49 protein-coding genes and 1 pseudogene (2 of these 50 cut by a window edge) are annotated in these 57671 nt (G+C 70.7%); 30 read left to right on the top strand and 20 right to left on the bottom strand.

Annotated elements, in window-relative coordinates:
- Nucleotides 1–229, bottom strand: the 5' end (the start) of a protein-coding gene (locus AB0J90_RS05925) for a hypothetical protein (RefSeq protein ID WP_363592617.1). 875 nt of this gene lie to the left of the window's left edge; 229 of the gene's 1104 nt are visible here — the first part of the coding sequence; it begins with the start codon at nucleotides 227–229; its stop codon lies beyond the left edge, outside the window.
- Between the two features lie 205 nt (nucleotides 230–434).
- Between AB0J90_RS05925 and AB0J90_RS05930 the strand changes: the two genes are divergently transcribed.
- Entirely contained in the window at nucleotides 435–1763 is a 1329-nt protein-coding gene (locus AB0J90_RS05930) for an AAA family ATPase (RefSeq protein WP_363592619.1), read from the top strand.
- Nucleotides 1764–1891: 128 nt separating this feature from the next.
- Nucleotides 1892–3328: an alpha/beta hydrolase-fold protein gene (locus AB0J90_RS05935; RefSeq protein WP_363592621.1), complete on the top strand. Its 1437-nt coding sequence runs from the start codon at nucleotides 1892–1894 to the stop codon at nucleotides 3326–3328.
- Between the two features lie 84 nt (nucleotides 3329–3412).
- Here AB0J90_RS05935 and AB0J90_RS05940 read toward each other — a convergent pair whose 3' ends face one another.
- The gene (locus AB0J90_RS05940; RefSeq protein ID WP_363592623.1) at nucleotides 3413–4339 is read right to left on the bottom strand and encodes a 2-hydroxyacid dehydrogenase; all 927 of its coding nucleotides are present in this window, start codon (nucleotides 4337–4339) and stop codon (nucleotides 3413–3415) included.
- A 154-nt stretch (nucleotides 4340–4493) separates the two neighbouring features.
- Here AB0J90_RS05940 and AB0J90_RS05945 point away from each other — a divergent pair, with 154 nt between their 5' ends.
- The 5 genes from AB0J90_RS05945 (at nucleotide 4494) to AB0J90_RS05965 (ending at nucleotide 9257) form a co-directional block, all read left to right on the top strand.
- A complete protein-coding gene (locus tag AB0J90_RS05945; protein ID WP_363592625.1) occupies nucleotides 4494–4961 on the top strand; it encodes a MarR family transcriptional regulator in 468 nt (155 codons plus the stop codon).
- Nucleotides 4958–6802, top strand: a complete 1845-nt coding sequence (locus AB0J90_RS05950; RefSeq protein ID WP_363592627.1) for an MFS transporter — start codon at nucleotides 4958–4960, stop codon at nucleotides 6800–6802. Before AB0J90_RS05945 ends, AB0J90_RS05950 begins: the two co-directional genes overlap by 4 nt.
- Before the next feature lie 175 nt (nucleotides 6803–6977).
- Entirely contained in the window at nucleotides 6978–7781 is an 804-nt protein-coding gene (locus AB0J90_RS05955) for a hypothetical protein (RefSeq protein WP_363592629.1), read from the top strand.
- A 51-nt stretch (nucleotides 7782–7832) separates the two neighbouring features.
- Nucleotides 7833–8282 (top strand): hypothetical protein, encoded by a 450-nt coding sequence (locus tag AB0J90_RS05960; RefSeq protein WP_363592631.1) that lies wholly within the window; start codon nucleotides 7833–7835, stop codon nucleotides 8280–8282.
- A 156-nt stretch (nucleotides 8283–8438) separates the two neighbouring features.
- Nucleotides 8439–9257 (top strand): hypothetical protein, encoded by an 819-nt coding sequence (locus AB0J90_RS05965; RefSeq protein ID WP_363592633.1) that lies wholly within the window; start codon nucleotides 8439–8441, stop codon nucleotides 9255–9257.
- Between the two features lie 62 nt (nucleotides 9258–9319).
- Here the strand turns inward: AB0J90_RS05965 and AB0J90_RS05970 are convergent, their stop codons facing one another.
- Nucleotides 9320–9532 (bottom strand): hypothetical protein, encoded by a 213-nt coding sequence (locus AB0J90_RS05970; protein WP_363592635.1) that lies wholly within the window; start codon nucleotides 9530–9532, stop codon nucleotides 9320–9322.
- Nucleotides 9529–10590, bottom strand: a complete 1062-nt coding sequence (locus AB0J90_RS05975; protein WP_363592637.1) for a LuxR C-terminal-related transcriptional regulator — start codon at nucleotides 10588–10590, stop codon at nucleotides 9529–9531. The genes AB0J90_RS05970 and AB0J90_RS05975 overlap by 4 nt, the downstream gene beginning before the upstream one ends.
- 406 nt (nucleotides 10591–10996) lie before the next feature.
- Between AB0J90_RS05975 and AB0J90_RS05980 the strand changes: the two genes are divergently transcribed.
- Both AB0J90_RS05980 and AB0J90_RS05985 read left to right on the top strand, forming a co-directional pair.
- Nucleotides 10997–11464 (top strand): PPOX class F420-dependent oxidoreductase, encoded by a 468-nt coding sequence (locus tag AB0J90_RS05980; RefSeq protein ID WP_363592639.1) that lies wholly within the window; start codon nucleotides 10997–10999, stop codon nucleotides 11462–11464.
- A gap of 103 nt (nucleotides 11465–11567) precedes the next feature.
- On the top strand, nucleotides 11568–12482 hold the full coding sequence (locus tag AB0J90_RS05985; RefSeq protein ID WP_363592641.1) for an SDR family NAD(P)-dependent oxidoreductase: 915 nt from the start codon (nucleotides 11568–11570) through the stop codon (nucleotides 12480–12482).
- Nucleotides 12483–12494: 12 nt separating this feature from the next.
- Here the strand turns inward: AB0J90_RS05985 and AB0J90_RS05990 are convergent, their stop codons facing one another.
- Nucleotides 12495–12911 carry a hypothetical protein gene (locus tag AB0J90_RS05990; RefSeq protein ID WP_363592643.1) on the bottom strand — a complete coding sequence of 139 codons (417 nt, stop codon included), beginning with the start codon at nucleotides 12909–12911 and terminating at the stop codon, nucleotides 12495–12497.
- Nucleotides 12912–13279: 368 nt separating this feature from the next.
- Between AB0J90_RS05990 and AB0J90_RS05995 the strand changes: the two genes are divergently transcribed.
- The 5 genes from AB0J90_RS05995 (at nucleotide 13280) to yicI (ending at nucleotide 19960) form a co-directional block, all read left to right on the top strand.
- Nucleotides 13280–14323 carry a LacI family DNA-binding transcriptional regulator gene (locus tag AB0J90_RS05995; RefSeq protein WP_363592645.1) on the top strand — a complete coding sequence of 348 codons (1044 nt, stop codon included), beginning with the start codon at nucleotides 13280–13282 and terminating at the stop codon, nucleotides 14321–14323.
- Nucleotides 14324–14439: 116 nt separating this feature from the next.
- Nucleotides 14440–15762: an extracellular solute-binding protein gene (locus AB0J90_RS06000; protein WP_363592647.1), complete on the top strand. Its 1323-nt coding sequence runs from the start codon at nucleotides 14440–14442 to the stop codon at nucleotides 15760–15762.
- A 65-nt stretch (nucleotides 15763–15827) separates the two neighbouring features.
- Nucleotides 15828–16796, top strand: a complete 969-nt coding sequence (locus tag AB0J90_RS06005; RefSeq protein ID WP_363592649.1) for a sugar ABC transporter permease — start codon at nucleotides 15828–15830, stop codon at nucleotides 16794–16796.
- A 2-nt stretch (nucleotides 16797–16798) separates the two neighbouring features.
- Entirely contained in the window at nucleotides 16799–17650 is an 852-nt protein-coding gene (locus AB0J90_RS06010; protein ID WP_363592651.1) for a carbohydrate ABC transporter permease, read from the top strand.
- Between the two features lie 24 nt (nucleotides 17651–17674).
- Nucleotides 17675–19960 carry an alpha-xylosidase gene (gene yicI / locus AB0J90_RS06015; protein ID WP_363592653.1) on the top strand — a complete coding sequence of 762 codons (2286 nt, stop codon included), beginning with the start codon at nucleotides 17675–17677 and terminating at the stop codon, nucleotides 19958–19960.
- A 104-nt stretch (nucleotides 19961–20064) separates the two neighbouring features.
- Here yicI and AB0J90_RS06020 read toward each other — a convergent pair whose 3' ends face one another.
- The 3 genes and pseudogenes from AB0J90_RS06020 to AB0J90_RS06030 form a co-directional block, all read right to left on the bottom strand.
- Nucleotides 20065–20799 carry a hypothetical protein gene (locus AB0J90_RS06020; protein WP_363592655.1) on the bottom strand — a complete coding sequence of 245 codons (735 nt, stop codon included), beginning with the start codon at nucleotides 20797–20799 and terminating at the stop codon, nucleotides 20065–20067.
- Entirely contained in the window at nucleotides 20800–21597 is a 798-nt protein-coding gene (locus AB0J90_RS06025) for an ABC transporter permease (RefSeq protein ID WP_363592657.1), read from the bottom strand.
- Nucleotides 21594–22492: pseudogene (locus tag AB0J90_RS06030) on the bottom strand (ATP-binding cassette domain-containing protein). Before AB0J90_RS06030 ends, AB0J90_RS06025 begins: the two are co-directional and overlap by 4 nt.
- 129 nt (nucleotides 22493–22621) lie before the next feature.
- Between AB0J90_RS06030 and AB0J90_RS06035 the strand changes: the two are divergent.
- Together AB0J90_RS06035 and AB0J90_RS06040 are read left to right on the top strand one after the other, a co-directional pair.
- The gene (locus AB0J90_RS06035; RefSeq protein WP_363592659.1) at nucleotides 22622–23872 is read left to right on the top strand and encodes a histidine kinase; all 1251 of its coding nucleotides are present in this window, start codon (nucleotides 22622–22624) and stop codon (nucleotides 23870–23872) included.
- Entirely contained in the window at nucleotides 23851–24675 is an 825-nt protein-coding gene (locus tag AB0J90_RS06040) for a response regulator transcription factor (protein ID WP_363592953.1), read from the top strand. The genes AB0J90_RS06035 and AB0J90_RS06040 overlap by 22 nt, the downstream gene beginning before the upstream one ends.
- Here AB0J90_RS06040 and AB0J90_RS06045 read toward each other — a convergent pair.
- The gene (locus AB0J90_RS06045; RefSeq protein WP_363592661.1) at nucleotides 24623–27091 is read right to left on the bottom strand and encodes a hypothetical protein; all 2469 of its coding nucleotides are present in this window, start codon (nucleotides 27089–27091) and stop codon (nucleotides 24623–24625) included. The two genes, AB0J90_RS06040 and AB0J90_RS06045, sit on opposite strands and share 53 nt — an antisense overlap.
- 243 nt (nucleotides 27092–27334) lie before the next feature.
- On the opposite strand from AB0J90_RS06045, the gene AB0J90_RS06050 reads away from it, so the two are divergent.
- Both AB0J90_RS06050 and AB0J90_RS06055 read left to right on the top strand, forming a co-directional pair.
- Entirely contained in the window at nucleotides 27335–28069 is a 735-nt protein-coding gene (locus AB0J90_RS06050) for a hypothetical protein (protein WP_363592663.1), read from the top strand.
- Between the two features lie 124 nt (nucleotides 28070–28193).
- On the top strand, nucleotides 28194–28673 hold the full coding sequence (locus tag AB0J90_RS06055; protein ID WP_363592665.1) for an SRPBCC family protein: 480 nt from the start codon (nucleotides 28194–28196) through the stop codon (nucleotides 28671–28673).
- Nucleotides 28674–28694: 21 nt separating this feature from the next.
- Here AB0J90_RS06055 and aceB read toward each other — a convergent pair whose 3' ends face one another.
- The 3 genes from aceB to AB0J90_RS06070 form a co-directional block, all read right to left on the bottom strand.
- On the bottom strand, nucleotides 28695–30299 hold the full coding sequence (gene aceB / locus AB0J90_RS06060) for a malate synthase A (protein WP_363592667.1): 1605 nt from the start codon (nucleotides 30297–30299) through the stop codon (nucleotides 28695–28697).
- Between the two features lie 179 nt (nucleotides 30300–30478).
- The gene (locus AB0J90_RS06065) at nucleotides 30479–30919 is read right to left on the bottom strand and encodes a hypothetical protein (RefSeq protein WP_363592669.1); all 441 of its coding nucleotides are present in this window, start codon (nucleotides 30917–30919) and stop codon (nucleotides 30479–30481) included.
- Between the two features lie 206 nt (nucleotides 30920–31125).
- On the bottom strand, nucleotides 31126–31881 hold the full coding sequence (locus AB0J90_RS06070; RefSeq protein ID WP_363592671.1) for an aquaporin: 756 nt from the start codon (nucleotides 31879–31881) through the stop codon (nucleotides 31126–31128).
- 148 nt (nucleotides 31882–32029) lie between these two features.
- Here AB0J90_RS06070 and AB0J90_RS06075 point away from each other — a divergent pair, with 148 nt between their 5' ends.
- The 4 genes from AB0J90_RS06075 (at nucleotide 32030) to AB0J90_RS06090 (ending at nucleotide 36420) form a co-directional block, all read left to right on the top strand.
- Nucleotides 32030–33118, top strand: coding sequence for an NAD(P)-binding domain-containing protein (locus tag AB0J90_RS06075; protein WP_363592673.1), 1089 nt, complete (start codon nucleotides 32030–32032; stop codon nucleotides 33116–33118).
- A gap of 295 nt (nucleotides 33119–33413) precedes the next feature.
- Nucleotides 33414–33836 (top strand): hypothetical protein, encoded by a 423-nt coding sequence (locus tag AB0J90_RS06080; RefSeq protein ID WP_363592675.1) that lies wholly within the window; start codon nucleotides 33414–33416, stop codon nucleotides 33834–33836.
- Nucleotides 33837–34158: 322 nt separating this feature from the next.
- Nucleotides 34159–34551: a cupin domain-containing protein gene (locus AB0J90_RS06085; protein WP_363592677.1), complete on the top strand. Its 393-nt coding sequence runs from the start codon at nucleotides 34159–34161 to the stop codon at nucleotides 34549–34551.
- Nucleotides 34552–34602: 51 nt separating this feature from the next.
- The gene (locus AB0J90_RS06090; RefSeq protein WP_363592679.1) at nucleotides 34603–36420 is read left to right on the top strand and encodes a glycoside hydrolase family 15 protein; all 1818 of its coding nucleotides are present in this window, start codon (nucleotides 34603–34605) and stop codon (nucleotides 36418–36420) included.
- Between the two features lie 89 nt (nucleotides 36421–36509).
- Here the strand turns inward: AB0J90_RS06090 and AB0J90_RS06095 are convergent, their stop codons facing one another.
- Together AB0J90_RS06095 and AB0J90_RS06100 are read right to left on the bottom strand one after the other, a co-directional pair.
- The gene (locus AB0J90_RS06095) at nucleotides 36510–38624 is read right to left on the bottom strand and encodes a catalase (protein ID WP_363592681.1); all 2115 of its coding nucleotides are present in this window, start codon (nucleotides 38622–38624) and stop codon (nucleotides 36510–36512) included.
- A 112-nt stretch (nucleotides 38625–38736) separates the two neighbouring features.
- A complete protein-coding gene (locus AB0J90_RS06100; protein ID WP_363592683.1) occupies nucleotides 38737–39945 on the bottom strand; it encodes a threonine synthase in 1209 nt (402 codons plus the stop codon).
- A 206-nt stretch (nucleotides 39946–40151) separates the two neighbouring features.
- Between AB0J90_RS06100 and AB0J90_RS06105 the strand changes: the two genes are divergently transcribed.
- The 4 genes from AB0J90_RS06105 to AB0J90_RS06120 all read left to right on the top strand — a co-directional run bounded on the left by AB0J90_RS06105 (nucleotide 40152) and on the right by AB0J90_RS06120 (nucleotide 45033).
- On the top strand, nucleotides 40152–40937 hold the full coding sequence (locus AB0J90_RS06105) for an aldo/keto reductase (protein WP_363592684.1): 786 nt from the start codon (nucleotides 40152–40154) through the stop codon (nucleotides 40935–40937).
- Between the two features lie 213 nt (nucleotides 40938–41150).
- On the top strand, nucleotides 41151–42986 hold the full coding sequence (locus AB0J90_RS06110; RefSeq protein WP_363592686.1) for an IPT/TIG domain-containing protein: 1836 nt from the start codon (nucleotides 41151–41153) through the stop codon (nucleotides 42984–42986).
- A gap of 107 nt (nucleotides 42987–43093) precedes the next feature.
- Nucleotides 43094–43483: a TOBE domain-containing protein gene (locus AB0J90_RS06115; RefSeq protein WP_363592688.1), complete on the top strand. Its 390-nt coding sequence runs from the start codon at nucleotides 43094–43096 to the stop codon at nucleotides 43481–43483.
- Between the two features lie 494 nt (nucleotides 43484–43977).
- Nucleotides 43978–45033: a hypothetical protein gene (locus tag AB0J90_RS06120; RefSeq protein WP_363592690.1), complete on the top strand. Its 1056-nt coding sequence runs from the start codon at nucleotides 43978–43980 to the stop codon at nucleotides 45031–45033.
- Nucleotides 45034–45109: 76 nt separating this feature from the next.
- On the opposite strand, the gene AB0J90_RS06125 is transcribed toward AB0J90_RS06120, so the two are convergent.
- The gene (locus AB0J90_RS06125) at nucleotides 45110–46270 is read right to left on the bottom strand and encodes a cellulose binding domain-containing protein (protein ID WP_363592692.1); all 1161 of its coding nucleotides are present in this window, start codon (nucleotides 46268–46270) and stop codon (nucleotides 45110–45112) included.
- A 250-nt stretch (nucleotides 46271–46520) separates the two neighbouring features.
- Entirely contained in the window at nucleotides 46521–47315 is a 795-nt protein-coding gene (locus tag AB0J90_RS06130) for an IclR family transcriptional regulator (protein ID WP_363592694.1), read from the bottom strand.
- Nucleotides 47316–47459: 144 nt separating this feature from the next.
- Between AB0J90_RS06130 and eda the strand changes: the two genes are divergently transcribed.
- The 4 genes from eda (at nucleotide 47460) to ctaD (ending at nucleotide 52369) form a co-directional block, all read left to right on the top strand.
- Nucleotides 47460–48095, top strand: a complete 636-nt coding sequence (gene eda, locus AB0J90_RS06135; RefSeq protein WP_363592696.1) for a bifunctional 4-hydroxy-2-oxoglutarate aldolase/2-dehydro-3-deoxy-phosphogluconate aldolase — start codon at nucleotides 47460–47462, stop codon at nucleotides 48093–48095.
- On the top strand, nucleotides 48092–49195 hold the full coding sequence (locus AB0J90_RS06140) for a sugar kinase (protein WP_363592697.1): 1104 nt from the start codon (nucleotides 48092–48094) through the stop codon (nucleotides 49193–49195). The genes eda and AB0J90_RS06140 overlap by 4 nt, the downstream gene beginning before the upstream one ends.
- Before the next feature lie 117 nt (nucleotides 49196–49312).
- Entirely contained in the window at nucleotides 49313–50419 is a 1107-nt protein-coding gene (locus AB0J90_RS06145) for an FAD-dependent monooxygenase (RefSeq protein ID WP_363592955.1), read from the top strand.
- A gap of 192 nt (nucleotides 50420–50611) precedes the next feature.
- Nucleotides 50612–52369: a cytochrome c oxidase subunit I gene (gene ctaD, locus AB0J90_RS06150; protein ID WP_363592699.1), complete on the top strand. Its 1758-nt coding sequence runs from the start codon at nucleotides 50612–50614 to the stop codon at nucleotides 52367–52369.
- A gap of 78 nt (nucleotides 52370–52447) precedes the next feature.
- Here ctaD and AB0J90_RS06155 read toward each other — a convergent pair whose 3' ends face one another.
- The 4 genes in view from AB0J90_RS06155 to AB0J90_RS06170 are tightly spaced (at most 53 nt apart) and all read right to left on the bottom strand, a layout consistent with a single transcriptional unit that may run on beyond the window.
- Nucleotides 52448–53707, bottom strand: a complete 1260-nt coding sequence (locus tag AB0J90_RS06155; RefSeq protein ID WP_363592957.1) for an MFS transporter — start codon at nucleotides 53705–53707, stop codon at nucleotides 52448–52450.
- A gap of 53 nt (nucleotides 53708–53760) precedes the next feature.
- Nucleotides 53761–54342: an isochorismatase family protein gene (locus AB0J90_RS06160; protein WP_363592701.1), complete on the bottom strand. Its 582-nt coding sequence runs from the start codon at nucleotides 54340–54342 to the stop codon at nucleotides 53761–53763.
- Nucleotides 54343–54373: 31 nt separating this feature from the next.
- Nucleotides 54374–55660 (bottom strand): nicotinate phosphoribosyltransferase, encoded by a 1287-nt coding sequence (locus AB0J90_RS06165; RefSeq protein ID WP_363592703.1) that lies wholly within the window; start codon nucleotides 55658–55660, stop codon nucleotides 54374–54376.
- Nucleotides 55661–55713: 53 nt separating this feature from the next.
- On the bottom strand, nucleotides 55714–57671 hold the 3' portion of the coding sequence (locus tag AB0J90_RS06170; RefSeq protein WP_363592705.1) for a LuxR C-terminal-related transcriptional regulator. The gene runs 736 nt beyond the window's last position; 1958 of the gene's 2694 nt are visible here — the last part of the coding sequence; its start codon lies beyond the right edge, outside the window; it ends in the stop codon at nucleotides 55714–55716.

Consider the following 57671-nt stretch of genomic DNA (forward strand, 5'->3'; position numbering starts at 1 on the left):
ACCGGCCGACCCGGTCACCGGGGAACACACTCGCCGTGCAGCTTCCCCCGGAGGAGCCCAGCGAGATCATGTCGACGTAACCGTCACCGGTGAGGTCACCGTAGAACGGCTGATTCGTCCTGGCCGCCGAGGCGGCGAGCGGGTGGGCGCCGACGACGGCCACCAGACTGGCAACGAGAACACCGCCGGTGACGATCAGGCGCCGGCCACGATTGCGTACGGTCCACATGGGTCCACTCCTCAGATCCGACAAAGCCCATCTGACCTCGGGTTTCTCGGACGGTAGTGGTCCGCCGGCAACGCCACTCACATCTGACGGTGATCTGACAGTCACTCTGTGTGAGATGAGATCGGCTCGGCCTGGCGACTACGGAGGGCTGCGATCGGGCCGATAGGGTGCCGGGAGTCGTCGGCCGGAAGGGGTGCAGCGGCGCATGGTCACGGAATTGGCGCTGCCTCCGGCGGTCGAGGCGGGACGGGTGGTCGACGCGGTCCTGGCCGACCTGCGCGGCGGCGCGCACCGGGGCGTGGTGGTCGACTCGCCCCCCGGTGCCGGCAAGTCGACCCTGGTGGTGCGGGCCGCGGTCGAACTGGCCGCCGCGGGTGAGCCGCTGATCGTGATCGCCCAGACGAACGAGCAGGTGGACGACCTGGTCGACCGGCTGGCGGTGGCCGCGCCCGAACTGCCGATCGGCCGGCTCTCCGCCACCGACTACGTAGCCTCCGACCGGGTCGCCCGGCACGACCTGGTCCGGGTCGCGGCGAAGGTCGCCGACCTCGGTGGTCCGGCCGTCATCATCGGTACGGCAGCCAAGTGGGCCATGATCAGCGAGGGCTCGTGGCCGTGGGCGATCGTGGACGAGGCGTACCAGATGCGCTCCGACGCCCTGCTCCGCGTCGCCGCCCGGTTCGAGCAGGCGCTGTTCGTCGGCGACCCCGGTCAGCTCGACCCGTTCTCCACCGTGGACACCGTCCGCTGGACCGGCCTGACCTGGGACCCGATGCAGAGCGCGGTGGCGGTCCTGCTGCGCCACAACCCGGACCTGCCGGTGCACCGGCTGCCGGTCTCCTGGCGGTTGCCGGCCTCGGCGGCGCCGGTGGTGGCCGCCGCGTTCTACCCGTTCACCGGTTTCCGGGCCGGCACCTCGGCGCGGGACCGCTCGCTGTCGCTGACCCGGCCGGGGCCCGGTGACCGGATGGACGAGGCGGTGGAACTGGCCGCCGCCACCGGCTGGGGGCTCTACCAGCTACCCGCCCGGCACACCCCGCGTACGGACACCGAAGCGGCCGCGGCCTGCGCCGCGCTGGCCCGCCGGGTGCTGGAACGGGGTGCGGTGGCGATCTCCGAGCGGACCGGGTCGGGTGCACCGGTCGACGCCTCCCGGATTGCGATCGGTGCCGCCCACCGCGACCAGGTGGCGGTGATCCGGTCGATGCTCGGCCCGGCCGGCGCGGAGATCACCGTCGACACCGCGAATCGGCTCCAGGGCCGGGAGTACGACCTGACCGTGGTGCTGCACCCGCTCTCCGGCCGCCGTGACGCGACCGCGTTCCACCTGGAGTCCGGGCGGCTCTGCGTGCTCACCTCCCGGCACCGGCACGCCTGTGTGGTGGTGGCCCGCGCCGGCATCGCCGACCTGCTCGACGCGCACCCGTCCACCGAACCGGTGCACCTCAACGTCCCGGTGAAGTTCCCGGACGGCTGGGAGGCCAACCAGTCGATGATGTCCGTACTGGAGGGCTCCCGCGTACTCGCCGGTTAGCCGGCCGTTCGCTCCACTGTGCTGCCGTACCCCCTTCGGCATTGACATGTGACCTTCTGGTCACCTAACTTGGAGTGAGCATCGGGACCGTACGCGGCATCGACCGCCGACACAGGGGGAGTACGACGATGAGATCGTTCTGGCGCCGAGGGCTGCTCCACACAGCCCTGCTCACACTGCTCACCGGAACCCTGGTGGCCACACCGGCCACCGCCGCCGAACCCGCCGCTTCGGACGCCGGGCGATGGAACGGCACCGGCACCGAGCGGCGCAGTTACACCGGGACCATCGACGGCGCCGGCTACCGGGTCGAGGTGCCACAGGGCTGGAACGGCACGCTGGTCCTGTTCAGCCACGGCTACTACCCGCCGGGCTGGCAGCCGGAGCGGATCGAGCTGGCGAACCGACCGGAAACCGAGCAGTGGCTGCTCGACCACGGTTACGCCCTCGCCGCGTCCAGCTTCACCGGCACTGTCGGTTACGCCGTCGAACCGGCCCTGCACGACCAGATCGCGCTGCTGGACTGGTTCGACGCCCACGTCGGACGGCCCCGGCAGACCGTCTCCACCGGACAGTCGCTCGGCGCGGCGGTCGCCGTGCTGCTGGCCGAGCGGCACCCGCGCCGGTTCGCCGGGGTGAGCACCATGTGCGGCGAGTACGACCCGCTCGGCACCTGGAACATGGCACTCGACCTCACGTTCGCGATCAGGACGCTGCTCGCCCCCGGCGAGGACATCGACCTGGTACGCGCCGACGACCCGACCGCCAGCGCGGCCGCGCTCCAACAGGCGGTGCAACGGGCCGTCGGCACCCCGCAGGGACAGGCGCGGATCGCGCTCGCCGCCTCGTTCGGCAACGTACCCGGCTGGTACTCCGCGCACCTGCCCGAGCCGACCGACCCGACCGAACGGATCCTGGCCCAGGCATCCTGGCTGGAGTGGGCGTACTCGCTCGGCATGGGGCCGACCGGGCGGGCGGACCTGGAGGCGCGGGCCGGCGGCAACCCGTCCTGGAACGTCGGCGTCGACTACACCCGGCAACTGGCCCGCTCGGCCCAGCACGACCAGGTGCGCGCCGCGTACCGGGCGGCCGGGCTCGACCTGCGCGCCGACCTGGACCGGCTTGCCACGGCACCCCGGATCGCCGCCGACCCGGCCGCGGTCGGCTACCTCTACCGCTACGGCGTTCCGGTCGGGCGTACGCCGGTGCCGGTGCTGAGCCTGCACAACATCCGCGACGGCGGCGCCGTCACCGACCAGGAGCGCTGGTACGCCGACCAGGTACGCCGCAACGGTGACCCGGGCCGACTACGCCAGCTCTACGTCAACCGGGGCGGGCATTGCGCGTTCAGCGCGGCAGAGGAGATCGTGTCACTGCGGTCGCTGCTGCACCGGGTCGACACCGGACGGTGGGCCGATCTCGACCCGCACCGGCTGAACCGCACCGCTGGCGGGTACGCCGAGCCGTACCAGTTCGTCCTGGACCTGGCGACCTTCGCGGACCGGCCGATGCCCCCCGCCTTCGTCCGCCACACCCCGCCGGAGTTCCTGCGCCCCTCGCGCTGACCCGGTACGGATCGGCGGCCGTCCCATGATCGGGCGGCCGCCGCTCCGTGTCTTCCACCGTCACCGTTCCCGCGGTACGGGTGGTCAGTAGCCGTTCACGACCTCGTTGACCAGTGGCTCTCCGGCCACGTACCGGCGTAGCTGAGCGCCGGCAAGGCGGTAGGTGCGGGTCATCAGGCCGTGCACCATCGCGCCGACGTGCGGTGTGATCAGTACGTTCGGCAGTTGCCAGAGCGGGTCGTCCGATGGCAGCGGCTCCGGTTCGGTGACGTCCAGTGCCGCCCCGATCCGGCCGGTGGAGAGTTCGGCGTACAGGGCCACCGGGTCGGCGACCTGGCCACGGGAGGCGTTGACCAGCAGGGCTCCGTCGGGCATGGCGGCCAGGAAACGCGCGTCGATCAGTCCCCGGGTCTGTTCGGTCAGCGGCACCAGCAGGACCACCACGTCGGCCGAGGGCAGCAGTTCCGGCAGGTCGGCGACGCCGTACACGCCCTCGTCCGGGCGGGCGGTGCGGGCGGCCAGGGTCAGGGTCACGCCGAACGGCGCGAGCCGGGCCGCGACCGCCGTGCCGATCGAGCCGGCGCCGATGATCAGTACGCGTTTGCCGTACAGCTCGTCGGTGGGGGTGACCTGCTCGTGCGCCCAGTGGTGGCGTTCCTGGGCCCGGACGAACTCGGGGAACCGGCGCAACTGGGCCAGGATCGCGCCGACCACCCACTCGGCGGTCGAGGAGTCGTGCACGCTGCGCGCGTCGCAGAGCGTGACCCTCGGCGGAAGGGCTCTGATCCAGGCGTCCGCGCCCGCGCTGGGAAGCTGCACCACCCGCAGGTCGGGCAGGTCCGGGGCGAGTCGCACCATGGGCGGCTGACCGATGAACGTCGGCATCCAGAACTCGACGCCGGTCGGCTCCGAGGGCAGCCGGAACGGGTCGTCCGCCACCTCGACGGTGACGCCGGACGGCAGCTCACCCAGCAGGGATATGCCGGACTTATGAGGAATCCACGCCTTCACGTATTAATACGATAGCTTCTCATGATTCTTCGATGTCCGGCGTATCCGAAATCCGCAGGTCAGAGCATCCGCGTCGATCGCCCGGCCGGTACGGCAAAGCCCTGTGGGTTGAATCATAAGTAGCTTTTATAAGCACATGATATATAACTGAGCCGTGGTGAACGGATCCTCCGACGGCGAAGCCGACCTGCTCCGTACGGTGAACAGCTTCGACCGGGTGATCCGGCTGCTCCGGCGGCTCACCACACCCGACGGGCTCAGCCTGACCGCGGCCTCCACGCTCTACCGGCTGGACGAGTTCGGCGCGCACCGCCTCTCCGATCTGGCCGTCGCCGAGGGGGTCACCCAGCCCGGCATGACCCAACTCGTCTCCCGGCTGCAACGCGACGGGCTGGCCGAACGCGGCAGCGACCCGGCCGACCGCCGGGTGGTGGTCGTCGACATCACCGAGGCCGGGCGGGACCTGGTACGGCATCGCCGGGCAATCCGCGCGGAGAAGCTCGCCCAACTCCTCGCCGACCTCGGCCCCGAAGAACGGGCGGCGGTGGTCACCTCGCTACAGGTACTCGACCGGCTCGCCGCCCGTGCGGAACCCACTCCGAACGAGGAACAACTGACGTGACGGATTCGAACGGGCAAGCCGGCACCGCCGGCACGGGTACCGGCGGACGCGGCCTGACCGGCGGCGGCGCCGACAACCCGCGCTACAAGTGGGTCGCCCTGTCCAACACCACCCTGGGCATGCTGCTCGCCACGATCAACTCCTCGATCGTGCTGATCTCGCTGCCGGCGATCTTCAACGGGGTCCACCTCAACCCGCTGGAGCCGGGCAACGTCAGTTACCTGCTCTGGATGCTGATGGGTTACATGCTGGTCACCGCGGTCCTGGTGGTGACCCTCGGCCGCCTCGGCGACATGTACGGCCGGGTCCGCATCTACAACGCCGGCTTCGCCATCTTCACCGTCACCTCGATCGTCCTGTCTCTGGACCCGTTCGACGGTGGCGGCGGCGCACTCTGGCTGATCGGCTGGCGGGTGCTCCAGGCCGTCGGCGGCTCGATGCTGATGGCAAATGCGGCGGCGATCGTCACCGACGTGTTCCCGGCCCGGCAACGCGGCACCGCGCTGGGCATCAACATCGTCGCGGGCATCGCCGGCTCGTTCATCGGACTCGTCCTCGGCGGCCTACTGGCTGAGTGGAACTGGCGGTCGGTGTTCTGGGTCAACGTGCCGATCGGCCTGCTCGGCACGATCTGGGCCTACCGCTCCCTGCACGACACCGGCGTACGGGTCAAGGCGCGGCTCGACTGGTGGGGCAACCTGACCTTCGCCGTCGGGCTGACCGCGCTGCTCGCCGGCATCACGTACGGCATCCAGCCCTACGGCGGGCACACCATGGGCTGGACCAACCCGTGGGTGTTGGCGGGGCTGATCGGCGGGGTCGCCGTACTCGCGCTGTTCTGCGTGATCGAGTCCCGGGTGGCCGAGCCGATGTTCCCGCTCGGACTGTTCCGGATCGCCGCCTTCGCCAGCGGCAACGCCGCCAGCCTGCTCGGCTCGATCGCCCGCGGCGGACTCCAGTTCATGCTCATCATCTGGTTGCAGGGCATCTGGCTGCCGCTGCACGGTTACAACTACGAGCAGACCCCGCTCTGGGCCGGCATCTACCTGCTCCCGCTCACCATCGGCTTCCTCGCCGCCGGTCCGCTCGCCGGAGCGCTCTCCGACCGGTACGGCGCCCGACTCTTCGCCGCCGGTGGACTGGTGGTGATGGCCGTGTCCTTCGGCGGTCTGCTGCTCATCCCGAGCGACTTCGACTACTGGGTGTTCGCGCTGCTGGTCTTCCTCAACGGGCTCGGCGGTGGCCTGTTCGCCGCCCCGAACACCGCCCTGGTCATGTCGAGCGTGCCGGCCCGGCTGCGCGGCGCCGCCTCCGGTATGCGGGCGACCTTCCAGAACTCCGGCATGGTGCTCTCCATCGGGGTCTTCTTCTCGCTGATGGTGGCCGGGTTGGCCGGCTCGCTGCCGCAGACCCTCGACTCCGGACTGACCGCGCAGGGCGTACCGGCCGCGGCCGCGCACACCGTCGCGCAACTCCCACCGGTCGGTACGCTCTTCGCCGCGTTCCTCGGCTACAACCCGATCCAGCAACTGCTCGGGCCGGACGTGCTGGATGCGCTGCCGACCGCGAACGCGGACACGCTCATCGGTCGGGAGTTCTTCCCGCACCTGATCGCCGGGCCGTTCCACCACGGGCTCGGCATCGTGTTCTGGCTCGCCATCGCGATGGCGTTGGTCGGGGCCGCCGCCTCCCTGTTCGCCCCCAAGGCGACCGCCGCCGGACCCGCCGACGACCTGGTCACCCGGGAGACCGAACTGGTGGATGAGCTGTACGGGGCGGAGCCGCTGACCCCGACCCCCCGAGCGGCGGAGCCGCTGGTACGCGACCGCGACCGGGGCTGACCATACGGTCGCTCCGGCTGTGCCGGGCAGGGCGCCCGCCGTACCCCCTCGCGGCGGGCGCCCGTACGTCGACCGACCCGTCCCCCCGTCCGGTGCGGCTGGGTCGCGGCCCGTCGCGGGACTGGGGCGCGAAGCCGACAGCGCGCGGGACGGCTCGCGGGGATGATGGATTGTCATGGCGACCACGGTCCGTGCCCAGTTGCGTACGCTGACCCGCCTGCGGGCGGCGCTCTGGGCTCCGGGTGCGGTGGCCGTGCTGGCCCTACTCCTGATGCCGGTGTACGAGAACGGCTACGAATTCGTCGTCAACTACGACCCGCAGGGCGACGCCGAGCAGTTCGAACGGCTCTACACCACCGCCCTGCTCCGCTACACCTCGGGTTTCGTGTGCGGCCAACTCATCGCGCTCGCCGTCGGCGCGGCCCTCGGCCGCCACTGCGTACGCACTGCGGCTCCGGCGCGACCGTTGTCCATCATGGCCACCGCCGGGTTGGCGGGTACGGCACTGGGACTGCTGAACCTGGCCGTGGTGGCACCGGCCGCCGCACTCCGTACCGAGCTGGCGATGTCCATTGTGGACGTACGCGCGGCCGGGCTGGACTTCGACCCGGACCTGCTCCGGGATCCGGGGTTCTGGCAGGTGCTGCTGGTCGGGCTGCTGTCGTTCCCGCTCTGGGCGGTGGCCGGTGCCGCCGCGGGTTTGCTGCTCGACCCGGCGAGGGTCGTCCCGGCGCTGCTGGCCTGGGTGCTGGCCGGCGGGGTGACCGCCGTGCTGGTGGTGCTCTGGGACGAGCGGCTGGCCGCCGTCGCCGCGCTGGTCAGCCCGCCGTTCGGCAGCGTCGCGTCCCCGCTGGGCACCGGCACGAACGCCGACGCCGTCACCGTGGCGCTGCTCGTCGCCGGAGTCGCGTACGCGGCCGTGCTCGGGACCGCCGCCGTGAGGGTCTCGCCGGGTCGCCGTCGCGGCGTCGCCGGGTGATCGTGCTCATGATCGACCCAAACCGGACGTGGGGACGGTAAGCTCACCGGCGTGACCGCCGTGCCGCTTTCCCGCCCCTTGTGGTGGGTGGCACGCCGGTCACTGCGGTTGCTGACCGGCCTGATCCTGATGGCGCTCGTGCTCGGCCTGAGCGCCGCTGCCGCCGACGCCGCTCCGCCGTCCGCACACCGGTCCGGTGTCCCGGCGCACGCGGCCGTCACCGCTGCGGCAACCGCCACGGAACCACAGGCCGGCACCCCGCCAGCGGACGCCACCCGGTCGGTGACGCCGGCCACCGGTGTCACCGAGAAAGCCGTACGGGCCGGCGAGCGGGTCGACTCCGACGTCGCCGCCGACCGCGCCCCGGCCGCCGACCGGGTCACCGTCACGCCTGGTCAGCCGGACCGGCGGACCGTGCCGCACCGCCCCGCGCGTTCGATCGTCCCGGCCGGCGCCGGTCCCGGCCTGCCCGCCGGACCGCGGGCTCCGCCCCTCGGGTGATCCCCGGCCGGCCGTGACGGCCGGCGAGTTCTTCCGCGATCCACGACGCGTATCCCCAGGTCCTCGACGGGCCGATCGGGTACGACGCCGGAGCAGGATCGCGCGGCCCCGATGGAAACCCCGAACGCGATCGTTTATCGGCGAGGTGTGCTGGTTATGGACAATCTCATGTACTTTTTCCTGCTCGACATTCCCCGGGCCGCGGTGATCTGGTCCGGCCTGATCGTGGTGGCACTGGTCGCCATGGCGATCCTGATCGCCCGCCGGCCCCGACCCGAGTTCACCGACGGCGGCGGCCCGAACGGCGTCGTGCCCATGCGGGCGGCGGTTGCCGGTCGAGCCCGGCTCACCGCCGAGGCGGAGGAACTAGTCCGCTACGCCGACGAGGTGGCCGTTGCCGCGGGTCGGGCGGCCGAGACGGCACGCCGTCGCCGGGAGGAGTGGCTGGCCGCGCAGGACGACGCCGAGGCGGCGTGGCAGGCGTACGAGGCTGCCGATGCCGACGCCCGCCGGGTGGCCGCGACCACGTACCTGCCGGTTCCGCGTACGCCACGCACCCCGTCGGAGTACGCCGACCGGGAGCGTTACCTGCACCGGGCCGCGCTGAGCGCCTGTGGCCGGCAGGAACTGTCAGTGCTCGAACTGAGCAACGCGCTGGCGCACCGCAACGGGTGGGACCCCCGCCGGCACCCGGTCGAGCAGGAGGTCGTGCTGCGCCGCGCCGTACGCGAGAGCCGGCTCGCCGCCCAGCGGAGCGCCGCCGAACGCGAGCACGCCGCGTGGCGTACGGCGGAGGCTGCGGCGGTAGCCGCCCAGAGCCTGCGCGACGAGGCGTTCGCCGCGGCCGAGCGGGCGAACCAGGCATCGCACCTGCTGCCGCCGGGCGGCGGCGGCACGGGCGGCAGCGCCCCGGTCCGTGACGCGTCCCGCCAGCACCGCCCGGCCACCAGGTGGCGTACGGCCAGCGCCGGCTGAGCCGCGCCACGGACCGACTCGCACGGTCGGGTTGAGTCCGATGTGGACTACGGGCGTGGGGGCTACGGCTGGTTCGGCGGGACCGGTCGCGGCGCCTGGGGCGTGATGACCATGGGACGCTCGTCCGGGTCGGTGAAGCAGGAGGCGCACGCGCCCGGCGGGTCCTCAGGGACGGCAGCGGCGGCCGGGGCAGCCCCGGTGGCGACGATGCCGACGAGCACCGCGGCGGCGAAGGCGGTCCGGATCGGAGTGACATGGGCCCTGAGGCGTTTCATCCGTCTTCCTTGTCTGGTTGTTCGGGTGGTCGGGGCACGGCGGTTCGGGACATCGGTAGGGGAGCGGCACCGGCGGCACCGAGCAGGAGCGCGAGTTGGAACCGGTTCTCCACGCCGAGCCGGTCCATCAGCTCCCGCATCGTGTACGCCACCGTCCGTACGCTCAGTTTCAGCTCGTTGGCGGCGGACACGTCCGTGTGTCCGGCGGACAGGAGCGCGACGAGCGCCTGCTCCCGGGGCGTGAGTGTGATGGGCGGTACCCCCTGTCGGTGCGGATCGCGTCCCTGCGTCCACAACCGGTCGAAGAGTCCGCAGAGTGCCTGTACCACCGGTGCATCGTCGACCTCGACGACACCGGCTTCGAAGTTCAGCGGGTCGGCCGGAAAGAGCGCGACGCGGCGGTCGAAGACAATCAGTTTTATGGGCAGGTCGGGCAGTTCCCGGTAGGTCATACCCACGCCGCCCACCTGGGCCAGGTGTGCGGTGGTGCGGTCGCCGTCACCGGGTGGCCGACCGAGGATGCGAATCTGGATACCCCGTTCGACCAGGCCACGGTCGACCGGAAGCGCCGCCGCGGTCGCGTCGGCGGTGATCACCTCCTCGGTGTTGATGGCCAGGTGCTCGTGCCGTTCGGCGGCGCCGAGGTGGGCGATCCGCCGACGGGCGAGCGAGCGGCTGGTCCAGTGCCGGATCCGGGACTCGTCGAGCGTCGGCAGGTCCAGCCCGTCGAGCGTGCCGAAGTGCTGCCGCCAGCGATCCCGCTGACTGCCGGGCACCACCGGCCGGCGCAGGTACCGCAGCACCTGCGGCACCGGGCACGGATCCCAGCGCCGGGCGACACCGGGGCGGATCGTGGCCGAGCGGGTCGGTTGGGCCGCCCGTACGGCCGCCAACTCGTCCAGGGCGGCGACCACGCGGGATCGGGGCAGGCCGAGTTCCCGGCTCAGTTCGGTGTCCTTGCGACCGCCCATCATGGTCAGCGCGCGGTAGATGAGATCCGCGTCCGGTGACACTCCCCACCGGGTGAGACGCGGAATCGTGTCGGTGGATTCGGGCACCCGATCCTCCCGTCGACCGTTCCGGAGCGGACCCCCCGCTCGCCCCGTACACAGCACACCATCACGTCAACCGCCGGGGAAGAGCGGTGCGCCGCATTGCACGATCATGCAATGGATAAACGGTGTGTCCTTGCCCGGCGGTCTCGGGCTGCCGCATTGTCAACGGGTCGCCGACAGCGGAGAGCTACACAACGGGGGGTAGCTCTCCCACGGCGGCGTCCAGGTTCCCGGCACCCGTGGTTCGGGGGCCGTGACGGTGCCGGGCACCTGGCCGTACTCACCGTGGGATCACCGAAGCGGTCGTCGCGGGCCGGTGATCCCACGGTGGTCGCGGACCGTGCGTCGCCGCCCGGGGTACGGGGGCCGCCCGGCGCCCCGCCGCCGGTGGCGACCTATGGTGGGTGGCATGCCCCGTACCATCGCGACCAACACCCGGGTCGACCGTGAACAGTTGACCGAGTTCCTCGCCCCGCGCCACCGGGCCGTCCTGCTCACCACCCGGGCCGACGGCCGCCCGCAGTCGTCGCCGGTGGCCTGCGGCGTCGACACGTCCGGCCGGATCGTCATCTCGACCTATCCCGAGCGTGCCAAGGCGGCCAACATCCGGCGTGATCCGCGGGTGTCGGTCTGCGTGCTGTCGGACGACTGGAACGGGCCCTGGGTGCAGGTCGACGGCACCGCCGAGGTGCTCGACCTGCCGGAGGCGCTGGAGCCGCTGGTCGACTACTTCCGGTGCATCTCCGGTGAGCACCCGGACTGGGACGAGTACCGGCAGGCGATGCGTACGCAGGGCAAGTCGCTGATCCGGGTGACGATCGAGAGCTGGGGGCCGCTGGCCACCGGTGGTTTCCCGGCCCGGCTCGGCGACGCCTGACAGGCCGGGGCGCCGGGCGGTGCGGAGCCCGGCCGCCGGAAACAGCGGTGGTGGTTTGTCCCGTTCCGCCGCAGTCCCGGGTTGGCTGGGGCAGCATACGGAAATGACCCGTATCGAGACGCCGTTCGGCTTCTCCTCGACCGCCGCCGAGGTGGCGGAGGGGATCGACCTGTCCGGGCGCCGGGTGATCGTCACGGGCGGTGCGTCCGGCATCGGGGTGGAGACCGCGCGGGCGCTGGCGGCCATCGGTGCCGAGGTCACGCTCGCCGTACGCAACACCGACGCGGGGGCGCGGACCGCCGCCGACATCACCGGTACCACCGGCAACAAGAACGTACGGGTGGCCGTGCTGGACCTGGCCGACCGCGCCTCGGTGTCCGCCTTCGTCCACGCCTGGGACGGGCCGCTGCACGTGCTGGTCAACAACGCCGGCATCATGGCCTCCCCGGAGCAGCGCACCTCCGACGGGTGGGAGATCCAGTTCGCCACCAACCACCTGGGTCACTTCGCCCTCGCCTTCGGGCTCTACGACGCGCTCGCCTCGGCCGGCGGTGCCCGGATCGTCTCGGTCAGCTCCAGCGCGCACATGCTCTCGCCGGTGATCTTCGACGACCTTCAGTTCGCCTTCCGCAGCTACGACCCCTGGTTGGCGTACGGGCAGTCCAAGTCGGCGAACATCCTGTTCGCGGTCGGCGTCACCGGGCGCTGGGGCGACGCCGGCATCACCGCGAACGCGCTGAGCCCCGGCGCGATCGAGACCAATCTCCAGCGCCACGTCGGTGGCCGGCTGAGCACGCCCGCCGACCGGATCAAGTCGCCGGAGCAGGGTGCGGCGACCTCGGTGCTGCTGGCCACCTCGCCGCTGCTCGACGGCATCGGCGGCCGCTACTTCGAGAACTGCAACGAGGCGTCGCTGGTCACCCGGCGGAGCCCGGACCTGAGCGGCGTGGCGCCGTACGTGCTCGACCGTGCCAACGCCGACCGGCTCTGGGAGACGTCCCTGCGTCTGCTCGCCTGAGTGCGGACGGGACTACGGCGAGGGGTCGGCGGGGGGTGGATCGCCGGGGCCGCCGACGACCTGTAGTTGCAGCGGCCGGTAGTCGGTGTGCGGGTCGGTCACGGTGAAACCGGCCGAGTCGAGGATGGACCAGATCGCCTGGCGCATGGACTCGGCGATGGCACCGAAGTGGCGCAGTACGGGGTCGTCCATCCGTTGCTCGGTCACGCACACCACCACCGCGTTGCCCAGGCGCCGGTGCGGTCGCCAGAGTACGAAGACACCGCCGGCCTCGTCGTCGCCCGGATCCACGTCCACCGTCACCCCGGCGAAGTAACCGTCGTCGCCCTCGTCGGCGACCGGGAGTCCCGCCTCGGACAACACGTCGCGCACCTGTGCCGCGAGGCGCTTCCATTCGTCGAGCACCGCGGCCGGTACGAGCGTGAACACCCCTGGACTCCTCCAGCGTCCGAAGCGGCCACGTCACCGTGGCCCTGACCTGATCAACTGGACCGACAGTAGCAACGCCCGTGCGTCGTCGCCTGCCTGGCGACACGGCCGGGCCCGGCCGTCGTCTCCCGTTCGCGCACGGTAGCCGTGCCGGCTCACCCCGGTGCTCGCCGCGCTGGGCCGCGGGACCGGCCCGTCGTTACTCCGCGGAAATTTCCCGGTCATGCCATTGACACGGCTCGGACGCGCTCGTAACTTTCCTGTCGAAGCGGTTAGTCGAACCGCTTCGACTAACCGCTTCGACAACCCCTGACCAGCGCTGACGTACCGCAGCGTTTTCCTCACCCGGGAGGTGCGTCATCGCCTCGATGTACGACGTGGCCCGGCGCGCGGGCGTGGCCGTCAGCACGGTGTCGTACGCGCTGAACGGCACCCGGCCGGTCGGCAAGGAGACCGCCGCCCGGATCCGCCGGGCCATGGACGAGTTGGACTACCGACCCAACGCCCTGGCCCGGGGGCTGGCCAGCAAGCGCAGCCGCAACATCGCGCTGATCTTCCCGGCGCTGGAACGCGGGCTGGGCATCACCGAGATGGAGTTCGTCTCCAGCGCGGCCGAGACAGCCAGCGAGAACGGCTACCACCTGGTGCTCTGGTCCACCCCGGTGGACGACACCGAGTTGCTCACCCGGCTGACCCGCGACGGTCTGGTCGACGGGGTGGTGATCATGGAGGTGCACCTGGCCGACGAGCGGATCGACCTGCTCCGGCGTACCGGGGTGCCGTTCTGCATGATCGGTCGCACCGCCGACTGCGCCGACGACAGCTACGCCGACATCGACTTCGAACAGACCACCCGCGACGCGGTACGGCACCTCGCCGGCCTCGGCCACACCACGATCGGCTTCGTCAACCACTCCCAGCGCTCGTTCGACGCCGGCTACGGCCCCTCCGTACGGGCTGCGGAGAGCTTCGCCCGTACCGCGGAAGAACTCGGCGTACGCCAGGTCAGCCGGTGCTGCGCGGACTCACCGGCGGCCGGTCGGCGGCTGTGGCGGGAACTCGTCGAGCGGGAGCCCGACCTGACCGGGCTGGTGGTGATGAACGAGCGGGCCAGCGCGGGCGTGCTGGCTGCCATCGCCGAGCAGGGCGCGAGGGTGCCCGAGGACTACTCGATCCTCTCCGTCGCCTCCTCCGAGCGGGTCGCCGAGATGACGTACCCGCCGCTGACCACGTTCCACCCGCCCAGCGCCGAACTCGGGCGGCTGGGCGTACAGACCCTGATCGACTCACTCGACGGGCGGTCCGGTCCGCTCGTGCAGAAACTGTTGCCCTGCAAGCTGGTCGTCCGCGAGAGCACCGGACCGCGGCCGGCCGGCGGGGCGCGTCCCCCCATCGGCACCGAGGCCCCCTGACGCCGGGCGTACCACTGCGGACCGAACCGATCACCCAGACACCCCCACCATCGCCGGGCAGCGAACCCACCCATCCCACCGCTGCCGGCGGGACCGCTCCATCCAGGAGGCCGGAAGTGAATCGATCGAGCAAGACGGGCGCGACGAGGAAGACGGGTGCGGTCGCGACCGCACTGGTCGCGGTGGCGGCCCTGGGGCTGTCCGCCTGCGGCGCCGACGCCGACGACAGCGGCGACGGCAAGTCCCTGCGGCTCTGGCACTTCGAGGGCGCGAACAGCGCCATGGGCCTGGCCTGGGCCGAGGCGATCAAGCAGTTCGAGGCGAGCCACCCCGGGGTCAAGGTGACCTACGAGGAGAAGGGCTTCGAGCAGATCCGGCAGAACGCCGGCATGATCCTCAACTCCGACCAGGGCCCGGACATCCTGGAGTACAACAAGGGCAACGCCAGCGCCGGGCTGCTCTCCAAGCAGGGGCTGCTGACCGACCTGACCGCCGAGGCCGGCAAGCGCGGCTGGGATAAGGCGATCTCGCCCAGCGTCGCCACCACCTCCAAGTACGACCAGGCCGGCATCATGGGCGGCGACAAATGGTACGGCGTGCCGAACTACGGCGAGTACGTGATGGTCTATTACAACCAGGACCTGTTCGACAAGTACCAGCTCAAGGTGCCGACCACGCTCGCCGAGTTCGAGTCGGTGATGGACACCTTCGTGCAGAACAAGGTCACACCGCTCTCCGTCGGCGGTGCCGAATACCCGGCCCAGCAGATCTTCTACGAGCTGGCCCTGTCGAAAGCAAACCGGTCCTTCGTGGACGACTACCAGCTCTACAAGAACAAGGTGAACTTCACCGGCCCGGAGCTGACGTACGGCGCGAACACCTTCGCCGATTGGGTCAGGAAGGGCTACCTCGGCAAGGACTCGGCCGGCATCAAGGCCGAGGACATGGGGGTGGCGTTCAGCCAGGGCAAGTACCCGATCCTCATCTCCGGTAGCTGGTGGTTCGGCCGGTTCAGCGACGAGATCAAGAACTTCAAGTGGGGCACCTTCCTGTTCCCCGGCAACACCCTCCAGCCCGGCTCCGGCGGCAACCTCTGGGTGGTGCCGACGAGTTCCAAGAACAAGCAGCTCGCGTACGACTTCATCGACATCACCATGAAGCCGGAGATCCAGAACCTGCTCGGCAACTCCGGCGGCGTACCGCTCGCGGCCGACCCGGCGGCGATCAGCAACCCGAAGGCCAAGGAGCTGATCGAGAACTTCAACAAGCTCAACAGCTCCGACGGCCTCGCGTTCTACCCGGACTGGCCGGCACCCGGCTACTACGACGTACTGGTCGCCGGCATGCAGAACCTGATCAACGGCAGCAAGAAGCCGGAGCAGGTGCTCGACGAGATCGCCAAGCCGTACAACGACAACCTGGCCAGCATCGGCAAGTGACCGCGCTCCCGCGCCGGGGACCACGGGTTCCCGGCGCGGGCCGCCCTCCAACCGTGGAGGCACCAATGGTTAACACGCTCACCCGCGCACGTCCGGCGGCGGCCGGGCGGGGTCGGTCGCGGCGGGACCGGGCGCGGCGGTCCCGTACCGACCGCGGCTACCTGGTCTTCCTGATCCCGGGGCTGCTGCTCTTCCTGGCCGTCATCGTGGTGCCGCTGCTGATGAACATCGGGATCAGCTTCACCCGGTGGCAGGGGATCGGCACCCCGGAGTGGATCGGCCTGGAGAACTACGACCGGCTGCTGCACGACGCCAACTTCTGGACCTCGTTCCGCAACATCATCTTCATCATCCTGGCCATGGCGGTGCTGCCCACCCTGCTCGGGCTCTTCCTCGCCGCGGTCCTGTTCGACTACGTGGCCAAGCGGATCGGCCCGCGTACGGCCAGCGTGTTCCGGTCCGGGCTCTACCTGCCGCAGGTGCTGCCGGTGGCGGTCACCGGCATCGTCTGGGGCTGGATCCTGCATCCCGGCTACGGCGCGCTCAACCAGATCCTGGACCGGATCGGGCTCGGCTCGCTGGCCCACAACTGGCTCGGCGACCCGAAGTACGCGCTCTGGAGCGTCATGGCGGTCATGGTCTGGTTCCAGCTCGGCTACCCGATCGTGATGTTCATGTCCGGGCTGCAACGCGTCGACCCCGAGCTGTACGAGGCCGCCGACCTCGACGGGGCCGGCTGGTGGCAGCGGTTCACCCGGATCGCGGTGCACCTGATCAAGCCGGAGATCTACGTCGTGCTGGTCACCACCACCATCGCCGCGTTGAAGATCTTCGGGCAGATCTTCGTGCTGACCAGGGGCGGGCCGGGCAACTCGACGCTGGTCCCGTCGTACTTCGCGTACCAGAACTTCTTCGAGAAGGCGAACGCCGGCTACGGTTCGGCGATAGCCACCGTACTGACCGTCATCATCGTGGCGCTGACGTACGTCTTCCTGCGCCTCCAGACGCGCGACGAGCGCCGGGACGGGAGCTGACGATGGCTTCTACCGTGAAACAGAGTCGCCGACCGGGTTGGCTCACCCGCCCGGTCGTGCTGGTCGTGCTGACCGCCTTCACCCTGCTGGTGCTGGCACCGTTCCTGGTGGTCGCGCTGAATGCGTTCAAGACCCCGGCCGAGTACGCCTCGAACGGTCCGCTCTCCCTGCCCGGCGGCCTCCATCTCCAGGGCATCGTCGACTTCTGGTACCGGGTCGACTTCGGCGAGAAACTCTGGAACAGCTTCCTGATCAGCGCATCCGTCGCCGTACTGGCGATCGTCATCTCGGTGCTCAACGCGTACGCGATCGGCATCGGCCGCCTGCGCGGCCGGCTGGCCTTCCTGATGTTCTTCCTGCTGGCCAACCTGCTGCCGCAGGAGGCGCTGGTCTACCCGCTGTACTACCTGTCCAAGCTGGTCGGTCTCTACAACACCCGGCTCGCGGTGATCATCATCCTGACCGCGATCCAGGCCGCGTTCGGCACCTACCTGCTCTCCTCGGTCTTCCGCGACTTCCCCCGGCAACTGCTGGAGGCCGCAGCACTCGACGGCGCCGGCAAGTGGCGGGTGCTCTGGCGGGTGGTGGTCCCGACCAACTGGCCCACCCTCTCGGTGCTGTTCACCTTCTTCTTCATCTGGACCTGGAACGAGTTCTTCCTGCCGCTGATCTTCCTGATCTCCAACGACAACCAGACCGTTCCGGTCGCCCTCGGCGTGCTCCAGGGCGACCGGATGATGGACGCCACCACAACCAGCGCCTCCGCCCTACTGGGCATCGTGCCGGCGGTGCTGTTCTTCCTCATCTTCCAGCGCACCCTGACCCGCGGCGTGATGGCCGGCGCGGTCAAGTAACGCATCAACCGGATAGGACCCGAGATGAAGTTCAGCAACGGTTACTGGCGGATGCGCGACGGCGTACACCCGCTCTACCCGATGCAGGTACGCGACGTCGCGGTGGAGCCCGCCGCGCTCACCGTGTACGCCCCGACGAAGAAGATCCTGAACCGGGGCGACACCCTCAACCAGCCGCTGATCACCGTACGGTGCACCTCGCCCGCGCCGGACGTGATCGCGGTCAAGGTCGCACACCTGCTGGGGGAGCGGCCCCGGCGGCCGGAGTTCAGCCTCACCACCGACCCGGACACCGAGGTCCACACCAGCGACGGCACCGACTTCGCCTCCATCACCTCCGGCGCGCTCACCGCCCGGTTCCACCGCGGTGACGACTGGTGTCTCGACTTCGTCGCCGACGACCGGGTGCTGACCAGCAGCGGTTACAAGAGCATGGCCGCCCTCGACACCGACGACGGCTCGTACGTCCGTGAGCAGCTCCTGCTCGGCGTCGGCGAAACCGTGTACGGACTCGGCGAGCGGTTCGGCCCGCTGGTGAAGAACGGCCAGACGGTCGACATCTGGCAGGAGGACGGCGGCACCAGCAGCGAGCACGCGTACAAGAACGTGCCGTTCTACCTGACCACCGCCGGTTACGGCGTCTTCGTCAACCACCCCGGCCGGGTCTCGTTCGAGGTGGCCGCCGAGGCGGTGTCGAAGGTGTCGTTCAGCGTCGCCGGGCAGTCGATGGAGTACCTGGTCATCTACGGCCCCACCCCACGGGAGATCCTGCGCAAGTACACCGCGCTCACCGGCCGCCCGGCCCTGCCGCCGGCCTGGTCGTTCGGCCTCTGGCTGAGCACCTCCTTCACCACCTCGTACGACGAGGAGACGGTGAACAAGTTCGTCAGCGGGATGGCCGACCGGGACCTGCCACTGTCGGTCTTCCACTTCGACTGCTTCTGGATGCGCGAGTTCCACTGGTCCGACTTCGAGTGGGACCCGGAGGTCTTCCCCGATCCGGTCGGCATGCTGAAGCGGCTGCGGGAACGCAACCTGAAGATCTGCGTCTGGCTCAACCCGTACATCGCACAGCGTTCGGCGCTGTTCGCCGAGGGCATGGAGCACGGCTACCTGGTCAAGACCGCCGACGGGGACGTCTGGCAGTGGGACCAGTGGCAGGCCGGCATGGCCCTGGTCGACTTCACCAACCCCGACGCCCGCCGCTGGTACGCCGACAAGCTGCGGGTCCTGCTGGACATGGGCGTGGACGCGTTCAAGACCGACTTCGGCGAGCGGATCCCGACCGAGGTGGTGTGGCACGACGGCTCCGACCCGGAGCGGATGCACAACTACTACACCCAGCTCTACAACCAGGTCGTCTTCGACCTGCTGCGCGAGCACCGGGGCGAGGGCGAGGCGGTGCTGTTCGCCCGGTCCGCTACCGCCGGTGGCCAGCAGTTCCCGGTGCACTGGGGCGGCGACAGCGAATCCACCCCGGCGTCGATGGCGGAAACGCTGCGCGGCGGCCTGTCGCTGGCGATGTCCGGCTTCGGCTACTGGAGCCATGACATCGGCGGCTTCGAGGGCAAGCCGGATCCGGCCCTGTTCAAGCGCTGGGTGCCGTTCGGGCTGCTCTCCACGCACAGCAGGTTGCACGGCAGCCAGAGTTACCGGGTGCCGTGGGACTTCGACGAGGAGGCGGTCGACGTACTGCGGATCTTCACCCGGCTCAAGGCGCGGCTGATGCCGTACCTGTTCGGGCAGGCGGTGATCGCGCACCGGGAGGGGATGCCGGTGCTCCGGCCGCTGGTGGCCGAGTTCCCGGACGATCCGGCGGTGGCGTACCTGGACCGGCAGTACCTGCTCGGCGACAGCCTGCTGGTCGCGCCGGTGTTCGACGTGGACGGCACGGTCGACTACTACGTGCCGGCGGGCACCTGGACCGATCTGATGACCGGGGCGGAGATCACCGGTCCGCAGTGGGTCCGGGAGTCGGTCGGCTTCGACCGGGTGCCGGTCCTGGTCCGCCCCGGTACGGTGCTGCCGCTCGGCGCCGTCGAGGACCGCCCCGACTACCCGTACGCCGACAACGTGACCCTGGCCGTCTACCAGCTCCCCGACGGCGCCGACGTCACGGTCTCCATCCCCGCCCCCGACGGCACCGAAGCCGCCCGCTTCTCCGTCACCCGCACCGATTCCACCCTGACCGCCACCCGCCTACTGGGCGAACCCCTCCCCTGGCAAATCCAACCCACCCCCACCCACCCCCCAACCCCCCTCCCCGCCTCCCAACCCACCTGGTCCACCCCCCAGACCAGCCCCCGTTGATCATGAAGCTAGGTACGGCGATCGGCTCGGATCGCGTCGCTAACTTCATGATCGACGGGGTGGTTCGGTCGGGCCCGGCGCGGCGGGGGTCGGTCGGCCGGGGGTCAGGGGGTGGGGCGGCGCCAGTGTTGGTGTTTCTTCTCGTCGCGGATGACGAAACCTAGGTGGGCGAGTTCGGTACGGATCCGGGCGGCGTAGTCGGTCTTGCCGTCCTTGAGGGCCTTCTGTCTGGCGGTGAGCAGGACGTTCACGCCGTCGGGCAGGTCGGCCACCGGCGCCACCCAGAGCCGGTACTCGGCCCGGTGCGGATCCTCGTCCACCCAGCGGTAGCCCTGCGCCTCGAACGCCTCCCGCAGCAGCTCACCCTTCAGGTCGGACTTCTCCCGGGCCAGCTCGGCGCCGGCCGCGTCGAGCAGCACCAGGTGCTTGCCGTCGAGGAAGACCAGATCCACCGCTTTCCCGTCGACCTGCCGTACGGTGCCGTCGCGCCGGGCCAGGGTGACCCGGTCGGCGCCGACGGTCACCACGAGCTGCTCGTGTACGGCCGTCACCGCGACGATCAGCCCGGCCACCACGCCGATCGCGATGGCACCGAGGGTCGCCGCAGGATCGGGCAGATCGTCGACGAACTTCGCCGCGATCTTCACCGGTGCCCACGGCAGCTTCACGAACCAGTCGGTGAGCGCGTGCAGCCCGGCGATCGCACCTGCGCCCAGCAGCGGGAACAGGATCCAGATCAGCAGCCGCTCCCAGCCCGGCTCGGCCACCACCCGCTCGTCGGGTGGGGCTGTCGGGGCGGGCTCGGGTGGCGCCCCCGGCGCCGGCTCGGGCGGCGACATCTACGAGACCTCGCGGCGGACGATCCGGACCAGCCCGGCGACCAGCGGGAGCAGCACCCAGAGTGCCACCGAGACGGCCAGCCGGCCCCACTGCCCGGCGGTCACCTCTGATGTCGTCAACGGCATCGAGGTGACACTGAGGTCGAGCCACTCCGCCGCCCGGCGCAACCCGCTGATCATCTCGCCCAGGATCGACCAGAGGGTCGGCAGCAGCAGGTAGAGCACGATCGCCAGCGGGGTGTTCAGGAACAGCATGCCGAACGCGACGCCCATCGCCACGTTGACGACCTGGAACACCGCGGCGTACGCGATCATGACCGGTTCGAACGACCAGGTGCCGGCCCCGCCGAGTGCCCCGGCCAGTGCGGTGCCGATCGCCGCCACCGCCAGGCTGGCCAGCACGGAGACGAGCGCGGCGACGCTCGCCGCGAGCAGCTTCGCCGCCAGCACCCGGTGCCGCCGGGGCACCAGGGCGAACGTGGTCATCGCGGTGCGCTGCGACCACTCGCCGGTCACCAGCAGGATGCCGAGCACGGGCAGCAGGATGCCGACCGGGAGCAGCGACGGGACGAAGAAGTTGGTGAAGGTCTGGTCCTCGTCCGGCATGACGAAGAGTTGCACCGTGACGATCGCCGCCGCGGCCAGCGCGATCACGATCAGCAACCAGTAGCCGGCCCGGGTGTCGGCCAGCTTGCGCAGCTCGACCGCGGTGAGCCGGGCCAACCCGGGGCGGCGCAACGAGGGTTGGGACGCCGGTCCGGCCGGCGAGGTGGTCGGGCTGATGGTCGTGGTGGTCATTTGACTGCCTCCCGTACGGAGTCGCCCGCGGTCAGGGTGAGGAAGATCTGTTCCAGGCCATTGCTCTCGGCCGACCGCAGCTCGATCAGCACGACACCGGCATCGGCCGCTACCCGTCCCACCGCCACCGGCTCCGCCTGGACCAGCAGTCCACCGTCGGTGCTGGTGGTGGCGGACAACCCGGCCCGTTGCAGGGCCGTACGCAGCGTCTGCGGGTCGACCGCCCGGACCACGGTGCCGGTCCCGGCCAGCAACTCGTCCTTGCTGCCCTCGGCGACGACCCGGCCACCCCCGATCACCACCAGCCGGTCCGCCACGCCTCCACCTCGCGTAGCAGGTGCGAGGAGAGCAGCACCGTGCCGCCCCGGTCGGCGAAGTCGCGCAGCAGGCCGCGCATCCAGAAGATGCCCTCCGGGTCCAGCCCGTTCGCCGGCTCGTCGAGGATCAACACCCGGGGCTCGCCCAGCAGCGCCTGCGCCAGGCCGAGCCGCTGCCGCATACCGAGCGAGTACGCCCGTACGCGTCGTTTCGCCGCCACCGCGTTCAGCCCGACCCGCTCCAGGGTCTCGCCGACCCGCCGCCGGTCGACGCCCATGGTCATCGCGGCCAGGGTCAGCGCCTCCCGGCCGGTACGCCCGGCGTGCTGGGCGGAGGCGTCCAGCAGGATGCCGATCTCCCGACCCGGGTTCGGCAGGTCCTGGTAGCGGACCCCGTTGACGGTCGCGGTGCCGGCCGAGGGCGGGGTCAGGCCACAGATCATCCGCATGGTGGTGGACTTGCCGGCGCCGTTCGGGCCGAGGAAGCCGGTGATGGTGCCCGGTTCGCACTGGAACGTCACGTCGTTGACGGCGGGGTGCCCGCCGTACCGTTTGCTCAGATGGTTGACCGCAATCATGTGACCAGCGTGGCGGCGCGGAGCCGCCCACCGCTGCGGCCGTCGGTCGCGTTCGCGCGACCTTGGTCTACGGTCCGGCCTCGACTTTGGTCGCTGTCGGTGGGCGGTGACAGTTCGTAACATGGGTGCGTGACCGGTATCGCGGCTTCGGAGAACGCCTGGCTGCTGCCGTCCGCCCTGACCGCGACGCCGGACCGGGCCGGACGGCAGCCGAGGCGTACCACCCGTGACTGGATCGTCGACTCGCTCTGCTTCCTGATCGCCGCCGGTTTCGCGATCATGGTCTCCTGGGACCTGCACCAACGGGACCAGCCCGGCCCGCTGGGCGGCACCATCCCGGAGTGGGTACTCACCCTGGACGGCTGGCTGAGCTTCGCCCTCTGCGGAGTGCTCTGGGTACGCCGCCGCTGGCCGGTCCAGCTGGCCCTGGCCGGCCTGCCGCTGAGCCTGATCTCACCCCCGTCCGGGGTGCTCATCCTGAGCCTGCTCTTCACGGTGGTGGTGCACCGGCCGCTCAAGATCGCCGCACCGATCATCGGCCTGCACCTGCTCGCCGCGTTCCTCTTCTGCTGGCTGCGTCCCGACCCGACCATCGGCCTGACGGTCTCGATCGCCCTGACGATCGCGATCATGGCCTCGGTGGTGCTCTGGGCCATGGTCGTCCGGGCCCGCCGCCAGCTTGTCGTCTCGCTGCGGGAACGGGCGTACCGGGCCGAGGCCGAGCAGCAGCTGCGGGTCGCCCAGGCCCGACACCTGGAACGGACCCGGATCGCCCGGGAGATGCACGACGTACTCGCGCACCGGATCTCGCTGCTCAGCCTGCACGCCGGGGCGTTGGAGTTCCGCCCGGACGCGGCACCGGACGAGGTGGCCCGAGCCGCCGGGGTGATCCGGGACAACGCCCACCTGGCCCTGCAGGACCTGCGTGAGGTGATCGGGGTGCTCCGCGAGGAGAACACCGGTGAGGGGCCGGAACGACCCCAGCCAACCCTGGCGGACCTGGCCGTGCTCGCCGAGGAGTCCCGGCGGGCGGGGATGCGGGTGAGCATCCGGGAGCGGATCGACCGGCCGGAGGCGGTGCCCGCGGGGATCGGGCGCAACGCGTACCGGATCGTGCAGGAGGGGCTGACCAACGCCCGTAAACACGCGCTCGGGGCGGCCGTGACGGTCACCGTGGTCGGCGCTCCCGGCACCGGACTCAGCGTCGAGGTCAGCAACCGGTGGCCGGTCGGGCAGGTGCCCGCGCAGCGGATCCCCGGCACCGGCACCGGTCTGGTCGGGCTCGCCGAGCGGACCAGCCTGGCCGGCGGCCGGCTGGAGCACGGCCGGACCGAGACCGGCGACTTCCGACTGGCGGCCTGGCTACCGTGGTCGGCGTGACCGAGAGATCAACCGGGCCCGGCGTGGGTGACGATTCGACTGCCGCGGGCGGTTCGACTGCCGCGGGCGGTTCGACTGCCGCGGGCGGTTCGACGGCGGCCGGCGGGGTGATCCGGGTCCTGCTGGTCGACGACGACGCGCTGGTCCGGGCCGGGCTGTCGATGATCCTCGGCGGGGCGGAGGACCTTCGGGTGGTCGGCGAGGTGGCCGACGGCGGCGAGGTCGCCGCCGCGGTGTCCGCGTACGCGCCGGACGTGGTGCTGATGGACATCCGGATGCCCAGGGTCGACGGGCTGGCCGCCACCGAGGCGCTCCGGCAGGCGCCCGATCCGCCCGAGGTGCTGGTGCTCACCACCTTCGACGCCGACGAGCACGTGCTCCGGGCACTGCGCGCGGGTGCCAGCGGCTTCCTGCTCAAGGACACCCCACCGGCCGAGATCGTCCGAGCGGTGCGGCGGGTGGCGGCCGGTGAAGCCACCCTGTCGCCGGCCGTCACCCGCCGGCTGATCGCGTACGCGACCGGCCCCGGACCCGATGCCGCCGGTGCCCCGCCGACCGCGGGTGGGCGGGCCGGTACGGACTCCCGGCGGGACCGGGCGCTGCGGCAGCTCGCCGGACTCAGCGAGCGGGAACGCGAGGTGGCGCTGGCGCTCGGGCGGGGCTGCTCGAACGCCGAGATCTCCGCCGCGCTCTACATGAGCGTGGCCACCGTCAAGGCGTACGTCTCCCGGCTGCTGGCGAAGCTCGAACTCAACAACCGGGTGCAGGTCGCGCTGTTGGTGCACGACGCGGAACTGGTCTGAGCCGCGTCGAGTCCTCGGGTCGCGACCGGGGCAGTGGCACGGTGGTGGTGGTCGTCGCGAGTTCGCTCGCCAGCCGGTCCACGGTCAGCCAGACCGCCGGGTCGGCCCAGTAACCGGAGTGCCGCCCGGCGGCCGGCTCCGGCTGACCGTAGATGTGCCAGCTCGACGGTGGATCCGGCAGTTCCACGTCCACCCTCTCGTCGGGACCGCCCCGGTCGGCCGGGGCGCCGGCATCGGCAGCGAGTACGGGGCCGCCGATGTAGTCGGTCAGGTAGTAGAAGTTCCGCCACTCGTGCACGGCCGCTGCCGCCGTACGCTCCGAGGGGGAGAGCTGGCGCAGCACGGCGTCGCCGAAGTACGCCGGAAACGCCCAGCCGTACAGGGTGCGCAGCGGCGACCCGAAGGTCACCAGCCCCACCACGTCGTCGTCCGGCCGGCTGTGCGGCTGCAACAGCGCGGCGGCGGCGATCACGGTGCCCTGGCTGTGCGCGGTGACCACCACCCGCCCGCCCCGGTCGTGGATCCGCCACAGCCGCCGCTGCACCTCCGGCACCGCCCGCTCCGCGTACGACGGCGGGGCCAGCGGGTGGTACGCGCGCGGCCAGAACGTCATCACGTCCCAGAGCACGCCGATCCGTCGTCGACTCGCCAGGTTGCGCCAGCCTCGGCGCAGCAGCACGATGACCGCCAGCGGGATGCCGGACGCGAGGTAACTGCCCAGGGTGTAGGTCCACTGGGTGCCCCAGGGCAGCTTGCCGTAGACCACGTACCGCACCTGGATCGCGATCACCACCGCGGTCACCGCCACCGCCATCAGGGTCATCAGTTTGTCCAGGTCGTGCGCCATCCGGGCGAACCGTCGGGCCCGTGCCACCCGCGCTGCCCAGGCCCGTCCGTCCGGCGAGGGCGCCAGTACGTCCGATGTGGACATGCCGCCGCCGGCCGCGTCGTACTGCCAGCGTCTTTCGTCGGTGGGCTCGGCCACGTTGGCCCGGTACCACCCGCGGATCCGGTCCACCGTCGCCCGGTCCGTCCCCGCCCGCCAGTAGACGCCCAGCTCGTACAGGACGAAGAGCAGGATCAGCGCCAGCGGCACCAGCGTCAGGTAGTTGACCAACTTGCCGACGATCGGATAGATGTACACCTCCGCCCCGGTGGTCGGCGCGGACGGCAGCGTGCTCCGCGACGACACCTCCGCCACCAGGTCGGCGAAGCGCGACATCGCACCGAGCAGGACGACGTTGAGCGCGAAGACGCCGAGGACCTGCGCCACGAACGGGCCGAAGACGACAAACGTCCCCCGGTGCCAGCCGCCGCACAGGGCCGCCACCAGCACCAGCAGCAGGCTGACGAACACAGCGCCGAGCGTCAGGTTGGACACCAGCGGGATGCCTGGCAGGTAGCCGAACGGTTGGGCGTACCCGGGTTGGATCGCGGCGAACCAGCCGGCGCCGACCAGCGTGGCCGCGCCCACCGCGAGCACCCCTCGGGCACTGCCGGCCGGGCACGCGTCGAGCGCGGTGAGGACCAGTACGGCGAGCAGCAACCCGCCGCCGACCAGCAGCACACTCGCGTGCAGCCAACCGGCGGTCACCGGTGCCCCGGCCACCGACGAGGTGGCGTGGACGGTGTGCGCGAGGCTGAGCCCGACGAACCCGAGTCCCGCGCCGAGGTGCAACTGGCCCAGGTCGAGCGTGCTGCGCCGGCCGGCCCAGAAGCTCGGATCGGACAGGCCCACCCCGGGTTGCGCGGCGCTGCGCGTCGACTGCGTCGCGAGGACCCGCAGCGGTGGGCTGACCGCCTCGTAGCGGCCGACCGACCGCAGGGTCAGCACCGCCAGCAGGGCGACGAGGGCGAGCGGCACCAGCGCGCCGAGCAGCAGCCGCCGGCCCGGAAATTCGGCGAGCAGTGGGTCGCGCAGCGGACGCAGCAGCCAGCTCTGCTCGGCGCACCGGGCCCGACCCCCGCACTGGTACGCGAGCAGCTCCAGTGCGGTGATCACGCTGATGAGCAGCAGGTTGAGGGTGAGGAACAGTGCCGCCCAGCGGGCTGCCGTCCGGTGCAGCCGGAACCGCCACCCGGAGGCGTACGTCCGCGGGCTGCACATCCAGCCGGCGACGTTGGCCAAGGCGAACGGGAACAGCAGCAGCCACAGCACCCGGGAGCCGGCCCGTGAGGTCATCCCGCCCCACGAGTACGCCTCGACGTGCCGCCCGGCGACGTCGGCGCTGCGGTAGAAGCCGGCGATGCGGTCACCGGAGACCTGCAACGGGGCGTCGTCGCCGAGCAGGTCCTGCGGGGTGGTCCCGCCGACGCCGTGCAGCCGTATCTCGGTGACGCCGGTGAGGTCCGGTATCGGGGGTACGAGCCCGGCGGGGCGCTGGACCGGATCGGTGTCGAATCGCACGAGCGGCATGGGGCAACCCCTCCGATGATCGGCTCCGGAACCCCGTTTGCCCAGTTCAGAGGCGATGTCCGAGGTCATCGGTGCTTCTCCACCGTGCGCCCGGGACCGAGCCGGCGCAGTCGGATATCTGACTCAAATGGGCTAATAGTGGGAACTATCTGGTTTGCGCTGTCGGCGAGCCGACGCAACCGCCGTGATAGGTCGCCCGTGTAACGGGTACGGCCGGGAACCGGCCCATGACGAGGAGGAACGATGCACCGAGCACGGGGGACCGGCGGACGATGGAGGGTCGCGGTGGTGACGCTCGGGCTGGGCGGCGTACTGCTGCTGGCCGGAGCCGGCTGCGAGAGCGCGCCCGAACCGGCCACCGGTGGCACCGGAGGCACCGGCGGCGGGGCCGTACCGACCACGACCGCGATCACCGGCACGCCCACCACACCGTCCACCACATCGCCCGCCACGGCGGCGCCCACCGGCAAGCCGACGAAGCCGGCGACCCGCACGCCGAGCCGTCCGGCGAAAACCGCCACGAAGCCGCCGGCCGGCTACAACCCGGCGCGGGACTTCACCGACCTGGTGCCGCAGACCCCCGGCCTCACGCTCGACCGGCCCGTGAACGGCGTACGCCACGGCGAGCTGGTGGTCACCATCCGGAACAACGGACCGTTCCCGGTCGCCCGACTGATCTTCACCGTCGAACTGCCCGCGAGCATGTCCGCCGACGGCGGCGACTGGGCCGGCTGCGACCAGCTCCGGTCGCGGCAGGACGGGTTCCCGGCCGGGTCGAAGTGCGACAAGGGCTTCCTGGGCGTCGGTGAGTCCCGGGTCTACCGCCTCGGGGTCAAGTCACCGTCCTCCGAGGACAACAACGACAGCACCATTTCCCGCTGGCTCGTCGACACCTGGTCGGCCGGCCCACAGGGCGAGATGTACCGCGACACCGTCCCCGACGACAACCGCCGCATCTTCCGCGTCACCCGCTCCTGATTTCATCCGTCCACCCACACCCGAGTTGCCGTCGATCCGGGGCAAATCAGTGCCGGTCAAAGATCGACTGACCAAGATTTACCCTGGGTCGACGGATGTGGTTTTTGTTGGACGGGGGAGTGGGATGGGACGGCAGGATATCGACGTGACGGCCCGGTCGAGGGCCACGGCGGAAACGGTGTACGAGTTGCTCCGGGCCGGCGCCACCTGGCCGACCTGGTCGGGGCTGGACTCGTTCGAGCTGGAACGGGCGGTGCCGGCACTGGACGGGACCGGTACCGGTGAGCCGGGCGCACACGAGCAGGTGGGGGCGATCCGGGCGTTCCGTACCGGGCCGATGACCAGCCGGGAGGAGATCGTGGAACTGGTGCCGGGTCGTCGGCTCAGTTACGTACTCCTGTCCGGGCTGCCGTTGCGGGACTACCGGGCCGACGTCGACCTGACGCCGACCGCCGAGGGCACCACGATCCGCTGGCACTCGACCTTCCATGCGAAGGTGCCCGGCACCGGCTGGTTCTACCGCTGGTTCCTCGGACGGTTCATCCGGCAGACCGCCGAGGGTCTGGCCGCCTACGCCGGGAAGGACCGGTCCACAACGGACTGACCGGTGACGGTGGCACCCCGGTCAGGGCATCCGCTCGTACGCCGGCACGGTGAGGAAGTCGACGAACTCGTCCGCGACGGCCACCTCCAGGAAGAGGGCACGGGCGGCGGCGTACCGACCGGGGTCGCCGCCCAGCGCCGCGATCTCCTCGTCGGCGATCCGTTCGACCAGTTCACGGGTGACCAGCGGGCCAGGGCCCTCCCCGCCGCTGCCGGCGTCGAGGGTCACCCCGGTGTGCAGCCACTGCCACACCTGGGAACGGGAGATCTCGGCGGTCGCCGCGTCCTCCATCAGGTTGTTGATCGCCACCGCACCGGTGCCGGCCAGCCAGCTCGCCAGGTACTGGATGCCGACGCTGATGTTGCTGCGCAGCCCCGCCTCCGTACGCGAGCCGGGCGTGTGCCGTACGTCCAGCAGTTGCGTGGCGGTGACGGTGACGTCGGCGCGGACCCGGTCGAGCTGGTGCGGCCGGTCGCCGAGGCGGGCGTCGAAGATCTCCCGGCAGAGCGGCACCAGGTCCGGGTGGGCCACCCAGGAGCCGTCGAAGCCGTCGCCCGCCTCGCGCGTCTTGTCCTCGCGCACCTTGGCCAGCGCGGTCTCGTTGACCTGCGGGTCGCGCCGGCTCGGGATGAACGCGGCCATGCCGCCGATGGCGTGCGCGCCGCGCCGGTGACAGGTCCGGACGAGCAGTTCGGTGTACGCCCGGATGAACGGCGCGGTCATCGTCACCGTGTTCCGGTCGGGCAGCAGGAAGTCCGCGCCCCGGCTGCGGAACTTCTTGACCACGCTGAACATGTAGTCCCAGCGGCCGGCGTTCAGGCCGGCGGAGTGCTCGCGCAGCTCGTAGAGGATCTCCTCCATCTCGAACGCGGCCGGGAAGGTCTCGATCAGCACCGTTGCCCGGATCGTGCCGCGCGGGACGCCGAGGCGTTGCTGCGCGAGCACGAAGACGTCGTTCCAGAGCCGCGCTTCGAGGTGACTCTCCAGTTTGGGCAGGTAGAAGTAGGGCCCGGCACCGCGGTCGAGCTGCCGTCGGGCGCAGTGGAAGAAGTAGAGGCCGAAGTCGACCAGGGCGCCGGCCAACCGCTCGCCGTCGACCAGCAGGTGCTTCTCGGTCAGGTGCCAGCCGCGCGGCCGTACGACGATGGTGGCCAGGTCGCCGTCGCGCAGCGTGTAACGCTTGCCGGTAGGTCCGGTGAAGTCGAGCGTACGGTCGATCGCGTCCCGCAGGTTGAGTTGCCCGCCGATCACGTTTTCCCAGGCCGGGGTGTTCGCGTCCTCCAGGTCGGCGAGCCAGACCTTCGCCCCGGAGTTGAGGGCGTTGATGGTCATCTTCGCGTCCGTGGGTCCGGTGATCTCGACCCTGCGGTCGACCAGTCCGGGTGCGGGTTCGGCGACCCGCCAGTCGCCCTCGCGCACGTGCGCGGTGTCGGGCAGGAAGTCGAACAACCCGCCCTCGGCCAGCACCGCCTCCCGCGCCGCCCGGCGGGCCAGCAGGTCCCGGCGCCGGGACTCGAAGGCGCGGTGCAACTCGGCCAGGAAGCCGAGCGCCTCCGGGGTGAGTATCTCGTCGTACCGGTCGTGCAACGGCCCGTCGACCCCAACACCCTCAACACCCTCAACCACCCTCACCAGCACCCCTCCCAACCCTCACCCCAACACCCCACCCGCCGACTCTAGACGAGCCACCCCCACCCCCACAGCGCGTCGATCTTGCACTTGTGGTGGTACGCAAGTCGGGACAACTGCCCTGATTTGGGCGCCACAACTGCAAGATCGGCGAGGGAAGAGGTGGGCGTGGGGGGTTAGGGCAGGGGGGTGGCTTTGACTGGGCCGGTTTCGGGGACTTCGGCGACGGTGATGGTTGCTACGGCCTGGTCGCCGAGGAGGCGGCCGTCGACCAGGACCAGTCGTACGCAGTTCGGGTCGCCGGTGCGTTCCGGAAGGGAGCCGGCCAGGTCGCGGACCTTCGTGCCGCTCGCCTCGTCCAGGGTGAACCCGTTCTTGTCCCAGTCGCCCTCGACGGCGAAGAACGCTTTGCTGTCGTTTTCGAAATCGCCGTTGAGCACCACGGTCCGGTTCGCCCCGCCGAGTTCGCTCGACGTCTCGTTCAGCCCCCACACCTGGTACGACCCGGAGCCCGAGTCCGGCGCGTCGGCCACCCCGACCCCGGTGCAGCCGGTCAACCCGAGTGTCGCGCCGAGTAGCAGGAGCGGAAGTGCCCGCCGCAGGTGTCCGTATGCCATCCCGACCGCCCCGTCGTGGACCGTGATGGCGATCCGGGCGCCACCGACTGGGCGTCAGCCTATCGATCGCCGTCTCCACGTTCCAGTGGGTCGAGATCGGGAAGGGTTCCAGTGGGTCGAGGGTCGGGAAGGGGTTCCAGTGGGTCGAGATCGGGAAGGCGGGTGGAGGCCCGCTATACCCGGGCCGTCGACCGCGCCGGACGTCCTCAGGCGACGGCGGGCGGTCCCGGTGGTTCGGGGGCCGGGGCGGGGCCGCCGGGCCCGGGGCTCGGCGCGAGGGCCGGGCTGCGCCAGTCGGGGCCCAGGGTGAGCGGCAGGGCCAGGGCGGCGAGGATGCCGCCGATCAGCGGCGCCACGATGAAGACCCAGAGCTGGGACAGGGCCGCGCCGCCCTCGAACAGGGCCGGGCCGAACGATCGTGCCGGGTTCACCGAGGTGCCGTCCAGCGCGACGCCCACCAGGTGGCAGGCGGCGATGGCGAGGCCGATCGCGACCGCGGCGATGGCGCGCTGCTCGTACCGGCTGGTCACGGTGAGGATGACCAGGACCAGCAGGAAGGTGAGCACGATTTCCAGCAGGAACGTGCCGCCGAGGTTGATGTTGGCGCCATACCCGTTGGTGCCGAGCGCGCCGCTCTGGTCGACCACGTCGCCGCCCTTGACCAGAATCCAGAGCAGGAGTGCGCCGATCACCGAGCCGACCAGTTGGGAGATCCAGTAGCCGATCGCTCCGGCTAGCGAGATTCGACCGGTGAGCAGGGCGCCGAGCGTGACGGCCGGGTTGACGTGGCAGCCGGAGAGCGGAAGCAGCATGTAGGTCAGGACGAGCAGGATGAAGCCGAAGGTCAGGGCCACCACGACTACGCCACCCTCGACGCGGGCGGCGATGACGCTGCCGACGCCGAAGAAGACCAGCAGCAGGGTGCCGAGGAACTCCGCGCCGTAGCGTTTGGTGTTGTCCATGTCGTCAGGATAGGAACCTTTCAGCCGTTCCGATGACATTTCCTCCTGATTATGGCTCCATGTCGGGCCTGTCGTACCGCGCTGCGATGTGAGCCGACCGACGCCCACGGGCGGTACGGATCCACCCGTCCCGGTGGTTGTACCGGCCGTGGATGGCCGTGATGTGGACGTCGTGGTGATCGGAGCCGGTCAGGCCGGGCTCTCCGCCGGCTACTTCCTGCACCGGGCCGGGTTCGAGCCCGAGTCCGGCTACGTACTGCTCGACGGCGACGACGGGCCGGGCGGCGCGTGGCGGCACCGGTGGCGGACGCTGCGGTTGGACGGCGTACACGGGATCAACGACCTGCCCGGCATGCCGTTCGGAACGCCCGACCCGAGCCGGGTGGCGGCCGACGTGGTGGCCGAGTATTTCGAGGCGTACGAGCGGGAGTTCGGCCTTCCGGTGCACCGGCCGGTACGGGTCGACGCGGTACGCGACCGGCCCGACGGGCGCCTCGATGTGGTCGCCGCCCCGGTCGAAGGGGGTACGAGCGCCACCTGGACAGCCCGCGCCCTGATCAACGCGACCGGCACCTGGACCCGGCCGTTCTGGCCGCACTACCCCGGCCAGGAGTTGTTCCGGGGACGGCAGTTGCACACCGCCGACTACCGCGGACCGGCCGAGTTCGCCGGTAGGCACGTGCTCGTGGTCGGTGGCGGCACCTCGGCGGTACAACTGCTCGGCGAGATCTCCGAGGTGGCCCGTACCACCTGGGTCACCCGCCGGCCGCCGGTCTTCCGGGAGGGCGAGTTCACCCGGGAGGAACACGGCCGGGCCGCGGTGGCCCTGGTGGACGAGGCGGTACGCGCGGGTCGCCCGCCGGGCAGCGTGGTCGGTGTGACCGGCCTCGTCGACACACCCCGGGTACGCGAACTGCGCGAGAGCGGCGTCCTGCGCCGGTTGCCGATGTTCGAGCGGATCACGCCGGACGGGGCGGTCTGGGCCGACGGTCGTACGGTCCACGCCGACGTGATCCTCTGGTGCACCGGGTTCCGGGCGGCCCTGGACCATCTCGCTCCGCTGCGGCTGCGGGCGCCGGGTGGCGGGATCACGATGGACGGCACCCGCGTGGTCGCGGATCCGCGGATCCAGTTGGTTGGTTACGGTCCGTCGGCGAGCACCATCGGCGCGAACCGTGCAGGTCGTGCGGCCGTACGCGAGGTCCGACGTCTCCTGCGCCCGGCGGTCATCGGCTGACGGCTCGGCCGGTTGACCTTAAAGCCCTTCGGACCAGGGCTGATGTGCATGGACTGTCTACACAGGACGGAGCGCTACGAGCGTTTTGTGAGTGCTGCTCGTATTCAATGGTGTCTGTCCTTGATTGTACAGGTGTACGACCTGGTCACTGGCGGTAGTCACGCCTAGCCTTGAGGGGGTAAATGGCATTGATCAGGTGGGAATCTCGGTGTTTTCCCATAGATCAATGGATCTGTTCCATTTCCTCCCATCCCCGCAGGCTGCCGTCCAGCCTGCTCCAGCAAGGAGCATCACCATGTCCGAGTCCGCCACCAGCAAGAGCAAGTCCACCGCTCAGCCGTCCGCCAGTGCCGCCGAAGCGGCCGGAGCGGGCGGAGCGGGCGCCGAGTTTGTTCCGGCGACCACCGCCGGGCTGCCGCCGACCGCCCAGACCTTCTTCGCCGTGATCAACGGCGGAACCGGTGCCGTCGTACGCGGCTTCGGTGTGGTCTCCGCTGCCCGTCTCGCCGTCGGTCAGTACCAGGTCGTGTTCAGCCACGACGTCACCGGCTCGGCCTACGTCGGCACCATCGGCCTCACCGGCAGCGTCGGCACCTCGCCCCCCGGCGAGATCGCCGTCGTCGGTCGGAGCGGGGTCGCCAACGGAGTCTTCGTCCAGACCTGGACCTCCGCCGGTGTCCCGGCCGACCGCGCGTTCCACCTCGCTGTGCTTTCCTGACACCCCCGGCAGTGGTCCCCGGGACATGCCACGTCCCGGGGACCACTGGTGTCCGGGACGGGCGAGAGGTGTGGGGCGGGCAACGGGTGGGTACACGAGCGCGCGGCGCCGCCCGACCCCGTCGGGCGTCGCCGCGCTCTGGCCGTCTCCCACCACCGCAGCCCTTCGGCGGTACGCCAGCGGGGACCTGGCTCGACCGGTCCGGAAAGTTCTCCGTAGCGCCGGTCAGATATTGACGTTCCCACCCTCGCGGGCGGCAAACCTCCATCCCGGCACCGATTGGCGCGCGTCATCCGGTGCCCATCCGGGTAAGGAGGCGGTCATGGAGCATTTCACTATCGCGACCGTCGCCGAGCAGAGTCCTGACTTCCGTCAGGTGCTCTGGACCGGCGAGCACACCCAACTCGTCATCATGACCATCCCGAAGGGCGGTGAGATCGGCGAGGAGGTCCACGAGGACACCGACCAGATCCTCACCTTTGTCAGCGGCACCGGCGAGGCCCGGGTGGCCGGCAGGACCAGGAAGGTGGCCCAGGGCGACCTGGTGGTGGTGCCGGCCGGGACGAAGCACAACTTCGTGAACACCGGCCCCAACCCCCTGGTGCTCTACACCGTCTACGGTCCGCCGGAGCACGCCGACAAGGCGGTGCACCGGACGAAGAAGGAGGCCGACGCGGCCGAGGAAGCCGGCAAGGACGAACCACCGACCTCCTGAAACCGATGATCGTCGCGCGGTGAGTGGCGGGGATCGGGGTATCCGGGGGCGGTGTCCGAGCCACCGCACACCGACGCCCCGATCTCCGACTACGGCTTCCTCTCCGACTGTCGGTCGGCCGCGCTGGTCGGGCGCGGCGGCTCGGTCGACTGGTGGTGTCCGGCCCGGTTCGACAGCCCTTCCGTCTTCGGTCGGCTGCTCGACCCGGACGCCGGGTACTGGTTGCTGACGCCGGTCGACCGGAACCGGTCGGGGTACCGGACCGAGCGGGAGTACCTGGCCGGCACGCTGGTACTGCGTACGGTGCACCACACCGACAGCGGGAGCGTGGCGGTCACCGACGCGCTCGCCCTCGAACCGGGGGCACGTGGGCACGACCTCGGGCACCGCTCGCCAGCGGTCCTGCTCCGGGTCGTCGAAGGGCTGACCGGCAGCGTACGGATGCGCACCGAGTTCGTACCCCGACCCGAGTACGGGCTGCTGGCGCCGTACGTGCACCACCAGGGGGACCGGGTGGTGGCGGCGGCGGGGCCGGCGACCCTGACCATGAGCGCCCCGGTGCCGGTGCACTGCGAGCGGGGCCACGCCACCGCCGAGTTCGACGTCGACGCGGGTCGGGTGATCTCGTTCGACCTGGCGTACACGCAGGCCTACGCCCCGGTGCCGCCGGGCGACCCAGCTCGACGGGCCACCGTCGCCGACACCGTACGGTCGTGGCGGTCGCTCGACGCGGTGCACAGCTACGACGGCCGGTACGCCGACCAGGTCCGGCGCAGCGCACTGGTGTTGCAGGGACTGACGTACGTGCCCAGCGGCACCCTGGTCGCCGCCGCCACGACCTCGCTACCGGAAGACCCCGGCGGCAGCCGGAACTACGACTACCGGTACGCCTGGCTGCGCGACTTCGCGTTCACCATGCACGCGCTCTGGGTGGCCGCCTGCCCGGACGAGACGTCCCGCCTGTTCGCCTGGGCGGCCCGTTCCGCCGGCCGGATCGGCCCCGGACCGGTGCAGATCATGTACGGCGTGGAGGGTGAGCGGGACCTGACCGAGCACTCGTTGGCACACCTGCGCGGGTACGCGAGCAGCCGTCCGGTCCGGGTCGGCAACGACGCCTGGGGGCAGCGCCAGCTCGACGTACCGGGTGAGATCTTCGCCGCCACCAAGCGGCTCGACGACCAGCTCGGCGACTTCGACGACGAACTGCGGGCGATGCTGATCGGCCTCGCCGAGGAGGTGGTCGGCACCTGGCGGGCACCGGACTGCGGCATGTGGGAGGAGCGGGGTGCCGAGCGGCAGTACCTGTCGTCGAAGGTGATGGCCTGGGTGGCGCTGGACCGGGCGGTGCAACTCGCGCCCAAGCTCGGCGCGGACGCCCGGTCGCGGGTCGACGGCTGGGCGAGGGTCCGGGACGAGATCCGGGACATGGTGCTCGTCGACGGCTGGAACGAGCGCCTCGGCGCGTACGTCGGGGTGATCGGCACCGACGAACTGGACGCCTCCGCGCTGATCATGCCGTTGGCGAACTTCCTGCCGGCGACCGATCCCCGGATGCGGTCGACGATCGAGGCGATCGAGAGCCGGCTGGGCAGCGACGGGCTGATCCGGCGCTGGTCGGGTGACCCGGCCGCGTTCGTCCTCTGCACGTTCTGGCTGGTCGAGTGCCTGGTGCTGGCCGGCGAGCGGGAACGGGCCGAGGCGCTGTTCGAACGTACCCTGGCCCGGAGCAACGACCTGGGACTCTTCGCCGAGCAGATCGACCCGGCCAGCGGCCAACACCTCGGCAACACCCCCCAAGCCCTCTCCCACGTAGGCCTCATCAACGCCGCCTGGCAACTCACCGAAGACCACCCCGTCCTCCGGGGGTGAGGTGCCCTGTTGTAGAGAATGAGTGGCTACCCCCGAAGGAATAGCCACTCATTCTCTACAAAAGCGCGTTTTCTGCGGGGGCGCGTTGGTTAGGCGGGGACGACGTCCAGGGGGCGGTCGAAGTGGCGGTGGTGGGCTATGTCTTCGACGAAGGCGGCTACGAAGTCGTCGCTTGCCGGGCCGGTCGCCGACTGCACGATCACGCCGGCTGCCCGGCCGACGCCGCTGCGGTCCGGTACGGGTGCGGTCAGCCCGGCCTGGTTGAACACCGCCAGTCCGCCGCCGAGTACGCCGATCGGCTTCGCGTGCTTGTACGCCTCGGCGACGAAGTGCACCGCGTACCCGTCCCCGGTCAGCGCCAGCGCGGCGTCCTCACCGGCCGGCAGCACCACCGCGTCGTAGAGGACCGAGGCGACGGTGGTGATCGCCCGGGTGACCGGCAGGTCGACGCCGTCGGCGGTGGTGACGTTCCCGTCGACCGGTGCGAGCAGTTCCACGGTGGCACCGAGCTGGGTCAGCGCCTGCTCCAGCACGGTGACGCTCTCCCGGTCCACCCCGTCGGTGACCAGGACCGCGATCTTCCGGCCGAGGATCGTCTCCCGGGCCGTGTCGGCCTGGCTCAGCGCGGGGGAGCGGCGGCCGTGGTTCTCGCCCTCGGGCTCCGGTGCGGGCACCCCGATCCCGGCCGCGACCGCGGTGGCCAACTGGTGGTCGATCCGGTTGAGGTGCGTCACCATCAGCGCGCGGATCGGCAGCCGGGTCACCTTGCCCAGCTCGAACCGGTACGCGGCCACGATGTGCTGCCGTTCCCAGTCCGACATGCTGTTCCAGAACAGGGTCGCCTGGCTGTAGTGGTCGGCGAAGGTGGCGCTGCGGCGCCGTTCCTTCGGGCCGTCCACCGATTCGGGGTACGTGACGTACGGCTGCTCGTCCGGCCCGGCGATCACCGGTCCGTCGCCGCCGATCGAGTGCGGGTGGTAGTTGGCCGGACCGCGCCGGATGGTCTGCTGGTGGAAGCCGTCCTGCTGGTGGTTGGCGACCGGCGCGACCGGCTGGTTGATCGGGATCTGGGCGAAGTTCGGGCCGCCGAGCCGGGTGAGCTGGGTGTCGAGGTAGGAGAAGAGCCGGGCCTGCAACAGCGGGTCGTTGGTGAAGTCGATGCCCGGGACCACGTTGCCGATGCAGAACGCCACCTGCTCGGTCTCGGCGAAGAAGTTCTCCGGGTTGCGGTCGAGCACCATCCGCCCGACCGGGGTCACCGGCACCACCTCCTCCGGAATGATCTTCGTCGCGTCGAGCAGGTCGATGTCGTCGAAGCCGAACTCCTGGTCCTCCGGGATGAACTGCATGCCGAGCTCGTACTCCGGGAAGTGGCCGGCGTCGATCGCCTCCCACAGGTCCCGGCGGTTGAAGTCCGGGTCCTTGCCGGCGATCTTCTGTGCCTCGTCCCAGACCAGCGAGTGGGTGCCGAGCACCGGGGTCCAGTGGAACTTCACGAACGTCGACCGGCCGCTCGCGTCGACCAGCCGGAACGTGTGTACGCCGAAGCCCTGCATCGTGCGGAAGCTGCGCGGTAGCGCCCGGTCGGACATCAACCAGATGACGTGGTGCATCGTCTCCGGTTGCAGCGACACGAAGTCCCAGAACGTGTCGTGCGCCGAGGCGGCCTGCGGCATCTCGTGCTGCGGCTCCGGCTTGAGCGCGTGCACCAGGTCCGGGAACTTGATCCCGTCCTGGATGAAGAAGACCGGCATGTTGTTGCCGACCAGGTCGAAGTTGCCCTGTTCGGTGTAGAACTTCGTGGCGAAGCCGCGTACGTCGCGTGGGGTGTCCGCCGAACCCCTGGATCCCTGCACGGTCGAGAACCGCACGAACACCGGGGTACGCACCGACGGGTCGTGCAGGAAGGTGGCGGCGGTACGGTCGGCCAGCGACTCGTACACCTGGAAGTAACCGTGCGCCCCCGACCCGCGCGCGTGGACCACCCGTTCCGGGATCCGCTCGTGGTCGAAGCGCATGATCTTCTCGCGCAGGTGGAAGTCTTCCAGCAGGCTCGGCCCGCGCGCGCCCGCACGCAGCGAGTTGTCCGTGTCCGATACCCGGATCCCCTGGTCGGTGGTCAGGTACCCGGTCAGCGGATCGACCTCGGCGGCGGCGAGTTGCCGAGACTTGGCGGTGGGTTCGGACTGCGGTCGCGGCGTCATCGCGGATCCTCCCGAGGCAAGCGGTACGCGTGGTCTGTCCCATAATCGGGACCGATCAGATGCTTACCGTGATTCTGCGCTGATCAGGCGCGCCTCGGGTGGTTTCAAGCACTTATGGGCGTGGCAGCACCGGGAGGTTGTCGGCGTCGATCGTCTCCGGGTACTTCAGGCCGGCGCCGGTGTTGAGCACCACCACCCGCTCGTCGGCCCGGATCCAGCCACCGGCCCGCAGCTGCTTCGCCGCGGTCAGGCAGGCCGCGCCCTCGGGACAGAGCAGCAGCCCCTCACGGGCACCGAACTCACGCAGGTCGGCCAGGATGTCCTCGTCCCGTACGGCGATCGCGGTGCCCGCGGTGTCCCGCAGCGCGTCCAGGATCAGCTCGTCGCCGAGCGGCGCCGGTACGGTGATGCCGAACGCCACCGTCTGGGCGTCGACCCACGGCTCGGCCCGCCGGGCACCGGAACCGAAGGCGCGCACGATCGGGGCGCAGCCGGTCGACTGGACCGCCACCAGCCGGGGGAAGCGGTCGCCGATCCAGCCGAGCTGCCGCATCTCGTGCAGCGCCTTGTGGATGCCGATCAGCCCGACCCCGCCCCCGGTCGGGTAGAGGATCACGTCCGGGACCTGCCAGCCGAGTTGCTCGACGATCTCGTACCCCATGGTCTTCTTGCCCTCGAGCCGGTACGGCTCCTTGAGCGTGCTGGCGTCGAAGATCGGGCCCTGCGCCGAGTCCGCCGACGCGGCGATCAAACCGGCGATGTAGCGCCCGGCGTCGTTGATCAAGCCGTCGATCAGGTGCAGGTCCGCTCCGGCGGCGATGCACTCCCGGCGGGTGATGGTCGGTGCGGCGACCGGCATCGCGATCGTCGCGCCGATGCCGGCACGGGCGGCGTACGTGGCCCAGGCGGCGCCCGCGTTGCCGTTGGTCGGCATCGCCACCCGGCGGATCCCGAGCTCCTTGGCCCGGGAGATCCCGACGGCCGCGCCGCGTGCCTTGAAGGAACCGGTCGGGATCAGTCCCTCGTCCTTGATCAACAGTCCGGGAAGGCCGATCCCGGCGCCGTAGCGGGGAGCGGCCACCATCGGCGTCCAGCCCTCGCCGAGCGTGGTCACGTACGCCGGGTCGGCCACCGGGAGCAGTTCACGGTAGCGCCACAGGTCGGCCGGACGGTCGGCGAACTCCGCCGGCTTGACCGCGGCGGCCACCGCGTCCAGGTCGTACCGGGCGAGCAGCGGGGAGCCGCAGGAGCAGAGGTTCTGCGGCTGGTCGGCCTCGGCGGTGTCGCCGCAGCGCGGGCACTCCAGGTGGGTCAGGTACACCGGTCTCCTCGGGTGGTCCGTGCGGCGGGCGGCTCCGGACGACGTCCGCGACGGGACACGGTCCGAAGATCAGAAACTGTACGCCGGGCGGCTGACCGGGGGTACGCAGCCGTCCGTTGCCGTCCGGGTGGTCACCGCCACCGGTATTGTCCCCCTGGTCGGGCGACCCCGTGCATGGTCCCGGCTGCTGCGGGTAGGAGATCACTATGACCTCATCTGTGGACCAACCGACGGTCGCCCTGCCGGGCGAGGTGGCCATGCCGCTGGTCGGCTTCGGCACCTGGCAGGCCACCGGTCGGGCCTGTTACGAGGCGGTACTGGTCGCGCTGGAGGCTGGATACCGGCACATCGACACCGCCACCGCGTACGGCAACGAGGACGAGGTGGGTCGGGCGCTGCGGGACAGCGGGGTGCCGCGCGAGGAGGTCTTCCTCACCACCAAACTCCCGCCCGAGCACGCCGGACACGAGCGGCGGACGCTGGCCGCGAGCCTGGCCGCCCTCGGCACCGACCACGTCGACCTGTGGTTGATCCACTGGCCGCCGCAGCGCGGTGGTGGGCTCGACACCTGGCGGGAGTTCGTCGCCGTACGCAACGAGGGGCTGGCCCGGGCCGTCGGCGTGAGCAACTACAGCACCACCCAGCTCGACGTGCTGATCCAGGCGACCTCGGTGGCGCCCGCGGTGAACCAGATCCGTTGGGGCCCGTCGCTGTACGACCCGGCGCGGGAGGCCGAGAACCGGCAGCGCGGGGTGGCGCTGGAGGGGTACAGCCCGTTCAAGAGCACCGACCTGCACGATCCGGTGCTGGTCGAGATAGCCAGGGCGCACGGCGTCACGACGAGCCAGGTGGTGCTCCGTTGGCACATCGACCACGGGGTGGTGGTGATCCCCAAGTCGGTCACGCCGGACCGGATCAGGGCCAACTTCGACGTGTTCGGCTTCTCGCTGAGCGACGACGAACTGCGCCGGATCGACGGCCTCTCCGGCTGAACCCGAGCCGGGTACGGCCTCCAAAAAATCGGATAGTTTGCTAGATCTGGACGCTTGCGGTACGATCAGTCCGTTTTCGTCGTAACCGCCCTCTAAGTGGCTTCGTTACATGGATCGGGTTCCAGTAGTCCTTCCCGGCAGTCGGGAAGAGTCTGGCTTGATCTTGAGACGAGGCGAATGGTGCGTCCTTTCTGGCGGAACACATCAACGGCAGTGTTGGCCCTGGCGCTCACCGGTGCGGCAACGCTCGGACTGGTGACGCCGGCTCTCGCGGCGGCGGGCGACGCGAGCGCCCGGGGCCTCGTGACCGACCTCGACGCCGAGGTGCTCGGCGTTACGGTGATCAGCGCGAACGACACGATCGGTACGGCGACCGCACCGGCCGGCTTCGGTACGGACAGCGAAACCGCGGTCCCGATCGTCGTACCCGGCGCGGTCGGCGTGGTGTTCGGCGGCACGGTGGACGTCAGCGCCACCCGCGCTCCCGGTATCTCCCTGGCGTCGAGCACGATCCAGGGGCTCTCGATCGGCGTCCTCGGCATCAGTGCGATCTCCGCCGACGAGATCTCCGCGGATGTGACCTGCCCGGCCATCGGCACGCAAACCGCTGCCACCGTGGTGAACAACCTGCGGGTGTTCGGCGCACCGGTCGTCCTGGTCGCCAACGCCCCGGCGACCACCAGGAGTGCTCCCGTCACCGTCGCCGGCGTGGCCGACGCGGCGCTCAACATCTCGTTGACCCGCGTCGAGACGGTCACCGCGGGCGGGGCCACCGCCAGCGGCGTGATCGCCGCGGTCACGCTCACCGGCACGGTGGTGGTGCCGATCAACATCAACGTGGGCAGCGTGATCCTGACCGAGGCCACCTGCGAGCGTGCGTTGCCCGCGGCGGCACCGACCGCCGCGACGATCGTCCCCAACTCCGGACCGCAGTCCGGCGGACAGCAGGTGACCATCACCGGCACCAACTTCATCCCCGGTGGCACGACCGTCACCTTCGACGGCGTACCGGCCACCAACGTCGTCGTCGCCCCGGCCGGCACCTCGCTGACCGCCACCACCCCGGCCGGTGAGGTCGGCCCGGCGTCAGTTGTGGTCAGCACCTCCAGCGGCGACTCCGACTCGCTGGCGTACACGTACATCGCCGACGGCAGCGACGCGGTCATCACCAGCCTGGCCCCGACCTTCGGCCCCACCGCGGGTGGCACCACCGTCACCATCGTCGGCAGCGGCTTCGAGGGCGTCACCGGAGTGACCTTCGACGGGATTCCCGGCACCGGCTTCACCGTGAACCCGGCGGCGACCGAGATCACCGTGGTGACCCCGAGCAACGCGGCGGGCCCGGCCGTGGTGAACCTGGTCTTCCCGGCCGGTACGGCGCTCGCGCCGGTGTTCACCTTCGTCGCACCGACGATCACCGACGTCGTACCCGACACGGGCCCGACCTCGGGCGGCACCAGCGTGACGATCACCGGTACCGGCTTCACCGGCGCCACCGGGGTGACCTTCGGCGGCAACCTCGGCACCAACCTGGTGGTGAACGGCGCGGGCACCTCGCTGACCGTCACCACGCCGGTCGGACCGGTCGGACCGGTCGACGTGGTCGTACTCCTGGAGGGACCGGACGCCACCGCGCCGGACGGCTTCACCTACGTGCTGGCCGCGCCCACCATCAGCGACCTCGACCCGGACCAGGGCCCGACCGGTGGCGGCACGACCGTCACGGTCGACGGCAGTGGACTCGTACCGGGCGCGACCATCGTGAACATCTGCGGGCGGTCCATCCCGGCCACCGCGGTCACGGTCAGCCCCGACGGCCTGTCGCTGACCTTCGTGACCCCGCCCTGCGCGAGCGGGAACACCACCGTAAGCGTGACCACCGAGCTGGGCAGCTCCAACGGCCTGCCCTTCCGCTACGTGGCGGGTGGCCTGCCGGTCACCGGTGCCTCGGTGGGCACGCTGCTCACCGTCGCGCTGCTGCTGATCGGTGCCGGAGCGGTGGCACTGATGGTGATCCGCCGCCGTACGCGGCTCTCCTTCACCGTCTGATCCACCGGCACGTCTGATCCACCGACAACCGATCCGGGCTCCTGGGCATCCGCCCCGGAGCCCGGATCCGTTCGATGCCGGCGTGGGTACGGCTCTAGGGTGGTCGGGTGGCGACGTATCGGATGGGCGAGGCGGCCGAGCTGCTCGGGGTCAGCGTGGACACGGTACGGCGCTGGGTGGACGCCGGCCGGCTCACCGCGACCAGGGACGAGCACGGCCACCGCAGCATCGCCGGTACGGATCTCGCCGGCTTCGCCCGGTCGCTCGCCGAGACTCCCGACGGTGGCACCGGCCGCTCCTCGGCGCGCAACCGGTTGCGTGGCATCGTGACCGCGGTCAGCCGGGATTCGGTGATGGCGCAGGTCGACATCCAGGCCGGACCATTCCGGGTGGTGTCGCTGATGAGCCGCGAGGCGGTCGACGAACTCGGCCTGGACGTGGGGTCCACCGCGGTCGCCGTGATCAAATCCACCACCGTGGTGGTGGAACGAGCCTGAGCGCTCGATCGAGCCTTAGGAAGGTCCCCTTCCTATACGAAAAAGCGATAAGAAGGGTCCTTCCTTACCGATTGGTGGGATGGGTACGCGCGCTCGTCCAATTCGGATCGTGAGTGGTGTGCACCTCTGCGTGAGGAGTTCGTTTGTCGTAACCGGTTCCGGGGCGCCGGCCGCGCCGGCTGCCTCCGGTGACGGCCCGATCGACCACCGCGGTTACTCAGAGTGTTGTGGCGGGGCTCATTGAGCAATGTTGTCTTGCTGCCCTGACCTGGTGTATTACCGATCTGGACGCCCGCACTGTCAATTCCGTGACTAACGGTCAGTATGTGTGGTGCCGCTGCGCGTTGCCCGTGGATTTTCTCGCCGATCTAGGGCAAAGTGGCCTCACCCACGTGACCGAACCACTCGACCCGCCCTGCATCCGAGGGAAAAAGGTCGGGCGCAGCGGGTGTGTGGAGATATAGGGACCTGGGGTGGAGCCATGGGGAGGCGCAATGACGAACAATGAGGTGAACCGCGGCGGCGCAGTGCCGCCGATGTGGGGGCACTACAGCGAGTCGGAACCCGATTTTGCCACCTGTCTGCTCTATCTGGACTGTGGCGACGATCCGTCCCGCAGCCTCGCGCTGCTGGAGCACTGGTACGACGAGGCCTGCCGGCTGCTGCTGCCGTTCGTACAACCGGCGGGGGCGCCCGAACCGTGGCTGTCGCTGAGCGCGTACGAGCAGAACCCGGACGGGCGGGCCCGCCGTCGCCGGCCACAGCGCTGGGTGGACGGGCTGACCGAGGGGCTCTACCAGCTCTCGGCGCACTGGGCCGACGTCGACCCGGCGGCCGTCGCCTCCGAACTCGAACTCTACGTTTTCCGGTTCGCGCACCAGCGGCACCTCAAGTTGCAGGTGTCGGTGGGCTTCGAGGGCCGTCCAGGACGCCTCGCGCAGGTGCTCCCGGCACTGGTCGAGCTGACCAGGCGGGTCGGCGACGTGGCCAACCCGTCGTACGGCGAGATCGTCATCAACGCCGGCACGGTGGCGCCGGCCACCCTGCTCGACTCGGTGCTCGCCCGGCCGGTCGAGGAGTCGGCCCAGTCCAGCCGCGGTTACCTGCGCGGCTACGAGTGGGTGACGCTCTGCCCGGAGGAACTGGTCGCCCGCCTCGGTGGTGTCGCCGCGCTGCGGGAAACCGGTGCGTTCGCCGAGGTCGTGCCGCTGTCGTACGGTGGCGCGCTGCTGCGGGCGACGTACTCGCCGGCCGACTACCGGGGTGACCGCGTACGGGCCGTGTTCCAGGCGCTCGCACCCGTGCTGCCGCCGGGCGAACCGCGCGATCTGCCGGCCGACCTGCCGGGGCAGGACCTGAGCCGGTTGGTCTTCGCCGACGCCGGATACCCGTACGGGGCACTCGCCCTCGGTGCGCCGTTGCCCCCCAAGGGTGGCGGTGCCGCGGCGGCACCTTCCCGCCCGCAGCAGCCCGTGCAGGCGATGGCGCCGCAGGGCTGGGCCGGCTACGGCTCGCCCGGCGGTGCGGCACCCGTACGGCGCGATTTCTGAGCCCCTGGTCGTCCGGGTCCGGTGGGCCGCGTCCCGGACGACCAGGGGTGGCGTGAAGCTCAGCCCCGGTGGTGGCTCAGCCTCGGGTGCAGGCGGTGCCGTTCAGGGTGAAAGCGGTCGGCGAGGTGTAGCCGCCGCTGTGCGTGCCCTGGTGCCCGAAGGTGACCGTGGCGCCGGGGGCGATGGTGCCGTTCCACCCGATGTTCCGGGCGGTCACCGCTGACCCGCTCTGGGTCACCGTGGCGTTCCACGCGCTGGTCACCTGCTGCCCGGACGGCAGGCTGTAGGCCAGCGTCCAGCCGTTGACCGGGCTGGATCCGGTGTTGGTGATGCTGACGTCGGCGGTGAAGCCGTTCTGCCAGGAGTTCGAGGTGTAGCCGACGCGGCAGGCACCGGTGCCCGGGTTCGTCGGCGGCGTGGTGGGCGGTCCGCCGGTGGGCGGTGTGGTCGGCGGGTTGGTGGGTGGCGTGGTCGGCGGGGTGCCGCTGTTGACCGCGGCGGCGAACGAGGTGACGCCGAGCCCGGCGCCGCCCTGCCACGGCTCGAAGCCGGCCTGGATGCTGGTCAGGTACCAGGAGTTGGTGATCGCGCCCCGGTTGCGTACGTCGTTGACGAAGTCGAGCACGCTGAAGTTCCAACTGGTGATCGCCGACGGCGCGAGGTACGAGATCACGTTGTTGCCGCCGTTGTTGCCGGTCCACACCTCCCAGCTGCGCCCGCCGACGGTCGCACTGCCGGTACGCGACCCGATCGGCTGGATCGAGCCCTGCCGGTTGAACCAGATCATGATCTCCATCTGGTTCACACCGGTCGTCTTCGGCGCCGGATCGAGCCAGATGTCGTACGACGCGTTGTAGGTCGCGCCGCCGACGTACGTGTAGTTGATGCTGCTGGTGGCGCTGCTGATCCGGCTGACCTGGAGCGGCAGGTTGCTGCCCGGTGAGCAGTTGCCGTAGTGGCACCCGAGATACACCGACGGGTACGACACCGGCGCACCGTTGGTCGGCGCGGAGCCCTGCTGGCTGAGCACCGAGAAGCCGGTCGAGGTGACGTTGATGCACTGCTGGGCGGTGGTGCCCCAGCGGTTGTTCTGGACCACGTAGCGGCCCTGGATCGTGGTGGTGCCGTATTGCTCGCAGATCTGGGTGTCGGCCTGGGCGGGGCCGGCGGCCACGATGGCGACGAGCGAGCCCGCGACGAGCAGGCCGGCCGCCGCGATGGCGCGGACGGTTTTCATGGGGTTCTCCTAGGACGGTGGGTGGCCGTGGAGACGATGGCTGGTGCGGGTGTGCCGGAGCGGTTTCTGGTGGCAGAGTGTTGGTTGGCGGCGGGATGTTCCCTGGTGGCAGAGCCGGGAGCGCTCCCACCGCTACGCAATACATTTACATGCGTCAAAGTGAAGCGCAACCTGCGACCCTGACCCCGTACGCCCCGCGCCCTCGTGGGTGTTCCGCGACCTGAACGCCGTACCCCTGTAGGGTCGGGGTTCAGAGGGCGGGTAGGAGCGGGCGCGCGGCTCGGATCTGGGCCAGGGTGGTGCCGAGGGCGGCGACGATCCGCGCCTCGCTGGTGTCGTCGAGGCGGCTGGCCGGGACGGAGAGGCTGATCGCGTCGGTGGCCGGGGCCTGCAGCGGTACGGCCATCGCGAAGCAGACGATGCCCTCGGTGTTCTCCTCGCGGTCCATCGCGTAACCGCGGGACCGGATGGTCGCCAACTCCTCGTGCAGCGCGCCGGGGTCGGTGATGGTCCGCGCGGTGAGCGCGGTCAGCGGCCAGTGCAGCAGCCGGTCGACCGCCTCGTCGGGGCGCTCGGCGAGCAGCACCTTGCCCAGCGCGGTGGCGTGTGCCGGCAGGTGGCGGCCGATCGCGCTGTAGAGCCGCAGCGGGTGCACCGACTCTCGCTTGGCCAGGTAGACCACGTGCGGACCGTCGAGCCGGCCGAGGTGGACCGTCTCGCCGAACTGTGTGGCGAGCTGGTCGAGCACCCCGCTGAGCAGCCCGGTCACCGTGTCCGTCTCCAGGTAGGCCGCGCCCACCTGCAGGGCGCGTACGCCCAGCCCGAACCGGGTGCCGGTGGGGTCCGCCTCGACCCAACCGCGCTGGATCATCGTGCGCAGGATGCCGTGCAGGCTGCTCTTCGGGATCGCCAGCGCGCGGGCCAGTTCGCCCAGGGAGCGGGGACCGGCGCCGTCGGCCAGCGCCTCCAGCACGTCCAGGGTCCGCCCGGCGGACTTCACCGGCTGGAAGGCCTCGCCCCTGGTCGCGTCGGCGGTGCTCGTCATGTCGGTCACTCTAGCCCGCTTGACAGCCGGTACGGCCGCAGTAGGGTCACGTATGTGACTAGCGTTCATCATCCTGAACAATCATCGGATTCGACATCGGCTGCGGCTCCATCGGCCGCCGGGGCCGGCGAGGGACGGCACTCGGTGCCGTCGGCCATCGCGGCGGGGCGGATCCTGCCCGTGGTGGTGCTCGAAGACGCGGCCGCGGCGGTCCCGCTCGCTGCCGCACTGACCGCCGGCGGCCTGCACACCGTCGAGGTGACCTTCCGCACCGACGCCGCCGCCGAGGCCATCGCGCTCATGTCCGAGCGGCCGGACCTGCTGGTCGGCGCCGGCACCGTACTCACACCCGCGCAGGTCGACCGGGCGGTGCAGGCGGGCGCCCGGTTCGTGGTCAGCCCCGGTTTCGGGTCCGCGGTGGTGAAGCACTGCCAGGAACTCGGCGTACCGGTCTTCCCTGGCGCCGCCACCGCGACCGAGATCCAGATGGCCCTCGACGCCGGGCTGGACACGGTCAAGTTCTTCCCGGCCGAGCAACTCGGCGGGCTCAACATGATCAAGGCGCTGGCCGCGCCGTTCCGCTCGGTCCGGTTCATCCCGACCGGCGGGGTCAACACCACCAACCTGCCCGACTACCTCGCCCACCCGGCGGTACTCGCGGTCGGCGGCACCTGGATGGTCGCCCCGGCCCTGCTCGCCGCCGGCAAGTGGGACGAGGTCACCCGGCTGACCGCCGCCGCCGTAACCGCCGCCCAAGCAGCCACCGGGAGTCAGGTGTGACCGTCATCGAGCTTCGTCCCGCCGACCAGTGCCGCTACGACCTGGTGTCGCTCGGGGAGATCATGCTCCGGCTCGACCCGGGTGAGGGTCGGGTGCGTACCGCCCGCGGCTTCCGGGCCTTCGAGGGCGGCGGGGAGTACAACGTCGCCCGCGGGCTGCGGCGCTGCTTCGGGAAACGGACCGCGGTGGTCACCGCGTTCGCCGACAACGAGGTGGGCCGCCTGCTGGAGGACCTGGTCCTGACCGGTGGCGTGGACACCTCGCTGATCAAGTGGCTGCCGTACGACGGGATCGGGCGCACCGTCCGCAACGGACTCAACTTCACCGAGCGGGGCTTCGGCGTACGGGGCGCGGTCGGCACCTCGGACCGGGGGCACACCGCCGCCAGTCAGCTCCGCGCCGACGACGTCGACTGGGACCACCTCTTCGGCACGCTGGGCGTGCGCTGGCTGCACACCGGCGGCATCTACGCCGCCCTCTCCGAGACCACCCCGGAGACCATCGAGGCGGCGATGTCCGCCGCGCGCCGGCACGGCACGGTCATCTCGTACGACCTCAACTACCGGCCGAGCCTCTGGCAGGCGGTCGGCGGGCAGGCGCGGGCGCAGGAGGTCAACCGCCGGCTGGCCCGCTACGTCGACGTGATGATTGGCAACGAGGAGGACTTCACCGCCTCGCTCGGTTTCGAGGTGCCCGGCACCGACGAGTCCCTCGCCGACCTGGACGCGGCGAACTTCCGCCGGATGATCGAGGCGGTGACCAAGGAGTACGACAACTTCCGGGTCGTCGCCACCACGCTGCGCACCGTACACAGCGCCACGGTCAACGACTGGGGTGCGGTCGCCTGGTCGGCCGACTCCGGATTCGTCGAGGCGACCCACCGGCCGGGGCTGGAGATCCTGGACCGGGTCGGCGGCGGCGACAGCTTCGCCTCCGGCCTGGTGTACGGGCTGATGGAACACGGTGACCTGGCCCTCGCCGTCGAGTACGGAGCCGCTCACGGCGCCCTTGCGATGACCACCCCCGGTGACACCTCGATGGCTAGCCGTAAGGAGGTCGAGGCGCTGATGAGGGGTGCCGGAGCCCGCGTACAGCGCTGATAATCGAAAACGGGAGGGCCAGGGCGCCACCCCGCGCGGTGCTATCGGTGAGCGATCGCACGGAGTAGCGTCTTGGCTTCAACGCGTGCCGAGTCCCCTCCCGGAGGCGTCACCAACATGCTCGGTTCCACCCTGCGCATCCTGATCGTCGGTGGGGGCATCGCCGGTCTGGCGACTGCCCGCGCCCTCCGGCTCGCCGGTTTCCGGCCGGAGGTCACCGAGTGGCAATCCGCGCCGATGGCGATCGCGGGCGGCATCTACCTTCAGGGCAATGCCGCCCGCGCCCTGCGTGACCTGGGCCTGGACAGCCCGGTCCGACCACTGGGCCAGGTGATCGGCCGGCAGCGTTTCCTCGACGTACGGGGGCGCCGGCTGTGTGAGGTGGACCTCGGTCTGCTCTGGGCCGGGGTGGGGGAGTGCCGGGCGCTGCCCCGTGCCGAACTGCACCAGGTGCTGCTCACCGCGGCCGGCGGCGAGGTCCGGTACGCCACCGGGATCAACACACTGGAGCTGACCCGCGAGGCCGTCGCGGTCACCTTCGACGACGGCCGGCAGGGCGAGTACGACCTGGTGATCGGTGCCGACGGCCGGCAGTCCACGGTGCGTTCGCTTGCCGCCCTGGGCGGTCCGGCCCGGCAGGTCGGCCAGATCGTCTACCGCAGCGTGGTCACGGGTGGACCCAGGGTCACCGACTGGACCGCGTTGCTCGGCCAGCACTCCGCCTTCGTGGTGGTGCCGATGGGCGCCGGCCGGCTGCACTGCTACGCCGACGAAACCTGTGCCGACCTGCCGGACGACCCGATCGCCCGACTACGGGAACGCTTCGCCGAGTACGGCGGCCCGGTGCCGGCCGTACTCGACGCGATCCGTTCCGTGCGGGTCGGTACGAGCGACGAGGTCGAGTTGGGACGCTGGTCGCGTGGGCGGGTGGTGCTGGTCGGTGATGCCGCACACGCCACCGCCCCGACCCTGGCCCAGGGTGCCGCGATGGCGCTGGAGGACGCCCTGGTGCTGGCCAGGGCACTGGTCGGGGCGGAAACCGTCACCGAGGCCCTGGCGCGGTACGAGAGTCGTCGTCGCCCCCGTACAAAATGGGTGCTGGACCGGACCCGCGACCGGGACCGCACCCGCGACGTGCCGCCACCGCTGCGCGATCCGTTGTTGCGCGGACGCGGCGCCCGGATCTTCGCCGAGCACTACCGGTTACTACTCGACCCCGCGTAACCGCGCACCGCGACGCCGCCGCCGCGGCGGAAGCCGGTGGACCGCCCCCGACGGCGCGTCCGGCCACCCGGCGCCGGAGCCGCCGCTGCTGGGGACTATTCTCGCCTCCGAGATACGGCCAACAGAGAATCAACAGCGCGTGCGGATCAGATCTGTGGGCGCAGTGGGACCAACGAGAACCGGAGGCCACTCGTGACCACCGTCGCACCGAAGCCGATCGTGACCCGGCCCTGGCCGGTCCGCCAGCCGGTAAAGGGTTCGGCCATCGCGCGGCTGCTGCGTACGACGGACGCGAAGCAGATCGGGATCATGTACATGATCACGGCTTTCGCGTTCTTCATGATCGGCGGCCTGATGGCGCTGCTCATGCGTGCCGAGCTGGCCCGGCCGGGACTGCAGTTCCTCTCGGCCGAGCAGTACAACCAGCTGTTCACCATGCACGGCACGATCATGCTGCTGTTCTTCGCGACGCCGATCGTGTTCGCGTTCGCGAACTACGTGGTGCCGTTGCAGATCGGCGCCCCTGACGTCTCCTTTCCCCGGCTGAACAGCTTCGCGTACTGGCTCTACCTGTTCGGCGGGACGATGGCGCTCGGCGGCTTCGTCAGCCCCGGTGGCGCCGCCGACTTCGGCTGGTTCGCGTACGCGCCGCTGAGCAGTGTGGAGAACTCGCCGGGTGTCGGCGCCAACCTGTGGATCGTCGGCCTGGCCATCTCCGGCCTGGGCACCATCCTCGGTGGCGTGAACATGATCACTACGATCCTCACGCTGCGTGCGCCCGGCATGACGATGTTCCGGATGTCGATCTTCACCTGGGCCATCCTGGTCACCAGCCTGCTGGTGATCATGGTCTTCCCGCTGCTCGCGGCGGCCCTGTTCGCGCTCGCCGCGGACCGGATCCTGGGTGCGCACGTCTTCGACGCGGCCACCGGTGGACCGATGCTCTGGCAGCATCTCTTCTGGTTCTTCGGCCATCCCGAGGTCTACATCGTCGCGCTGCCGTTCTTCGGCATCATCAGCGAGGTCATCCCGGTCTTCTCCCGCAAGCCGATGTTCGGCTACAAGGGCATGGTCGGCGCGATGATCGGTATCGCCGCGCTGTCGATGAGCGTCTGGGCGCACCACATGTTCGCCACCGGCCAGGTGCTGCTGCCGTTCTTCTCGTTCCTGAGCTTCCTGATCGCCGTACCGACCGGCATGAAGTTCTTCAACTGGATCGGCACCATGTGGCGAGGCCAGATCAGCTTCGAGGCGCCCATGCTCTGGGCGGTCGGCTTCCTGGTCACGTTCCTCTTCGGTGGCCTCTCCGGCGTACTGCTGGCCAGCCCGCCGGTCGACTTCCACGTCTCCGATACGTACTTCGTGGTGGCGCACTTCCACTACGTACTCTTCGGCACCATCGTGTTCGCCGTCTTCGCCGGCATCTACTTCTGGTTCCCGAAGATGTTCGGCCGGATGCTGGACGAGCGCCTGGCCAAGGTGCACTTCTGGCTCACCATGGTCGGCTTCCACACCACCTTCCTGGTGCAGCACTGGCTCGGCGCCGAGGGCATGCCCCGGCGGTACGCCGACTACCTGCCCACCGACGGCTTCACCACGCTGAACACGATCTCCACGATCGGCGCGTTCATCACCGGTATTTCCACGTTGCCGTTCATCTACAACGTCTGGAAGTCGTACAAGACCGGTCCGGTGGTCGAGGTCGACGACCCGTGGGGTCACGGCAACTCGCTTGAGTGGGCGACCAGCTCGCCGCCGCCGCTGCGTAACTTCGACCGGATGCCCCGCATCCGCTCCGAGCGCCCGGCCTTCGACCTCAAGTTCCCGGAACTGGCCGCCGGCCACTCGCTGGCCGGCCCGCCCGAGGGCGGTGCCAAGCCCCTGACCAGCGAGTCCGACGGCGGCGCCAGCTACCAGGAGGACGTCGCCTCCGACCGCGACCGCCCCTGACCCTGCAACCCACGCAAAGGCGCCGCCCCTTCGGGGCGGCGCCTTTCCGCATCCCCCAACCGCCCCTTCACTCGTTGATCATGAAGTTAGCGCGGATTTCTCGCGCTCAGAGTGCGTTAACTTCATGATCAACGACGGGTCGGCGGGGTTGGGGTGGGGGTGGTGGGGGGTTAGGGGGAGGGATAGGAGGGCGATCAGGGCGCCTAGGAGGCCGGTGGCGGCGAAGCCCCAGGCGGGGGACGACGCGTCGATCACGGCGCCGGCCAGCGGGGCGCCGAGGGCCACGCCGACGGTGATGGCGGAGCCGTGCAGGCCCATCGCCTCGCCGCGCACACTGGCCGGGACGAGCCGGCTGACCGCGTCGGCGGTGGCCGCCAGGGTCGGCGCGCAGAGCGCACCGGCGGGCAGCAGCGCGAGGCTCAGCAGCCACCACCGGCCGCCGCCGAGTCCGACCGGGATGGTCGCCAGACCGAGCAGTACGGTCAGCAGCAGCGGCGAGACCGGGCGGGACAGCGCGCCGTACGCGAAGCCGCCGACCAGCGAGTACGCCGCCCACATCGACAGCACCGCGCCGGTCCACCCGACCTGGTCGTGCTCGCGCAGCACCGCCACCACCGAGACGTCGGTGCCCCCGAGCACCAGCGTGCCGGCCACGCTGATGGCGAGCAGCCCGATCAGCCGAGGGGTGAGCCACTCCCGCCGCGCCACCGGCCGGCCGGGATCGGTCGCCTCCGCGGCGGTCCTGGTCGGCGGGTTGAGCACGAACAGGATCACCCCGGACAGGGCCATGCCGGCACCGATCGCGAACATGGTGACCTCGGGCGAGACGGTGGTGGCCAGCAGCACGGCCAGCGCCGGCCCGGTCATGAAGGACACCTCGACCGACATCGAGTCCAGCGCGTACGCCTGCCGGCGCCGCTCCGGCGGGACCAGCGCGGCGATCGACTGCCGGACCACGGAGAAGACCGGCAGCGTCAGCAGACCGCCGAACAGCACCGAGCCGAGCAGGACCGGATACGACAGGTGCGGGGCGGTGAGCCAGAACACCGCCGAGGCGAGCGTGGTCAGCAGCAGCACCGGACGCAGGCCGCGCCGGTCGACCAACCGGCCCAGCAGGGGTGCGCCGAGGGCCGAGCCGACGGTCATCACACCACCGACGGCACCGGCTGCGGCGTAGCCGTACCCCATTCCGACCACGTGCAGGGTCAGCACCACGGCGGAGGCCGCCATCGGCACCCTGGCCAGGATCGACACGAGCAGCAGCGGCCGGAGCCCAGGCAGCGCGAGCGTTTTCCGGTAAGGCTTCAAATCCAACACGGTCCGTACCTCCCGGACCATCTTGGCCCAGGGGTGGGACACCACCGCCAGCGGGTTTTGCCGCCCGGCCCGGCTCAGCGCCCCTGGATCACCGGTTCACCCAGGAGTGTGATCCCCGCCTCGTCCAGCTCGGTGACCGTCTGGTCGGTGGTCAGGCGGGCCACCCCGGCGGTCAGGTCGAGCAGCACGGTGGTGGCGAAGCCCTCCCGGGCGGCGTCCAGCGCGGTCGCCCGTACGCAGTGGTCGGTGGCGATACCGACCACGTCCACCGTGTCGACCTCGCGCTCGCGCAACCACTCGGCCAGTGCCTGGCCGCCGTCCGACAACCCCTCGAACCCGGAGTACGCCGCGGACCGTTCCCCCTTGCGGAACACCGCCTCGATCGGGTCCGTACGCAGGTTCGGGTGGAAATCCGCACCCGGTGTCCCGGCCACGCAGTGCTCCGGCCAGGAGTCCACGTAGTCCGCCGGCTCACCGAAGTGCGCGCCGGGGTCGACGTGGTAGTCCTTCGTCGCCACCACGTGCTGCCACCGCTCAGGTTCGGTTTCCAGCAGCGCGGAGATGCTCGCCGCGATCTCGGCGCCACCGCCGACCGGGAGCGAGCCGCCCTCGCAGAAGTCCTTCTGCACGTCGACGATGATCAGTGCTCTGCTCATCTGGGTAACGCCTTTCGGATCGTCTCGCAGGTCAGCTCGTCGGCACCACGGTGACCGGGATGGTCGGGTCCCCGGCGGAGAGCTTCAGCCCCTCCCAGGGGATCGAGATGAGGCACTGCCGCAGGTGCTCGCGGGACTCGACCAGGCCGGGCAGCTCCACCGGCTCGCCCGCGACCACGAAACTGCGCTGCAGCAGCCGGTCGTTGGGCCGGTGGTCGGGCACCCCCTGGGAGACCACGATCTCCTCGGTCGCCGTACCGGTCGGCTTGTGCCGGCGGATCGCCACCTTGCGCCCGCCGACGGTCGCCTTGTTCTCCGACCGCTTCACCACCGGGCGCCCGTCGACCTCGACCAGCTTGTAGACCAGCCCGGCGGTGGGGGCGCCGGAGCCGGTGACCACCGCGGTACCGGCGCCGTACATGTCGACCGGTTCGGCGGCGAGCGCGGCGATCGCGTACTCGTCCAGGTCGCCGGAGACGATGATTTTCGTTTCGGTGGCGCCGAGCGAGTCGAGCAACTCCCGGGAGTGGTGCGCCAGCACCGACAGGTCACCCGAGTCGATCCGGATCGCCCGCAGGTCCGGCCCGGCGACCGCGATCGCGTTCCGGATGCCCTGGGCGATGTCGTACGTGTCGACCAGCAGCGTCGTACCCTTGCCCTGCGCCGCCACCTGCGAGGCGAACGCGGTCGCCTCGTCGTCGTGCAGCAGCGTGAACGCGTGCGCGGCGGTACCCGCCGTCGGGATGCCGTAGCGCTGCCCCGCCGCCAGGTTCGAGGTGAAGCCGAATCCGGCCAGGTACGCCGACCGGGCGGCGGCGACCGCGGCCTCCTCGTGCGCCCGGCGGGAGCCCATCTCGATCACCGTACGGCCGCGGGCGGCGGTCACCATCCTCGCCGCGGCGGCGGCGATCGCACAGTCGTGGTTGAGCACCGACAGGGCCAGCGTCTCCAACATCACGCACTCGGCGAAGGTGCCGGAGACGGTCAGGATCGGCGAGCCGGGGAAGAACAGCTCGCCCTCGGCGTACCCCTCGATGTCGCCGGTGAAGCGGAACCGCGACAGCCAGGCGGCGGTCTGCTCGTCCACCACCCCGGCCTCGCGCAGCCAGTCCACCTCGGCGGAGTCGAAGCGGAACTCACGGATCAGCTCGACCAGACGGGCCGTGCCGGCGACCACGCCGTAACGCCGGCCGGTGGGCAGCCGGCGGGTGAACACCTCGAAGACGCACTGGCGGTCGGCGGTGCCGTCCTTGAGGGCGGCACTGACCATGGTCAGCTCGTAGTGGTCGGTCAACAACGAGGAATGAGGACTGCTCACCCGTCTAGCCTAAGCGCGCCTCCGTTCGGCCGGGACGGCATGTCCACAGGCGTTCACCCAGTGGTCTTGCCGTCGTGGTCCGGCAGCGCCCGCAGCGCCGGCCAGAGTTCCCCGCGCCCGGTCACGCCGAGCTTGGTGTAGACCCGCTGGAGATGGTTCTCCACCGTGCGGGTGGAGATGTAGAGCTGCTCCGCGATGTTGCGGCTCGGTACGCCACCGGCGGCCATCCGGGCGATCTGGCGCTCCCGGTCGGTCAGGGCCGGCTGCTCCGCGGTCAGCGCCGGGCTGCGTACGGTGTCGCAGCGCTCCAGCAACGCGCCCAGCCGTACGTTTGCCTCGTGCGCCCGGGGCGACTTGGCCTCGCGGAGTCGGGCCACCGCCATCGCCGTCGCCTCGGCGGCGTAGAGCGTCAGTTCCAACTCGTCGAAGCAGCTCGCCACCGCCAGCAGTTCCTCGCCGGACCGGGCGGCCACCGCCCGGCCGTGCCGGGCCAGCAGCGGTGGCAGCACGCCCTCCACCACCTCGGTCAGCTCGGTGAGCCGGTTCGCCACACTCTGCCGACGCCCCTCCCGGGTGGCCCGACCGACCTCCATGTCGGCGCGGTCCAGCCGGACCAGGTCGTACAGGGCCAGTACCTCGTGCCCGGTGAGCTTGTCCTTGCGAAGGTCTCCCACCAGCTTGACGAGGTGCTCGGCGGCACCGTCGAGATTGCCGGTCGCCGCCAGTACGGCCGCCCGCGCCTGCTCCCGCCACGGGTAGAGGATCGCCATGCCGGGCGAGTGCGTCTGGTCGGAGGCGGCCATCGCGTCGGTGGCCTGGGCGGTGTCGCCGCGCAGCGCCGCCGCGTGCGCCCGTTCGGCGTGCGCCAGGCCGGCGAACACCCTGCTGGTGGCGAGCATCGCGCAAGCGTCCGTGCTGGTACGCGACGCATCCGCGGTCTTGCCGCGTAGCCGGGCTGCCTGGGCGCGCAGGATCGACAGGTAGCCGGAACCGAGCCGGAAGTCCCCGGCCACCGCCAGGTCGGCGAACTCGGCGGCCACGATCGCGTCGATGCCGCGCAGGTCACCGGCGAGGGCGAGGCGGGTGCCGCGGGCCAGTTCCAGGGCGAGTTGCAGGTACGGCATGTCGGTGCGCCACAGCGCCGCTTCCGCCTCCACCCCGGCGATCGCCCGGCCGCTGTGCAGCAGCTCGCCGCGGGCCGCCTGTAGGTGCGCGATCGTGCACCGGGCCAGCCCGCGGGCGGCGAGGCTGGCCGCCGGCCGGTCCAGCACCGCCCGGCTCAGCCGCAGCGCCTCCGTGAAGTCGAGCTGGTGCAGACGCATGATCGCCTCGAAGGCGCGTACCCGGGCGCGGGCCGGCGGGTCGGTGAGCTGCTCCGCCGCGGCCGAGATCTCCTTCACCGTCGACTGCTGACTGAGCCCCCAGTAGGTCACCATCCCGCGTACGGTCAGGTAACGGCCACGCCGCTCGTCGGAGTCGACCTGGTCATCGATGCCGTCGAGGACCGTGATCGCCTTCTCCGGCTGGTCGGTGAACATCAGGATGGTGGCGAGCAGTTCGGCGGCGTCGAACCCGCCGCCGGTGTCCAGCGCCGCCCGCGCCAGCCGGGCGGCGAGCGGTACGTCGAACCGGCCGAACGCCTGCACCGCCGCATCCAGCAGCAGGACCGGATCCTGTGCGGTGCCGGAGTCCAGCCGCAACACCGCCAGCCGCAGCACGTCGTCGCGGCGTCTGTTGCCGGTGGTCTGGAGCAGATCGGCGAGTTCGGCCTTCAACCGCCGGGCCCTGGTCGCCGGGCACCGCTTGCGGACCAGGTCGCCGTAGAGCGGGTGGGCGAGCTGTACGTTGGTGCGGCGGTCGTCGCGGAACTCGCGGATCAGACCGCGTTCCTGGGCCGTCTCCACGTCCAACTCGTCGGTGGCGGTCTGCAACAGTCGCAGCCCGATCGGCTCGCCCAGGGCGACCAGTTCGAGCACCTGGCGTACGCCCGGACTGAGCTGCCCGATCCGGG

The organism is Micromonospora sp. NPDC049523 (assembly GCF_040676775.1).
GTDB lineage: Bacteria > Actinomycetota > Actinomycetes > Mycobacteriales > Micromonosporaceae > Micromonospora_G.

Excerpts from the sequence above, each read along its gene's own strand:
- AB0J90_RS05930 (WP_363592619.1), top strand. The coding sequence starts at position 435 with ATGGTCACGGAATTGGCGCTGCCTCCGGCGGTCGAGGCGGGACGGGTG.
- AB0J90_RS05935 (WP_363592621.1), top strand. The coding sequence starts at position 1,892 with ATGAGATCGTTCTGGCGCCGAGGGCTGCTCCACACAGCCCTGCTCACA.
- AB0J90_RS05955 (WP_363592629.1), top strand. The coding sequence starts at position 6,978 with ATGGCGACCACGGTCCGTGCCCAGTTGCGTACGCTGACCCGCCTGCGG.
- AB0J90_RS05965 (WP_363592633.1), top strand. The coding sequence starts at position 8,439 with ATGGACAATCTCATGTACTTTTTCCTGCTCGACATTCCCCGGGCCGCG.
- AB0J90_RS05970 (WP_363592635.1), bottom strand. The coding sequence starts at position 9,532 with ATGAAACGCCTCAGGGCCCATGTCACTCCGATCCGGACCGCCTTCGCC.
- AB0J90_RS05980 (WP_363592639.1), top strand. The coding sequence starts at position 10,997 with ATGCCCCGTACCATCGCGACCAACACCCGGGTCGACCGTGAACAGTTG.
- AB0J90_RS05985 (WP_363592641.1), top strand. The coding sequence starts at position 11,568 with ATGACCCGTATCGAGACGCCGTTCGGCTTCTCCTCGACCGCCGCCGAG.
- AB0J90_RS05995 (WP_363592645.1), top strand. The coding sequence starts at position 13,280 with ATGTACGACGTGGCCCGGCGCGCGGGCGTGGCCGTCAGCACGGTGTCG.
- AB0J90_RS06005 (WP_363592649.1), top strand. The coding sequence starts at position 15,828 with ATGGTTAACACGCTCACCCGCGCACGTCCGGCGGCGGCCGGGCGGGGT.
- AB0J90_RS06010 (WP_363592651.1), top strand. The coding sequence starts at position 16,799 with ATGGCTTCTACCGTGAAACAGAGTCGCCGACCGGGTTGGCTCACCCGC.
- yicI (WP_363592653.1), top strand. The coding sequence starts at position 17,675 with ATGAAGTTCAGCAACGGTTACTGGCGGATGCGCGACGGCGTACACCCG.
- AB0J90_RS06020 (WP_363592655.1), bottom strand. The coding sequence starts at position 20,799 with ATGTCGCCGCCCGAGCCGGCGCCGGGGGCGCCACCCGAGCCCGCCCCG.
- AB0J90_RS06025 (WP_363592657.1), bottom strand. The coding sequence starts at position 21,597 with ATGACCACCACGACCATCAGCCCGACCACCTCGCCGGCCGGACCGGCG.
- AB0J90_RS06045 (WP_363592661.1), bottom strand. The coding sequence starts at position 27,091 with ATGCCGCTCGTGCGATTCGACACCGATCCGGTCCAGCGCCCCGCCGGG.
- AB0J90_RS06050 (WP_363592663.1), top strand. The coding sequence starts at position 27,335 with ATGCACCGAGCACGGGGGACCGGCGGACGATGGAGGGTCGCGGTGGTG.
- AB0J90_RS06055 (WP_363592665.1), top strand. The coding sequence starts at position 28,194 with ATGGGACGGCAGGATATCGACGTGACGGCCCGGTCGAGGGCCACGGCG.
- AB0J90_RS06065 (WP_363592669.1), bottom strand. The coding sequence starts at position 30,919 with ATGGCATACGGACACCTGCGGCGGGCACTTCCGCTCCTGCTACTCGGC.
- AB0J90_RS06070 (WP_363592671.1), bottom strand. The coding sequence starts at position 31,881 with ATGGACAACACCAAACGCTACGGCGCGGAGTTCCTCGGCACCCTGCTG.
- AB0J90_RS06080 (WP_363592675.1), top strand. The coding sequence starts at position 33,414 with ATGTCCGAGTCCGCCACCAGCAAGAGCAAGTCCACCGCTCAGCCGTCC.
- AB0J90_RS06085 (WP_363592677.1), top strand. The coding sequence starts at position 34,159 with ATGGAGCATTTCACTATCGCGACCGTCGCCGAGCAGAGTCCTGACTTC.
- AB0J90_RS06095 (WP_363592681.1), bottom strand. The coding sequence starts at position 38,624 with ATGACGCCGCGACCGCAGTCCGAACCCACCGCCAAGTCTCGGCAACTC.
- AB0J90_RS06105 (WP_363592684.1), top strand. The coding sequence starts at position 40,152 with ATGACCTCATCTGTGGACCAACCGACGGTCGCCCTGCCGGGCGAGGTG.
- AB0J90_RS06120 (WP_363592690.1), top strand. The coding sequence starts at position 43,978 with ATGACGAACAATGAGGTGAACCGCGGCGGCGCAGTGCCGCCGATGTGG.
- AB0J90_RS06125 (WP_363592692.1), bottom strand. The coding sequence starts at position 46,270 with ATGAAAACCGTCCGCGCCATCGCGGCGGCCGGCCTGCTCGTCGCGGGC.
- AB0J90_RS06130 (WP_363592694.1), bottom strand. The coding sequence starts at position 47,315 with ATGACGAGCACCGCCGACGCGACCAGGGGCGAGGCCTTCCAGCCGGTG.
- AB0J90_RS06145 (WP_363592955.1), top strand. The coding sequence starts at position 49,313 with ATGCTCGGTTCCACCCTGCGCATCCTGATCGTCGGTGGGGGCATCGCC.
- AB0J90_RS06155 (WP_363592957.1), bottom strand. The coding sequence starts at position 53,707 with ATGGTCCGGGAGGTACGGACCGTGTTGGATTTGAAGCCTTACCGGAAA.
- AB0J90_RS06160 (WP_363592701.1), bottom strand. The coding sequence starts at position 54,342 with ATGAGCAGAGCACTGATCATCGTCGACGTGCAGAAGGACTTCTGCGAG.